This is a genomic window from Paenalcaligenes hominis (assembly GCF_041359055.1).
GTDB lineage: Bacteria > Pseudomonadota > Gammaproteobacteria > Burkholderiales > Burkholderiaceae_B > Paenalcaligenes > Paenalcaligenes hominis_A.
In genome coordinates this window covers 1-57,671 of the sequence record NZ_JBGJKZ010000004.1, presented here as the reverse complement: position 1 = coordinate 57,671, position 57,671 = coordinate 1, and the positions used below count along the sequence as shown (strand labels likewise).

At 47.4% G+C, this 57,671-nt stretch carries 53 protein-coding genes and 1 tRNA gene (1 of these 54 running past the window's edge); 40 read left to right on the top strand and 14 right to left on the bottom strand.

Annotated features, from left to right (window positions below):
- Positions 1-688: the 3' portion of an amidohydrolase family protein gene (locus tag ACBP46_RS10150; protein ID WP_371016627.1), read on the top strand. It extends 122 nt beyond the left edge of the window; 688 of the gene's 810 nt are visible here — the last part of the coding sequence; the start codon falls outside the window, past its left edge; the stop codon is at positions 686-688.
- Positions 689-709: 21 nt separating this feature from the next.
- On the top strand, positions 710-1,456 hold the full coding sequence (locus tag ACBP46_RS10145; RefSeq protein WP_371016626.1) for a GntR family transcriptional regulator: 747 nt from the start codon (positions 710-712) through the stop codon (positions 1,454-1,456).
- Positions 1,457-1,680: 224 nt separating this feature from the next.
- On the opposite strand, the gene ACBP46_RS10140 is transcribed toward ACBP46_RS10145, so the two are convergent.
- A tRNA-Met gene (locus tag ACBP46_RS10140) sits at positions 1,681-1,757 on the bottom strand.
- Between the two features lie 64 nt (positions 1,758-1,821).
- On the opposite strand from ACBP46_RS10140, the gene scpB reads away from it, so the two are divergent.
- The 8 genes from scpB (at position 1,822) to typA (ending at position 12,250) form a co-directional block, all read left to right on the top strand.
- Complete coding sequence (gene scpB / locus ACBP46_RS10135) at positions 1,822-2,433, top strand: SMC-Scp complex subunit ScpB (RefSeq protein ID WP_371016625.1); 612 nt, start codon at positions 1,822-1,824, stop codon at positions 2,431-2,433.
- A gap of 23 nt (positions 2,434-2,456) precedes the next feature.
- Positions 2,457-3,944, top strand: coding sequence for a pseudouridine synthase (locus ACBP46_RS10130; protein WP_371016624.1), 1,488 nt, complete (start codon positions 2,457-2,459; stop codon positions 3,942-3,944).
- A 273-nt stretch (positions 3,945-4,217) separates the two neighbouring features.
- Positions 4,218-4,709: a ribosome maturation factor RimP gene (gene rimP / locus ACBP46_RS10125; RefSeq protein WP_371016623.1), complete on the top strand. Its 492-nt coding sequence runs from the start codon at positions 4,218-4,220 to the stop codon at positions 4,707-4,709.
- Positions 4,706-6,184: a transcription termination factor NusA gene (nusA, locus tag ACBP46_RS10120; RefSeq protein ID WP_371016622.1), complete on the top strand. Its 1,479-nt coding sequence runs from the start codon at positions 4,706-4,708 to the stop codon at positions 6,182-6,184. Before rimP ends, nusA begins: the two co-directional genes overlap by 4 nt.
- 81 nt (positions 6,185-6,265) lie before the next feature.
- Positions 6,266-9,232, top strand: a complete 2,967-nt coding sequence (infB, locus tag ACBP46_RS10115) for a translation initiation factor IF-2 (protein ID WP_371016621.1) — start codon at positions 6,266-6,268, stop codon at positions 9,230-9,232.
- Between the two features lie 5 nt (positions 9,233-9,237).
- Positions 9,238-9,645 (top strand): 30S ribosome-binding factor RbfA, encoded by a 408-nt coding sequence (gene rbfA / locus ACBP46_RS10110; protein ID WP_371016620.1) that lies wholly within the window; start codon positions 9,238-9,240, stop codon positions 9,643-9,645.
- A 35-nt stretch (positions 9,646-9,680) separates the two neighbouring features.
- On the top strand, positions 9,681-10,433 hold the full coding sequence (gene truB / locus ACBP46_RS10105) for a tRNA pseudouridine(55) synthase TruB (RefSeq protein WP_371016619.1): 753 nt from the start codon (positions 9,681-9,683) through the stop codon (positions 10,431-10,433).
- Entirely contained in the window at positions 10,430-12,250 is a 1,821-nt protein-coding gene (gene typA / locus ACBP46_RS10100; protein WP_371016618.1) for a translational GTPase TypA, read from the top strand. The genes truB and typA overlap by 4 nt, the downstream gene beginning before the upstream one ends.
- Positions 12,251-12,328: 78 nt before the next feature.
- Here the strand turns inward: typA and ACBP46_RS10095 are convergent, their stop codons facing one another.
- The 5 genes from ACBP46_RS10095 to ACBP46_RS10075 form a co-directional block, all read right to left on the bottom strand.
- Entirely contained in the window at positions 12,329-13,099 is a 771-nt protein-coding gene (locus ACBP46_RS10095; protein WP_371016617.1) for an ABC transporter ATP-binding protein, read from the bottom strand.
- Positions 13,100-13,104: 5 nt separating this feature from the next.
- On the bottom strand, positions 13,105-13,821 hold the full coding sequence (gene hisM / locus ACBP46_RS10090) for a histidine ABC transporter permease HisM (RefSeq protein ID WP_371016616.1): 717 nt from the start codon (positions 13,819-13,821) through the stop codon (positions 13,105-13,107).
- A complete protein-coding gene (locus ACBP46_RS10085; RefSeq protein ID WP_371016615.1) occupies positions 13,818-14,507 on the bottom strand; it encodes an ABC transporter permease in 690 nt (229 codons plus the stop codon). The genes hisM and ACBP46_RS10085 overlap by 4 nt, the downstream gene beginning before the upstream one ends.
- A gap of 84 nt (positions 14,508-14,591) precedes the next feature.
- A complete protein-coding gene (locus ACBP46_RS10080) occupies positions 14,592-15,386 on the bottom strand; it encodes a lysine/arginine/ornithine ABC transporter substrate-binding protein (RefSeq protein WP_371016614.1) in 795 nt (264 codons plus the stop codon).
- Between the two features lie 2 nt (positions 15,387-15,388).
- Positions 15,389-16,090 carry a TIGR00730 family Rossman fold protein gene (locus tag ACBP46_RS10075; RefSeq protein ID WP_371016613.1) on the bottom strand — a complete coding sequence of 234 codons (702 nt, stop codon included), beginning with the start codon at positions 16,088-16,090 and terminating at the stop codon, positions 15,389-15,391.
- On the opposite strand from ACBP46_RS10075, the gene polA reads away from it, so the two are divergent.
- Both polA and ACBP46_RS10065 read left to right on the top strand, forming a co-directional pair.
- Positions 16,089-18,848, top strand: a complete 2,760-nt coding sequence (gene polA, locus ACBP46_RS10070) for a DNA polymerase I (protein WP_371016612.1) — start codon at positions 16,089-16,091, stop codon at positions 18,846-18,848. The genes ACBP46_RS10075 and polA overlap by 2 nt on opposite strands.
- 49 nt (positions 18,849-18,897) lie before the next feature.
- On the top strand, positions 18,898-20,109 hold the full coding sequence (locus tag ACBP46_RS10065) for a PQQ-dependent sugar dehydrogenase (protein ID WP_371016611.1): 1,212 nt from the start codon (positions 18,898-18,900) through the stop codon (positions 20,107-20,109).
- Between the two features lie 66 nt (positions 20,110-20,175).
- Here the strand turns inward: ACBP46_RS10065 and htpX are convergent, their stop codons facing one another.
- Positions 20,176-21,048: a protease HtpX gene (gene htpX, locus ACBP46_RS10060; RefSeq protein ID WP_371016610.1), complete on the bottom strand. Its 873-nt coding sequence runs from the start codon at positions 21,046-21,048 to the stop codon at positions 20,176-20,178.
- Between the two features lie 143 nt (positions 21,049-21,191).
- Here htpX and ACBP46_RS10055 point away from each other — a divergent pair, with 143 nt between their 5' ends.
- The 12 genes from ACBP46_RS10055 to ACBP46_RS10000 all read left to right on the top strand — a co-directional run bounded on the left by ACBP46_RS10055 (position 21,192) and on the right by ACBP46_RS10000 (position 32,070).
- Complete coding sequence (locus tag ACBP46_RS10055) at positions 21,192-22,067, top strand: DMT family transporter (RefSeq protein WP_371016609.1); 876 nt, start codon at positions 21,192-21,194, stop codon at positions 22,065-22,067.
- A gap of 14 nt (positions 22,068-22,081) precedes the next feature.
- Positions 22,082-22,930: a sulfurtransferase gene (locus tag ACBP46_RS10050; RefSeq protein ID WP_371016608.1), complete on the top strand. Its 849-nt coding sequence runs from the start codon at positions 22,082-22,084 to the stop codon at positions 22,928-22,930.
- 71 nt (positions 22,931-23,001) lie between these two features.
- Complete coding sequence (locus ACBP46_RS10045) at positions 23,002-23,250, top strand: exodeoxyribonuclease VII small subunit (RefSeq protein ID WP_371016607.1); 249 nt, start codon at positions 23,002-23,004, stop codon at positions 23,248-23,250.
- Positions 23,251-23,253: 3 nt separating this feature from the next.
- Positions 23,254-24,165: a polyprenyl synthetase family protein gene (locus tag ACBP46_RS10040; protein WP_371016606.1), complete on the top strand. Its 912-nt coding sequence runs from the start codon at positions 23,254-23,256 to the stop codon at positions 24,163-24,165.
- 96 nt (positions 24,166-24,261) lie between these two features.
- Complete coding sequence (gene dxs / locus ACBP46_RS10035; protein ID WP_371016605.1) at positions 24,262-26,136, top strand: 1-deoxy-D-xylulose-5-phosphate synthase; 1,875 nt, start codon at positions 24,262-24,264, stop codon at positions 26,134-26,136.
- 108 nt (positions 26,137-26,244) lie between these two features.
- Positions 26,245-27,057, top strand: coding sequence for a GTP cyclohydrolase FolE2 (gene folE2, locus ACBP46_RS10030; RefSeq protein WP_371016604.1), 813 nt, complete (start codon positions 26,245-26,247; stop codon positions 27,055-27,057).
- A gap of 224 nt (positions 27,058-27,281) precedes the next feature.
- The gene (gene rpsF / locus ACBP46_RS10025; RefSeq protein ID WP_371016603.1) at positions 27,282-27,701 is read left to right on the top strand and encodes a 30S ribosomal protein S6; all 420 of its coding nucleotides are present in this window, start codon (positions 27,282-27,284) and stop codon (positions 27,699-27,701) included.
- A gap of 10 nt (positions 27,702-27,711) precedes the next feature.
- On the top strand, positions 27,712-28,026 hold the full coding sequence (priB, locus tag ACBP46_RS10020; RefSeq protein WP_371016602.1) for a primosomal replication protein N: 315 nt from the start codon (positions 27,712-27,714) through the stop codon (positions 28,024-28,026).
- Positions 28,027-28,088: 62 nt separating this feature from the next.
- On the top strand, positions 28,089-28,364 hold the full coding sequence (gene rpsR, locus ACBP46_RS10015) for a 30S ribosomal protein S18 (protein WP_371016601.1): 276 nt from the start codon (positions 28,089-28,091) through the stop codon (positions 28,362-28,364).
- 14 nt (positions 28,365-28,378) lie between these two features.
- The gene (gene rplI, locus ACBP46_RS10010; RefSeq protein ID WP_371016600.1) at positions 28,379-28,834 is read left to right on the top strand and encodes a 50S ribosomal protein L9; all 456 of its coding nucleotides are present in this window, start codon (positions 28,379-28,381) and stop codon (positions 28,832-28,834) included.
- 90 nt (positions 28,835-28,924) lie between these two features.
- Complete coding sequence (locus tag ACBP46_RS10005; RefSeq protein WP_371016599.1) at positions 28,925-30,301, top strand: replicative DNA helicase; 1,377 nt, start codon at positions 28,925-28,927, stop codon at positions 30,299-30,301.
- 194 nt (positions 30,302-30,495) lie between these two features.
- Positions 30,496-32,070: a methyl-accepting chemotaxis protein gene (locus ACBP46_RS10000; protein ID WP_371016598.1), complete on the top strand. Its 1,575-nt coding sequence runs from the start codon at positions 30,496-30,498 to the stop codon at positions 32,068-32,070.
- 65 nt (positions 32,071-32,135) lie between these two features.
- Here ACBP46_RS10000 and pdxA read toward each other — a convergent pair whose 3' ends face one another.
- The 4 genes from pdxA to ACBP46_RS09980 are packed head-to-tail and all read right to left on the bottom strand — an operon-like array spanning position 32,136 to position 35,749.
- Positions 32,136-33,122, bottom strand: coding sequence for a 4-hydroxythreonine-4-phosphate dehydrogenase PdxA (gene pdxA / locus ACBP46_RS09995; protein WP_371016597.1), 987 nt, complete (start codon positions 33,120-33,122; stop codon positions 32,136-32,138).
- On the bottom strand, positions 33,122-34,786 hold the full coding sequence (locus tag ACBP46_RS09990) for a PhoH family protein (protein ID WP_371016596.1): 1,665 nt from the start codon (positions 34,784-34,786) through the stop codon (positions 33,122-33,124). The genes pdxA and ACBP46_RS09990 overlap by 1 nt, the downstream gene beginning before the upstream one ends.
- A gap of 46 nt (positions 34,787-34,832) precedes the next feature.
- Positions 34,833-35,297: a peroxiredoxin gene (locus ACBP46_RS09985; RefSeq protein WP_371016595.1), complete on the bottom strand. Its 465-nt coding sequence runs from the start codon at positions 35,295-35,297 to the stop codon at positions 34,833-34,835.
- A 17-nt stretch (positions 35,298-35,314) separates the two neighbouring features.
- The gene (locus ACBP46_RS09980; RefSeq protein ID WP_371016594.1) at positions 35,315-35,749 is read right to left on the bottom strand and encodes an Mth938-like domain-containing protein; all 435 of its coding nucleotides are present in this window, start codon (positions 35,747-35,749) and stop codon (positions 35,315-35,317) included.
- 138 nt (positions 35,750-35,887) lie between these two features.
- On the opposite strand from ACBP46_RS09980, the gene alaC reads away from it, so the two are divergent.
- The 3 genes from alaC to thrC are packed head-to-tail and all read left to right on the top strand — an operon-like array spanning position 35,888 to position 39,776.
- Complete coding sequence (gene alaC, locus ACBP46_RS09975) at positions 35,888-37,075, top strand: alanine transaminase (RefSeq protein ID WP_371016593.1); 1,188 nt, start codon at positions 35,888-35,890, stop codon at positions 37,073-37,075.
- Positions 37,072-38,373: a homoserine dehydrogenase gene (locus ACBP46_RS09970; protein WP_371016592.1), complete on the top strand. Its 1,302-nt coding sequence runs from the start codon at positions 37,072-37,074 to the stop codon at positions 38,371-38,373. The genes alaC and ACBP46_RS09970 overlap by 4 nt, the downstream gene beginning before the upstream one ends.
- Positions 38,373-39,776: a threonine synthase gene (gene thrC / locus ACBP46_RS09965; RefSeq protein ID WP_371016591.1), complete on the top strand. Its 1,404-nt coding sequence runs from the start codon at positions 38,373-38,375 to the stop codon at positions 39,774-39,776. The genes ACBP46_RS09970 and thrC overlap by 1 nt, the downstream gene beginning before the upstream one ends.
- Before the next feature lie 71 nt (positions 39,777-39,847).
- Here thrC and hpnE read toward each other — a convergent pair whose 3' ends face one another.
- The 3 genes from hpnE to hpnC are packed head-to-tail and all read right to left on the bottom strand — an operon-like array spanning position 39,848 to position 42,875.
- A complete protein-coding gene (gene hpnE, locus ACBP46_RS09960; protein WP_371016590.1) occupies positions 39,848-41,140 on the bottom strand; it encodes a hydroxysqualene dehydroxylase HpnE in 1,293 nt (430 codons plus the stop codon).
- Positions 41,131-42,006 carry a presqualene diphosphate synthase HpnD gene (gene hpnD / locus ACBP46_RS09955; RefSeq protein ID WP_371016589.1) on the bottom strand — a complete coding sequence of 292 codons (876 nt, stop codon included), beginning with the start codon at positions 42,004-42,006 and terminating at the stop codon, positions 41,131-41,133. The genes hpnE and hpnD overlap by 10 nt, the downstream gene beginning before the upstream one ends.
- Entirely contained in the window at positions 42,003-42,875 is an 873-nt protein-coding gene (gene hpnC / locus ACBP46_RS09950; protein ID WP_371016588.1) for a squalene synthase HpnC, read from the bottom strand. The genes hpnD and hpnC overlap by 4 nt, the downstream gene beginning before the upstream one ends.
- A 100-nt stretch (positions 42,876-42,975) precedes the next feature.
- Between hpnC and alr the strand changes: the two genes are divergently transcribed.
- The 13 genes from alr to ACBP46_RS09885 form a co-directional block, all read left to right on the top strand.
- Complete coding sequence (alr, locus tag ACBP46_RS09945; RefSeq protein ID WP_371016587.1) at positions 42,976-44,115, top strand: alanine racemase; 1,140 nt, start codon at positions 42,976-42,978, stop codon at positions 44,113-44,115.
- Between the two features lie 8 nt (positions 44,116-44,123).
- Positions 44,124-44,840 (top strand): SDR family oxidoreductase, encoded by a 717-nt coding sequence (locus ACBP46_RS09940; protein WP_371016586.1) that lies wholly within the window; start codon positions 44,124-44,126, stop codon positions 44,838-44,840.
- Positions 44,841-44,844: 4 nt separating this feature from the next.
- Complete coding sequence (gene radA / locus ACBP46_RS09935) at positions 44,845-46,233, top strand: DNA repair protein RadA (protein ID WP_371016585.1); 1,389 nt, start codon at positions 44,845-44,847, stop codon at positions 46,231-46,233.
- On the top strand, positions 46,233-46,934 hold the full coding sequence (locus ACBP46_RS09930; RefSeq protein WP_371016584.1) for a 3-deoxy-D-manno-octulosonic acid kinase: 702 nt from the start codon (positions 46,233-46,235) through the stop codon (positions 46,932-46,934). The genes radA and ACBP46_RS09930 overlap by 1 nt, the downstream gene beginning before the upstream one ends.
- A gap of 75 nt (positions 46,935-47,009) precedes the next feature.
- Positions 47,010-48,110: a polyamine ABC transporter substrate-binding protein gene (locus ACBP46_RS09925; RefSeq protein ID WP_371016791.1), complete on the top strand. Its 1,101-nt coding sequence runs from the start codon at positions 47,010-47,012 to the stop codon at positions 48,108-48,110.
- 33 nt (positions 48,111-48,143) lie between these two features.
- Positions 48,144-49,274, top strand: a complete 1,131-nt coding sequence (locus ACBP46_RS09920; protein ID WP_371016583.1) for an ABC transporter ATP-binding protein — start codon at positions 48,144-48,146, stop codon at positions 49,272-49,274.
- Complete coding sequence (locus ACBP46_RS09915) at positions 49,271-50,188, top strand: ABC transporter permease subunit (protein ID WP_371016582.1); 918 nt, start codon at positions 49,271-49,273, stop codon at positions 50,186-50,188. Before ACBP46_RS09920 ends, ACBP46_RS09915 begins: the two co-directional genes overlap by 4 nt.
- 5 nt (positions 50,189-50,193) lie before the next feature.
- Positions 50,194-50,988 carry an ABC transporter permease subunit gene (locus tag ACBP46_RS09910; RefSeq protein ID WP_371016581.1) on the top strand — a complete coding sequence of 265 codons (795 nt, stop codon included), beginning with the start codon at positions 50,194-50,196 and terminating at the stop codon, positions 50,986-50,988.
- 38 nt (positions 50,989-51,026) lie between these two features.
- Positions 51,027-51,374 (top strand): arsenate reductase family protein, encoded by a 348-nt coding sequence (locus ACBP46_RS09905; protein ID WP_371016580.1) that lies wholly within the window; start codon positions 51,027-51,029, stop codon positions 51,372-51,374.
- A gap of 6 nt (positions 51,375-51,380) precedes the next feature.
- Positions 51,381-52,052: a ribose-5-phosphate isomerase RpiA gene (gene rpiA / locus ACBP46_RS09900; protein WP_371016790.1), complete on the top strand. Its 672-nt coding sequence runs from the start codon at positions 51,381-51,383 to the stop codon at positions 52,050-52,052.
- Positions 52,053-52,114: 62 nt separating this feature from the next.
- A complete protein-coding gene (phoU, locus tag ACBP46_RS09895) occupies positions 52,115-52,834 on the top strand; it encodes a phosphate signaling complex protein PhoU (RefSeq protein ID WP_371016579.1) in 720 nt (239 codons plus the stop codon).
- Between the two features lie 160 nt (positions 52,835-52,994).
- The gene (locus tag ACBP46_RS09890; RefSeq protein WP_371016578.1) at positions 52,995-53,762 is read left to right on the top strand and encodes a helix-turn-helix domain-containing protein; all 768 of its coding nucleotides are present in this window, start codon (positions 52,995-52,997) and stop codon (positions 53,760-53,762) included.
- A 157-nt stretch (positions 53,763-53,919) separates the two neighbouring features.
- A partial coding sequence (locus ACBP46_RS09885) for an ESPR-type extended signal peptide-containing protein (RefSeq protein WP_371016577.1) occupies positions 53,920-57,671 on the top strand: 3,752 nt, incomplete at its 3' end.

Below are 57,671 nucleotides of genomic sequence, written 5' to 3'. Positions count from 1 at the left end.
CGGTTTTGACTATGGGGTGCTTATTCAGCCCAGCTTTCTGGGTTATGACAACAGCCAAATGCTACAGGCTATTGCGGCTTATGCGTCCAGACTCAAAGGAATCGCTGTGGTGCCCCCCGATAGTTCTTTGGCTGCTTTACAAAGTCTTAAAGCTCAAGGCATTGTAGGTGCGCGTTTAAATTTATTTGGCCAAAATGTGCCCGATTTAACCCTACCTACGTGGCAGATGTTTTTGAGTCATTTAGCCCAGCTTAACTGGCAATTAGAATTGCATTGTCCACCGGCTTATCTTAGGCAGCTAATGCCTGCCTTAGAGCATTTTGCTGGGCCTATTGTGTTGGATCATTTTGGGCGGGTGGATCCAGTCAAAGGGACAGAGGACAAGGACTATCAGTTTGTACTCAAGCACCTAGACCCCAGCCGCTATTGGGTTAAAGTTTCAGCTTATTATCGTTTAGGGCAAACTGAAGCCGCCATGCAGCAAGCCCGCCAAGCGTTTAATTTATTATTAGAGCACGGTATGGCAAAACGTTTGGTTTGGGGCAGCGATTGGCCACATACTCAGCACGAAACATTAGTCGATTACCAACAAAACTTTGATTTTTTACAAAACTTGGTTCATGATTCAGAGCTAAAACAAGCCATCCTAGGCTCTAACGCCATTCATTTATATGGTTTTGAACCCTAATATTTACTAAAGATAGTTTGCATGGCCCCTTTTTCATCTATTCCTGCCCGTGCTTTAGAGCAGCTTAAACTGCCTTTGTATGAACGCATCCGTCTAGACCTACAAAGTCGCTTAGTCGAACAAGCGTGGGATCCGGCGCAGCCCATCCCTACTGAACAAGTACTGGCACAGGAATACAATGCGTCTATAGGCACCGTACGTAAAGCCATAGAACACTTGGTTCAAGAGGGCCTGCTTTACAAAGCCCAAGGCCGCGGCACCTTTATTAAACAACCCGATTTCAAAGGCTCTTTACTGCGTTTTTTTCGTTACCGAAATCAGTTAGGGGTACAGGAAATACCTGTAGGGGTGGTTAAATCAGTCAAAAAAGTCCCTCCTGTAGCCGCTATTAATCAACAATTAAAAATTGCCAAAAACGTAGCACTTATTCAATTAAAGCGTATTCGTTTAGTCAAAGACCAAGTAGCTCTAAGCGAACAAATTTGGCTACCCGAACCCATCTTCGCGCCCTTGTTAGACTTTGCTCCCGCAGATTTTGGCAATTTGCTGTACCCCTTTTATTACCAGCACTGTGGTCAGTTTATTTTTTCAGCCAAAGAAACCCTTTCGTTTACCACCGACCATACCGACACCGAGCTAGGCACCCAGCCCAACGAGCCCTTGGTGCAAATAGAACGCGTGGCTTATAACCTAGAATCCAAGCCCGTGGAATACCGCCTTTCATATGGGCAGGCGCATAATTTTAAGTATGAAGTGCGTATTGCTTAAAAATAAGCAAGTAGCTATTGTGCGAATCGTTTGAACTCAAGGTACATGGGCCTAATACGGACGCTTTGAACTGGAAATGCGCTATAGAGGGTCCTTTAACGAAGGTATGCAGCGCTATCATGAGAATCTTATAGGCAGAGCGCAGGGGCTAAAGCCATTAAATTTTTTATAATAATTACCCAATGAAAAAGCCCCAAACAAAAATTGTTCGGGGCTTTAGAATTTGGTTGCGGGAGCCAGATTTGAACTGACGACCTTCGGGTTATGAGCCCGACGAGCTACCATGCTGCTCCATCCCGCGTCAGATTTGTTATAATAGCCTATGTAAAAATAAATAGCAAGGCGCACTGGGAAAAAATATAAAAATGAAGGAAAATGAAGTACAGCGCACATTAGAAGCGGTATTATTATGTTCAAGGCAACCGTTATCTATACAACAGTTGCGCAGAGCTTTTGAGCCTTTTGAGCTATCTGCGGATATAATAAAAGGCCATTTAGCTGAATTACAGCAAAGTTGGCAGGATCGTGGCTTAGAACTAGTCCAAGTTGCAAGCGGGTGGCGCTTTCAAAATCGCGCCGATATTCAACCTTATTTATTGCGCTTGCAGAACGAAAAACCTGCTCGATACTCCCGCGCTACACTTGAAACCCTAGCTATTATTGCTTGGCGTCAGCCCGTAACACGTGGCGACATCGAGGACATACGCGGGGTGGGGGTATCGACTCAAATTATTCGAACGTTAGAAGATCGTGGCTGGATAGAGGTGCTCGGTTATCGCGACGCACCCGGCAAGCCCGCATTGTTTGGGACCACAAAACAATTCTTAGATGATTTGTCATTACGCTCCATTCAGGACTTACCAGCTTTAGACTCGTCACAAGAGATTGATGTTATTCAAAAAGCCTTATCAGATTCGCAAACAGACCATAGTGATTATGCTCCTTCTGATTTGGGCGTTGATAGCGAAGATAAATAATATTCAAGGAGTTTTTTAGTCCAATGACTGATACCACACAGCCAGCTGCCGACGGGGCGGTGGTTGCTTCGACCTCTGCACCTAAAGGTAAAGGGCGCAAATTACGCACCCCTTTTAGGCGTCGTCGCGGTGATGCCGTACAAGAACAAAAAACACGTAAAAACACCGGCAGTACCCCTGATCAACCTCTGCTTGAGACCGATAAAGCCGCGGCCCCTGTAAATCGAAGACAGCGCGCTAATTCCAAAAAGTCACGACCAACACGACAAAAGGATGATTCAGAGTTAGGTTTGTCTTTTTTAGAAAATACGGAACATACAGCTCAACGTTTAGGGCGTTTCCTGAGTTCTGATGCGGTTAAGCCCAAGCTACACAAAGTTCTAGCAGATGCTGGTATTGGCTCACGTCGTGAAATGGAAGAGTTAATTGTTTCAGGGCGTGTTTCTGTAAATGGTGAGCCTGCTTATATTGGTCAGCGTGTAGCGACTGAAGACGTAGTGCGTGTTAACGGTCGCATCATTAAACGTCCCAATGCCGATAAGCCTCCTCGTGTTATCCTTTATCACAAGCCTGCGGGCGAGATCGTTAGCCATGACGATCCCGGCAAGCGTGAAACGGTTTTTTCACGTTTACCTAAAATTAAAGTAGGTAAATGGTTATCGGTAGGGCGTTTAGATTTAAACACCGAAGGCCTATTGATCTTTACCACTTCGGGTGACATGGCACACCGCTTTATGCACCCGCGTTTTGGTGCTGAGCGTGAGTACGCGGTCCGTGTACTTGGCGAGTTAACCCCCGAGCAAATAAGTCTACTAAAGACGGGGGTTGAGCTTGATGATGGTATGGCTCAGTTTGGCTCTATCGAATTCGTAGGCGGCGAAGGCAGCAATCGTTGGTACCGCGTTACTATTTTTGAAGGCCGCAACCGCGAAGTGCGCCGTATGTTCGAAGCCGTAGGTTTAACAGTAAGTCGCTTAATTCGCACACGCTTTGGTGAGGTGGTCTTGCCACGCAATCTGCGCCGCGGTCGTTGGGAAGAGCTTTCTCCAGAAATGGTTACAGCACTGATGGTGCGCTTAGGCTTATTGCGCACGGACGGTTCTGTAAACGAAGGGCATCAGCGTGGTGGGCGTCGCTCTCAGCAGCCCTTAACCCACGATAGCGCGATGCCGCCTGGTTTTGAGCGTCCGGAGCGTCCTACGCGCCGTATCCCCCGCCACAGCTCTGGTTTAGGGCAGCCCTTATTGGTGGGCGAGGCAGCAGGCACAGGGTTGCTTGTTAGTGGTGGTTTAGCAAATGGCCACCCCGATGCAGGCCGTTCTGGTCGTACTCAACGGGGCAGCAAGCGCTCTGCGCCAACAGGTTCAGGGCAGCGTCGTTTTGCCGAGCGCAAGGCGGGAGGGGAAACACGACGTGCTACACGCACTGGTGCAGGTCGTCGTGATGAGCGTCAGCCAGGTGCGGGTGCGCATGAGTCTAAATTAGGACGCGTAGGTCGCCGTGGGCGCTAAACCTAAATTTAACTGGCTATGCGAGTTGAGTGTTGTTTAAACACCGACTTGCTCACTGCTTAATGAGATAGCCTTATAATCTACCAAGAAAAGTTTTAATTTTCTGTTAGAATATAGGGCTTAATACGGTCTTTTTGTAAATGGGTATCTTAGGTATCATCATAAATAAAAGATCGTGCAGCTCTTTAGAGCATCGTTTAGCAATGAACTGATAGCGTATATGCGCTATACAGTAGCAGTGGGCTGGCATACAGCCCATTTTTTTTGGATTTTATGACAGATATTTTTGCACTAACTCAAGAAAGCCTGTTGGGTACCGACATAGAGCTCGTAGATGTAGAGCGTGCCCCAAAAGGCTTGTTACGGGTTGTTATTGATCATCCCGGTGGTATTACTATTGACCACTGTGAGCAGGTCTCTAAACAGCTGTCGCGCGTTTTCGAGGTAGAAAACGTTGACTATAACCGTCTCGAAGTGACATCCCCAGGAGTGGATCGTCCTCTAAAGCGTTTGGCTGATTTTGTCCGTTTTTCAGGTGCGCGTATTGAATTGCGTTTGTTTGAGCCTGTAAACAACCAAAAGGTGTTTCGCGGTTTGCTGTATGCGCCCGAGGGTCTAGAGCCTTCTCAGGCCACAGCAGATACTGAATTTGTGTTAGAGCTAGAACAGTCTTCGGGAGACGTACTCGATTTAACTTTCTGTTTTGATGATGTTGATCGAGCCAAATTGGATCCCATTCTTGATTTCAAGGGTAGAAAGCGATGAGTCGCGAAATTCTTTTGCTAGTCGATGCACTGGCGCGTGAAAAAGGCGTAGAGCCAGAAGTCGTATTTGGGGCCCTCGAAGGGGCATTGGCATCTGCCATGAAAAGACGCTTCGAAGAAGATGTGGACATTCGCGTAGACATAGACCGTAACACCGGCGAGTACGAAAGTTATCGTCGTTGGTTGGTTGTGCCAGACGAAGCCGGTCTTCAAGAGCCTGATAAACAGGAAATGTACTCAGACGCTCTCGAGTACGCACCTGAGATCGAGGTGGGTGACTATATCGAAGAGCCTCTTGAGTCGATTGAGTTTGGTCGCATTGGTGCTCAGGCCGCAAAGCAAGCCATTTTGCAGCGTATTCGTGATGCCGAGCGCGAGCAAATGTTAAACGACTTCCTTGATCGTGGTGAAACCATTGTATCGGGCACAGTAAAGCGTATTGATAAAGGCGACGCCATTATTGAAATGGGCAAGATCGAAGCCCGTTTGCCGCGTAGTGAAATGATCCCCAAGGAAAACATCCGCATGGGCGACCGAGTCCGTGCTTGGGTACAACGCGTTGATCGTGCTGCACGTGGTCAGCAGGTGTTTTTGTCACGCACCGCACCAGAGTTTATTCGCGAACTATTTGAAAACGAAGTTCCCGAAATCGAGCAAGGTCTACTAGAGATTAAAGCCGCTGCTCGTGATGCGGGTGTTCGCGCTAAAATAGCCGTAATCGCTTATGATCAACGTATTGATCCTATTGGTACATGTGTAGGTATGCGTGGTTCACGCGTTACAGCAGTACGCAACGAGCTTGGCGGCGAACAAGTAGATATTGTTTTATGGTCCGAGGACCCGGCCGAGTTCGTTATTGGTGCTCTAGCACCAGCTAACGTACAGTCCATTTTGGTCGATGAAGACAAGCACGCCATGGATGTGGTGGTCGACGAGGAAAACCTGCCCAAGGCTATTGGTTCGCGTGGTCAAAACGTGCGCTTAGCTTCAGAGCTAACCGGTTGGCAAATCAACATCATGACGCCTGAGGAAAACCAAAATCGTCAGGCCGAAGAGCGCACCGAGTTACTTAATCTTTTTATTCAGCGTTTAGATGTGGATGAATCCATAGCTGAAGTATTGGTTGACGAGGGCTTTACGGGTCTTGAGGAAGTCGCTTATGTGCCTCTTCAAGAGCTGCTTGATATCGAAGAGTTTGATGAAGAGCTCGTAGATGCCTTGCGTACCCGCGCCCGTAATGTACTGCTATCCGATGCGATTGCCAAAGAAGAATTGGTGCAATCCGTAGCGCAGTCATTACAAGAATTAGAGGGAATGACTCCTGATATTTTGGCAAGTTTGGCAGCAAAAGGGGTGCTAACCCTAGATGATCTAGCAGAGCTTGCTACGGACGAACTCGCTGAGATAGCTGGCTTAGACAGCGCAGAGGCCAGTGCCTTGATTATGCGTGCCCGAGCCCACTGGTTCGATGAGTAAGCGATTCATGCTTATACGCCGCCTCTACAGGCGGCCATTAGGGTCATATTTATTAGAATAAGTCGTTATAGAGAGAGTCGAATGCCGAGTAACACAGTTGAACAGTTCGCCAAAGAGCTAAAAACACCCGCTGAAACGTTGTTAGAGCAACTGCGTAGTGCAGGGGTTCAGGTAAAATCGGTAAACGATGTCATCACTGCAGCAGATAAGGCTAAATTGATGGAGTCGGTTCGGGGCGATAAAATTACCCTAACGCGCCGTAAAACATCTGAGATACGCCAAGCCGACGGCTCGGGGCGCTCGCGCACTATCCCTGTGGAAACACGTAAACGACGTGTTTTTGTAAAACGTGATACTACTGAGTTATTGGCAGAGGCTGAAAAAGCACAGGAGCAGGCTGTAATAGCTGCAAGCACAGCAAAAGCATCGACTCAGTCCAACGAAGAAGCGGTCAAGGCTCCTCAGCCAGCCGCTGATGTGTCGGCTCCAGTAGCCCCCAAAAAAGATGCTCCTAAAGCAGAGACTACAACTCAAGTAGCTCCAAAGGAAACCGCTCCTAAAGCGGAATCCCCAGTTATACCATCACCCGCCGCGCCTCAGGCCGAGCAGGGTGCCGCACCAACCGAGCAGTCTGTGACGCCTTCCGCTCCCGCTTCAAAGCCAGAGCCTACGCCAGAAGTAAAACAGACTCCAGTTAACAAACAGCCTGATTCTGTGGAAAAGGCTGATGAGGTAAAGCCTGCCGTGGCAGAACAGACGAAGAAACAGGATAACGTGGTCGAAGATAAAAAATCCTCCCCCAAAAAATCAAGCCCTGCGCGCAACGATCAACCTAAAGGTCGTGGTGCAGCATCTAACAAACCTCGCCCAGCAACCAAGACCGTGGCTCCGGCAGCAGATCGTCACCCGATTTCTGATGCCTCTACGGACCCAGCCGCTGAGCGTGAGCGCGAGCGTGCACGACGCGCTGCAGCGGAAGAAGCCGCAGCCATCAGTGAAATGCTAAATCGTCCACGCAAGGTTCTGCGTGCTGCTGAACCCGAAAAAGAAACTAAAAAAGCGACGAAAACAAGCAGTAAAAAAGAAAATAAGGCTTCAGAGGTTAAAAAAGTTGCTAAGCCAGCCAAGGCGGCAGATAGTGCATGGACGGATAATCGTCGTAAAACATCCAAAGCCGATGTAGCTGCTGCGGCAGCTGGAAAAGAGTCTTGGCGTGCATCTTCCCGTGGTGGTCGTCGCGGTCGTCGTGGTCGCGAAGACGAGCAGCGTCAACAGCAGCCTCAACAGCCCGAGTTCATCTCTCGTGAAATTGCGGTGCCTGAAACCATTACCGTGGCTGATCTGGCGCATAAAATGTCCATCAAGGCCACAGAGGTTATTAAACATCTGATGAAACTAGGTCAGATGGTCACAATTAACCAGGTGCTTGACCAAGAAACCGCAATGATTTTGGTCGAGGAAATGGGGCATAAAGCCGTGTTGGCTAAGCTGGACGATCCCGAGTCCTTCCTCGAGGACGTATTTATTGGTGAAGTCGAAGAAGAGGGTCGTGCTCCAGTTGTGACAGTGATGGGTCACGTTGACCATGGTAAAACCTCTTTGCTTGACCACATTCGTCGCGCCAAGATTGCGGCTGGTGAAGCCGGTGGTATTACTCAACATATCGGTGCTTACAACGTTAAAACTGGCCGTGGTACGATTACTTTCTTAGATACTCCCGGTCACGAGGCGTTTACTGCTATGCGTGCGCGCGGTACTAAGTCTACCGACGTAGTGATTTTGGTGGTGGCCTCTGATGATGGTGTGATGCCTCAAACTCGTGAAGCGATTCATCATGCACGCGCTGCTGGTGTGCCGCTTGTGGTTGCCATCACAAAAATTGACAAGCCCGAAGGAAACCCCGAGCGTGTTAAACAAGAGCTCGTAGCCGAAGAGGTGATTCCCGAGGAATACGGTGGTGATGTACCTTTTGTGCCGGTTTCAGCGCGCACAGGTGAAGGTATTGACGAGCTACTTGAAAACGTATTGCTGCAGGCAGAGATGCTAGAGCTAACTGCACCAGTTAATACACCCGCACGTGGTACGGTTATCGAGGCTCGTCTAGATCGTGGTCGCGGACCTGTAGCCACTATATTGGTTCAAAGTGGTACGTTGCATCGTGGTGATACCGTGCTTGTAGGGGCCAGTTTTGGTCGCGTTCGTGCCATGACAAACGAAACAGGGAAAAACTTAGCTGAAGCGGGCCCATCTATTCCGGTTGAAATCCAAGGTCTTACCGAGGTTCCTGCCGCTGGTGACGAACTCATTGCTATGGCTGACGAACGTAAAGCTCGCGAAATTGCATTGTTCCGTCAAGGTAAATTCCGTGATGTAAAACTAGCCCGTCAACAAGCCGCTCGTCTTGAGTCCTTGTTTGAAAATGCTGGTGAAGAAGCCAAAGTGCTGTCTCTCATCATTAAAACTGATGTCCAAGGTTCCCAAGAAGCCCTGGTCAGCTCTTTATTGAAGCTAGCTACCGACGAGGTCAAGGTTCAAGTTGTGCATGCAGCAGTGGGTGGTATCTCTGAAAGTGATGTCAACTTGGCTATTGCTTCTAATGCCGTTATTTTGGGCTTTAATGTTCGCGCCGAAGCCACTGCTCGTAAACAAGCCGAGCTCAATGGTATTGACATTCGTTACTACAACGTAATTTACGATGCGGTTGATGAGGTTAAAGCCGCTCTGTCTGGCATGTTAACTCCCGAGGAGCGCGAGGAAGTTATCGGTATGGTTGAAATCCGCGAGGTCTACCATATTTCTCGCATCGGCAAGGTGGCTGGTTGTATGGTTACCGAAGGTATGGTTAAACGTGATTCACAAGTCCGCTTGTTGCGTGACAACGTGGTCATTTGGACAGGCCATCTCGACTCCTTACGTCGCTTTAAAGACGATGTGCGTGAAGTACGTCAGGGCTTTGATTGCGGTATTACTTTACGTGGTAACAACGATCTCGAAGTGGGCGACCAGCTCGAAATCTTTGAAATTAAAGAAATTGCCCGTACTTTATAATTTTTATGGCAAGACATAAATCCAAACCAGCAAGCGGGCGTAACGTCCGCTTAGCCGACCAGATCCAAAAGGATCTGGCCGAGCTTATCCAGCGTGAAATTGATATGTCTAAAGCAGGTCTTATCACCTTAACAGGGGTAGACCTGTCGGCTGACTATGCTCACGCCAAAGTTCACTTTACCGTTTTGGGCGCAGAGCCTGAAACAGCAACAGAGATTCTTAACACCAAAGCAGGTTGGTTGCATTCACAGCTTTATAAAATGCTGCATATACACACTGTACCGACTTTGCGTTTCTTCTATGATGATCACGTAGTGCGCGGTATGGAGATGAGCAAGCTCATCGAGGAAGCAAACCGCCCATTTAACGCTGCGGATCTCAAGCCTGACGACGACCCCGACGATCGCTCCTGATCGGCTGCCGTCAATTAACTGTAGGAATTATAATCATGGCAAGCCGACGACGTGGACGCTTGTTGGACGGCGTGTTGCTGTTAGATAAGCCCGAAGGTCTATCCAGTAATCACGCTTTGCAACGCGCTCGTCGAGCAATGGACGCGCGCAAAGCCGGTCATACCGGCACTTTAGACCCGTTTGCAACAGGCTTATTGGTATGTTGTTTTGGGAAGGCTACTAAAATTTCGGGGTTGTTACTCGATGCAGATAAAGCCTACGAAGCCACCATCCAATTAGGAACTGAAACTGATTCAGGTGATCTAACTGGCACAGTGGTGGCAACGGCAGACAATTTTTCAGGTGTAACACCAGAGCAAGTGGATGCCGTTTTGCCTCAGTTTCGTGGCCCTATCCAACAAATACCACCTATGTTCTCTGCGCTGAAGCGCGATGGCAAACCGTTATACGAGTACGCTCGTCAAGGGATAGAGCTTGAGCGCCCACCACGTGATGTGGTGATTCATCAGTTAGAACTGATTTCATTTATGCCCACCGAATTACGCGTTTTTGTGCATTGCAGCAAAGGCACGTATATTCGTACATTAGCCCAAGATATTGGTCGTGCTTTAGGTTGTTATGCGCATTTAACCGCATTGCGGCGCACGCAAGTTGGGCCTTTTTCCATAGAGACTTCGATTGAACTCGAGGCCTTACAAAACCAGTCCGAGCCGGAAACTACGCTGATTGCTTTAGCCGATTTACCGGATGGATTACAGCTAGACAATCTCAAGAAGGATGCACTATGACTCGCGCCTTGCGCAATGTGGCAATTATTGCCCACGTTGACCATGGTAAAACAACCTTGGTTGACCAATTACTTAAACAATCCGGTACTTTCCGTAGTAATGAGCACGTGTCCGATCGTGTGATGGACTCGGGTGATATTGAAAAAGAACGTGGTATCACAATTTTGGCTAAAAACTGTGCGGCTGAATTTGAAGGCACGCATATCAACATTATTGACACTCCCGGTCACGCTGACTTTGGTGGTGAGGTAGAGCGCGTTCTTTCTATGGTGGATGGCGTGTTACTGTTAGTGGATGCGGTCGAAGGGCCAATGCCACAGACACGTTTTGTAACACGTAAAGCCTTAGAGTTAGGCTTAAAGCCTATTGTGGTCGTCAACAAAATCGACCGTGGTGGTGCACGTCCTGACTTTGCAGTGAATGAGACTTTTGACTTATTTGATAAGCTAGGCGCTACAGACGAGCAATTGGATTTCCCTATTATTTATGCTTCTGGTTTATCCGGATTTGCTGGGGATAATCCCGATATTCGTGAAGGCGATATGCGTCCCTTGTTCCAAGCCATTTTGGACCACGTACCTCAACGTGAAGACGATCCTGATGGCCCGTTGCAATTGCAAATCTGCTCTTTGGATTACAACTCATATGTAGGTAAGATCGGTGTAGGTCGAGTCAATCGCGGTCGTGTTCGTGCTGGTCAAGAGGTAGTAGTTAAGTTTGGCCCCGAGGGTGAGAGCATAAAAGGTCGAGTCAATCAGGTACAGACCTTTAAAGGTTTAGATCGTCAACAAGTGGCAGAAGCACAAGCAGGCGATATTGTTCTTATTAACGGTATCGAAGAAATTGGTATTGGCTGCACCTTAACAGACCCTCATCATGTTGAGGCTTTGCCTTTGTTACGTATTGATGAGCCAACCTTAACCATGAATTTTATGGTGAACTCCTCACCTCTAGCAGGTCGTGAAGGCAAGTTCGTTACAAGCCGTCAAATTCGTGATCGCTTAGATCTAGAGTTGAAGTCAAACGTAGCGTTACGTGTTAATGATACCGGCGATGACACCACCTTCGAGGTATGTGGTCGTGGCGAGTTGCACCTAACTATTCTTATTGAGAATATGCGTCGTGAAGGCTATGAGCTAGCGGTGTCACGTCCTCGAGTGTTAATTCGTGAAGAAAATGGGGTTAAGTTAGAGCCTTACGAATTATTGACGGTTGATATCGAGGATAATCATCAGGGCGGCATCATGGAAGAGTTAGGTCGTCGTCGTGGTGAGCTACTGGATATGCAGCCCGATGGCAATGGCCGTACTCGTCTTGAGTACCGTATTCCAGCGCGTGGTTTGATCGGTTTCCAAGGCGAGTTCATGACTCTGACTCGTGGTACAGGCCTGATGAGCCACATTTATGATGAATACCGTCCTTTACGTGAGGGTGCTGTGGGTGAGCGTCGTAATGGGGTGTTAATCAGTCAAGACGATGGTGAAGCCGTTGCGTATGCGTTGTGGAAACTCCAAGAACGTGGCCGTATGTTTGTAAGCCCTAATGATCCCGTTTACGAGGGGATGATTATTGGTATTCATAGCCGTGACAACGATTTGGTTGTAAACCCTATTCGTGAGAAAAAACTCACTAATGTGCGCGCTTCTGGCAAGGACGAGCACATTGATTTGGTGCCACCAATTCGTTTAACCTTAGAGTACGCGGTTGACTTTATTGATGACGATGAGTTGGTTGAGGTAACACCTAAATCGATTCGTTTACGTAAACGCTACCTTAAAGAGCACGAGCGTCGTAAGCACGCTCGCGATGATTACTAATCATTAGCGTTATGCGTAAAAAACCCCGCTTTTAAAAGCGGGGTTTTTTTATCGGTATTGCTATCAACAATAAAAAGATTATTTTAAATTACCCGATAAAAACTGCTGTAAGCGAGGGCTGGTTGGATTATCTAGCAACTCTTTAGGTGTGCCTTGTTCTTCGATCACCCCTTGGTGTAGGAAAATAAGCTCATTGCTGACATTGCGTGCAAACCCCATCTCGTGTGTAACCACCAACATGGTGCGGCCTTCTTCGGCTAACTGTTGCATGACTCGTAGTACGTCCCCGACTAATTCGGGGTCTAGCGCTGAGGTGGGTTCATCAAACAACATGACCTCGGGCTCCATAGCTAGAGCGCGAGCAATTGCTACCCGTTGTTGTTGACCGCCCGACATATGAGCGGGGTACTGCTTAAATGTAGTGGGAGCTAGGCCGACCTTATTTAAATAGTGTTCTGCGCGTTCTTGGGCTTCAGCACGACTTAGTTTAAGTACCTGAGTGGGTGCTTCCATCACATTAGCAAGCACGTTCATATGTCCCCACAGGTTAAAGTGCTGAAACACCATCGCCAAGCGGGTACGCATTTTGCGTAAGGTGTTGAGGTTGGAAATTTTGACCTGACCTTTGTGATGGATGGCTTCAACATGGTCATTATCTAGCTGCACTTTGCCTTGATCGGGTAGTTCAAGAAAGTTAATGCAGCGTAAAAAAGTGCTTTTGCCTGAACCGCTAGAGCCAATAATGGAAATCACGTCGCCAGCTGCTGCAGCTAGGGAAACACCTTTTAGCACCTGATGCGCGCCATAGCTTTTATGAATGTTTTGTACTGAGAGCTTGGGTGTAGTCATAGTGATTAGTGGGCTGTAGTGGGCTGTAACGGTGCCAGTAGGCGTTTTTCTAACAGACGGAAAATACCCACAAATAAAAAAGAAACGCTGAGATAGATCAGTGCAGCAATACCATACGAAGCAAAGGTTTCGTAGGTGGCAGAGTTCGCATCACGTGCTATTTTTAAAATGTCTGGCACTGTAGCGGTAAAGGCTAAAGAGGTGGCATGCAGCATTAAAATGATTTCATTGCTGTAGCCTGGTAAAGCGCGACGTAAGGCCGATGGCAAAATAATACGGCGATAAATAATACTTTTTTTCATGCCATAAGCCCGTGCCGCCTCGATGTCACCCGCGGGCGTTTGTCGGATGGCCCCGGCAAAAATTTCAGTTGTATAGGCAACATTGTTTAAAACTAAGGCTAAAACCATGCAGTTAAAGCCACTTTGAAAAAAAGCATTCAATGCAGGGGTTTGCTTTATGATTTCAAGGCTGTACATACCTGTATAAATAAATAGTATTTGTACATACAGCGGCGTGCCCCTAAACACATAGGTAAAAAACCAAATGGGCTTGGCGATATAAGCGCGTTTTGAATTGCGTCCTATAGCCATAAAAATAGATAATACAAAGCCAATGGCTAGGGATAGGGCTAACAGCCAAAGGGTAATAGCAAGTCCAGAGAGCTGGCCGTTATTGCTATAGAGGTAGGCTTGCCAAAATTCTTCTAAAACGGTGTTCATAGCTCAGCTCGTTTTACGCCTACAGAATAACGTTTTTCTAATAGGTACAGGACGGCATTGGATACGGTGGTTAAGGCCAAATAAATTAAAGCCGTAACACTAATGAAGAGAAAGACTTTAAAGGTTACGTTACCCGCATTTTGTGCCACTTTGACGAGGTCGTTCAGGCCAATTAAAGAAACTAAGGCAGTGGCTTTAAGTAAGACTTGCCAATTATTGCCTAGACCAGGAATTGCATGGCGCATCATTTGTGGAAACTGAATACGGCTAAAAACCTGCCAGCGTGAGAAGCCATAGGCAACAGCAGCCTCGGCTTGACCTGCAGGAATAGCCATAAAAGCGCCACGAAAAGTTTCTGTAAAATAAGCGCCATAAATAAACCCTAAGGTGAGCACGCCCGCAGAAAAAGGCTCTATGTCGATATAAGGCAAATGAAGCGCATCGGTAAATGCATTGAGATAGAGCTGCATACTAAAGAAAATAAGCAGCAATAGCACTAAATCAGGAATGCCGCGTATAAGCGTAGTGTAAAGTGCAGCCACAAACCGCGCTACTCGGTTTTTAGAGAGTTTGGCGCTGGCCGCAATTAGCCCTAATAGTACTGCCACAATCAAGGACAGGATGGCTAATTTAATGGTTTCCCAAGTGCCCGCTACTAGTTGCGGACCGTAACCCATTAATAACATGAGAGTGAAGGATAAAGACTAAATCAATCACAAAACCCGTCTTAAATGCGGGTTTTGTGGGCAAATCCGTTAATTATACGGGGCTTAATGGCCAGATGGTAGCTCAATTGTCTGAGGCTGAAAGTATTTTTCGCTAAATTGCTGGATGGTACCGTCTGCAAGCATGGCCTTGATGGCCTCGTCTACGGCAGCTTTAAGCTCTTTGTTGCCTTTGCGTAAGCCTATGGCAATGGGTTCGTTAAGAATAGGACTATTATTGATAACAGCACCGGTAAGGTGATAGTTAGCGCCTTCGGGTTTGCTGAGAAAGCCATCTACAGCATTGGGGGCCTCTTGGAATGAGGCGTCAATACGTCCTGCCGCTAAATCAGTAAATGCGTTGGTGTAGCTAGGATAAGTGATGACTTCTACGCCTTTTGGGGCCCATTCTTTGCGGGCATAGGTCTCCATGGTGGTGCCTTGTTGTACACCTACACGTAAACCTTTTAATGACTCGGCGGTAGGCTCGAGGTTTTTATCTTTAGAGGCTACGAGACGTGATGCCACAATGTATAAAGGAGTAGTGAAATCAATGACTTTACGGCGTGCATCGGTGGCTGTCATGGTTGAGTTGGCAAGATCAAACTTGCGTGCCTGAAGACCAGGGATAAGGCTGTCAAAGGACTGGTCAACCCAAACGCACTTGGCCTCTAGGCGCTTACAGATTTCATTACCAATATCGATATTAAAACCTTGAATTTCCCCATTTGGAGCAATGAACTCGAAAGGAGGGTAGCCGGCTTCAGTAGCAATGCGAATTTCTTTGAAATCAGCGGCTTGGGCAGCAGCGGATACGGTAAACAATGCAGTAAGGGCTAAACGTATTAAATTCTTTTTCATCTTTAATCCTTGTCATAAGGCATTTCTTGTGGAAGTGCCGGTGCTTCCTCGGGTTTAGAGGCAAAGCCTGAGCAGCAGCTTTGAATAATCTGCATGACTTCGTCAAGATCGTCTGTTAGGGTGATTAAGTTTACGTCATTTGGCGCGATGTACGCATGACTAATTAGTTGGTCTTTGATCCAGTCGACCAGACCGCTCCAAAAGCGAGTACCTACGAGTACAATAGGTGCAGGTGGGTTTTTGTGGGTTTGGACTAGGGTTAGGGCTTCGAACAGCTCGTCTAGGGTGCCAAAACCACCAGGTAGGGCCACATAGGCTGCGCTATGCATAAAAAAAGTAGCTTTGCGCGAATAGAAATACTCAAACTGTAAACTATGTGTTTGATATGGGTTATTCGTGGTTTCACGAGGTAGTCGAATATTCAAGCCCACACTTTTGCCACCAGCCTCGTAGGCTCCTTTGTTTGCGGCTTCCATAATACCTGGCCCACCACCAGCAATAACAGGAAAGCCTGCCTTGGCGAGCTTTTGGCCTAATTGCTCCGCCAACGCATAGTGTTGATGGTCTGTTTTAGTGCGAGCACTACCAAATACACTTACACCCCAGCCAATTTCCTGTAGAGTATCAGCAGCAGTTTGTAGCTCATTGCTGATCACAGGTATTTGTATAGCTGCCGGTAAACGAACGATTTTATTATTAGACATGAAAAAAACCTTGTTGCTAGTTGATGGATCCAGTTATTTGTATCGTGCTTATTATGCTATGTTTCGTAGTAATTTAACGAATGCACGCGGTGAACCTACTGGAGCCATGTACGGTGTCATCAATATGTTGCGTAAACTTTTACAAGATATTGATGCTGATTATATGGCTTGTGTGTTTGATGCAAAAGGGAGCACGTTCAGAGATGATCTGTTTGCGGACTACAAAGCCCAGCGTGAATCCATGCCTGAGGACCTAGCACAACAGGTCAAGCCATTGCACGAAATCATTCAGGCAATGGGTTGGCCCTTGCTTTGTGTGCCTGGGGTTGAGGCGGACGACATAATAGGCACTCTAGCACATCAAGCCACAGAGCATGGCTTACACACTATTATTTCCACGGGCGATAAAGACTTAGCACAACTGGTCAATGCGCAAGTTGAGCTGATTGACACCATGAAAGAGGAACGACTGAATGAGGCGGGTGTTGTAGAGAAATACGGAGTACGACCCGATCAAGTCATTGATTACTTAATGTTGATGGGGGACACCTCAGACAATATTCCTGGTGTACCTAAAGTAGGGCCTAAAACTGCGCAAAAATGGATTCAGCAGTATGAGACTTTAGATAATTTAATTGCACATGCGCATGAGATCAAAGGGGTTGTGGGGAATAACCTGCGCGAGTTTATTCCGCAGTTCGAATTAACACGCCAGTTAGTTACCATTCGCGTTAATTGCGATCTGCCACCTGAAGCCTGCGAAATCGATCACCTGCTACCTAAAGCACCCGATAAGGCCAAGCTAGAACATTATTACAATGAATACGGATTCAGAACTTGGTTACGTGAGCTGACAGGAAATGAAGAGCAGTTACCGCGCCAAGACCGTAGCAAATCACCCGTTTCGGATGAAAAAGCAGAGGCTCCTCAGTTAGCGGTACCTACTTTGCCTAGCATTGAGCACCCAGAGTACGAAACCGTAACTCGCCCCGAGCAATTGCAGCAATGGCTTGAGCGCATAGAAAATGCTGAGCTAGTCGCTTTGGATACTGAGACCACCTCTTTAGACCCAATGCAGGCACGCTTAGTTGGCTTATCGTTATCTGTAAAGATGGGGCAAGCTTGTTATATTCCTTTAGCGCATACAGGCATGGAGCAAAGCAAGCAGTTGGACAAAGCCGCTACCCTAGAGACGCTGCGCTCTTGGTTTGAGTCCACGCAAGCAACCAAAGTATTGCAAAATGCAAAATACGATAGCCATGTGCTGGCTAACGAGGGTATTCGGCTGCAGGGTATTGCTCATGACACGATGTTGCAAGCGTATGTGTTAGAGGCTCATCAGCGCGTGAGCATGGAAGAACTGATGCAGCGCTGGTTGGGTATTCAAGGCACCTCTTATGAAAGCATTTGCGGCAAAGGGGCAAAGCAAATTGGTTTTGCGGAGCTCGATATCCCCACGGCGGCTCATTATGCGGCTGAGGACGCTGATATGACCTTACGTTTGCATCACGTACTCTACCCTCAGATTCAAGCCCAATCAGGTCTGCTGCGTATTTACGATTTAGAAATCCAAACGTCCGCTGTGTTAATGCAAGTAGAACGAAACGGTGTGGCTATTGATAGTGCGTTGTTGCAACAGCAAAGCCAAGACTTAGGCCAGCGTTTGGTCGACTTAGAGCAACAGGCTTATGAGCTGGCTGGGCAGCCTTTTAATATGAACTCCCCTAAACAAGTGGGGGAAATCTTATTTGATAAGCTGGCTCTACCCGTCAAGCGTAAAACCGCCAGTGGTGCTCCTTCTACGAGCGAGGATGTTTTACAAGAATTAGCACTAGACTACCCGTTGCCTAAATTAATGTTGGAATACCGGGGTATTGCCAAGCTTAAATCCACCTACACCGACAAACTGCCTAAGATGGTCGATGCCACAACAGGGCGGGTGCATACGCGTTATGCGCAGGCGGCCGTAATTACAGGTCGATTGGCTTCTTCTGATCCAAATTTGCAAAATATTCCTATTCGTACACCCGAAGGGCGTCAGGTGCGTGATGCTTTTGTGTCCTCATTAGGCAAGGTGGTGTCCGCAGACTATTCGCAAATTGAATTGCGCATCATGGCTCACGTCTCAGGAGATAAAAACCTCCAGCGTGTGTTCGAGGAAGGGGGCGATGTACACCGAGCGACGGCAGCAGAAATTTTTCATATCGAACCAGCAGCCGTCAGCGCCGAGCAGCGCAATGCGGCTAAAGCCATTAACTTTGGGCTGATCTACGGTATGGGGCAATATGGTTTGGCTAAAAACTTAGGCATTAGTAATGCGGCGGCAAAGTCCTACATTGACCGGTACTTTGCACGTTATCCAGGTGTGGCTCAATACATGGAAGCCATTAAAGAGCAAGCAAAGCAGCAAGGCTATGTAGAAACCGTTTTTGGTCGTCGGTTGTATTTTCCCGATATTAACGCCAAAGGGCCTCGGGCTGCTGGCGCTCAGCGGGCTGCCATCAATGCCCCTATGCAGGGTACGGCAGCAGATTTAATTAAAATGGCTATGGTCAATGTGCAGCGTTGGCTCTCCGAGCAGAACATGCGCACCTTAATGGTAATGCAGGTGCATGATGAATTAGTCTTTGATGTGCCTGAAGACGAGGTATCCGCATTGGTTGAGGCTTTGCCTAAATTGATGTGCGACGTTGCGCAGCTAGATGTGCCATTAATAGCCGAGGTAGGGGTGGGCGCTAATTGGGGGCAAGCCCATTAAATGCCAACTCCTTGATCTAGGTGTAACTTTTACACGAGGAGACAGTGTTATGCATAAGTGGGTTTGGTTAGCCAGTGGTGTCATAGCATCATGCAGTACCGTGCTCTGGGCGCAAGACTTCAATGCACGCGCGCCGCATGGGGCCGAGCAACAGCCGGCATTTGCGCAGCAAACGCGGGCTCCTCTAATTCAAGATCAAACGCAGTTGCTAACCCAGGTGGTAGCTGAGGGCTTAGAGCACCCTTGGGGCATGACTCAATTACCCGACGGCAGATGGTTGGTAACCGAGCGCCCTGGCCGACTACGTTTAATTACAGCGTCAGGGCAAGTATCAGAGCCTATTCAGGGCTTGCCTGAGGTAGATGCTCGTGGTCAAGGTGGGTTACTTGATGTGGTGGTTAAGCCCGATTTCACAAAAACGCGGCAGCTGTGGTGGAGCTATGCCGAGCCACGTGGCTCAGGTAAAAATGCGACAGCCGTAGCCACTGGCTACTTGTCGGCAGATGAGCGTACAGTGCAAGAGGTACGTGTTATTTTCCAACAACAGCCTGCTTGGGATTCCACATTACACTTTGGCTCGCGGTTGGTGTTCGATGCACAGGGTAAATTATTTGTGACTACCGGCGAGCGCTCTGTCCGTTCTGCACGTGGGTTGGCCCAAGATCTTACTACGCATTTGGGCAAGGTATTGCATATAGACCCCCAAGGTGGTGCATCGACGAAAGCCCCTATAGCGCCGCAGGCTTTACCCGAGATCTGGTCCTATGGGCATCGCAACATTCAGGCAGCAGCCTTAGATCAAGCAGGGCAGCTTTGGACTATAGAGCATGGGCCGCGTGGTGGTGATGAGCTTAACCAACCACAGCGAGGCTTAAATTACGGCTGGCCTATTATCAGCTATGGTACTGAGTACACGGGGTTTGACGTGGGCAAAGGCTTAACAGCTCAAGAGGGAATGGAGCAGCCTGTGTATTATTGGGATCCTGTTATTGCTCCTTCAGGGATGAGCTTTTACGAGCACGATCTTTTTACGGGCTGGCGTCATAGTTTGTTAGTAGGGGCTTTAGCTGGACAGGCCTTGGTTCGGTTAACCATAGAGAACGGTCGTGTGGTTGGCGAGGCGCGCTATTTACAAGGTTGGGCGCGTATACGTGATGTGGCTGTAGCGGAAGATGGTTCGGTGATGGTGCTAACAGATGCGAAAAACGGGGCACTAGTACGCTTACGCCCCGACGATAGACAGCTTGATCAAAAACCCTAAAACGTAAATTGACCCCAAAAGGCTGGAGAAACCTCCGGCTTTTTTGGGGTCAATTTAATTAAAAAATTAGTGTTGCAGAGCGCGAATGCGATCCTCAATGGGTGGATGTGATGCAAACAAGGCACCTAAAGAGCGTCCGCCGGCAATACCTGAGGCCTCGAACGATTTGGGCAGGTCGGAGACTTCTACATTACCAAGTCGAGCTAGTGCATTAATCATTGGGCGAGGCGAGCCCATGAGCTGTGCAGCACCAGCATCGGCTCTGAACTCACGCTGTCTAGAGAACCAAGCCACAATAATTGAAGCCAAAACGCCAAAGACGATTTCACAAACAATAACCGTTACGTAGTAACCGGGGCCAATGCCATCGCGGTCATTTTTTAGTAAGACTCGGTCTACGAAGTAGCCCACTACACGTGCAAAAAATATGACGAAGGTATTGACTACGCCTTGGATCAGCGTCAGGGTGATCATGTCGCCGTTGGCTACGTGGGCGACTTCATGGCCTAAAACCGCAGCAACTTCTTCTTGGGTCATGCTTTGTAAAAGGCCGGTGGAAACAGCGACTAACGCATCGTTTTTAAAAGCACCCGTGGCAAAAGCATTGGGCTCACCTTCATAAATGGCGACCTCGGGGTGCCCAATACCTGCGTTATCGGCCAGTTGGTGCACAGTACTGACTAACCAGGCTTCTTGTTGATTGCGCGGGTTGTGTGGGTCAATGACATAAGCACCTGTACTGCGCTTGGCCATCCATTTGCTCATAAGCAAAGAAATAATGGAGCCCGTAAAACCTACAACCAAAGAAAATATCAGCAGCTGCGGCACATTGATACCAGAGCCTGCAAGAAAACGATTGGCACCTAATAGGTTAAGAATAATGCTAAGAACCAGCATTACTGCTAAGTTGGTGGCTAAAAATAAAAAAATTCGCTTCATGCGTATACATCCTATTGCTAGATGAAAGTGTCAAGCAAAAAAGTCAGAGTGTCCGACTGTTGGTTGTTAGAATGATCCAATTGTATCGTTTAAATGGACGCAGAGTATAGTAATGATTTGCGCCAGACCTAGGGTGATTTTACATGCAGTCGTTGTGGATGTTGGTGGCCTGTGCCATGTTTGCTCTGATGGGGGCTTTTGTGAAATTTGCTGCCGACTATGATGCTAACATGCCGCAAATTATACTTTTTCGCGGCTTACCATCCGTATTATTAATTTTCTTTTGGGCTCTCTACCATAAAAGGAGCTTACGCCCCCTTAGCTGGAAAGCGCATCTGTTACGAAATGGTTTTGGTGTTAGCTCAATGTGGTTGGGTTTTACCGCACTTTCTATGTTGCCTTTGTCCACAGCAATTAGCCTGAACTATACTGCTCCTCTATTTATTGGCGTGTGGATGTTGTTTTTCGGTGGTACCCAACGAGACCCTATTCGTATTCTGGCCGTACTACTTGGGTTTTTAGGGGTATTGGCCGTATTGCGTCCTAGTATTAATGCCAATGACTTGCCTTATGCCTTACTTGGATTATTAGCGGGTTCGTGTGCGGCAGTAGCCATGTTGCAAATTCGTCAATTAGGACGTTTAGGCGAGCCCGAGTGGCGCACCGTATTTGTATTTTCATGCTTTGTTTGTTTTACGGGCTTGGTGGCCTTAGGGTATTTGGGTTGGCCGCAGATTCATTGGCAAGCTTATGCCGCTTTAGCAGGGGTGGGCATTAGTGGATTATTTGGTCAGTTGGCTATGACGCGAGCGTTTGGCCTAGGTTCCACCTTGCTAACAGCTGTTTTGCAATACTCCACCATTATCTTTGCCGCGGGTTTAGGCATTGTAATTTGGTCTGATGTGCCCGATACCGTGGCGTGGGGTGGCATGCTATTAATTATTACTTCGGGGTTGATTTCTGCTTGGCGCACCTATACGGAAGATCGCATTATGCAGGGTCAAAGTCCGACTCGTTAAAACAAGGAATTACTATGTCTGAGCTACTTATTAGCGCCGTACAGTTGCAACAGTTATTGCATGAGCCCGATGTGGTTGTATTTGATGTGCGCCATGATTTAATGAATCATCGCTTAGGGCGTCAACAATACATGCAAGCCCATATTCCTGGCGCGTATTTTCTAGATAATGAGGCTGAGCTAGTAGGTGAAGCGAACGGTACCAATGGCAGACATCCATTGCCGAACCTAGATGAGTTTGCGCACTTGTTGTTGCAGTATAAGATTACCCCTCAAACGCGTATTGTTGTCTATGACGCTAGCCAAGGCCACATGGCAGCGCGTACATGGTGGATGTTGCGATGGGCCGGCTGTGAGCGGGTCATGATTTTGGATGGGGGCTGGCAGGCTTGGCTAGAGGCGGGTGGTTTGACAGACTCGCATTTGATCTTGCCAGCGGTATTAGAAAAACACCATGAAGTTAGCCCAACAACCAAACAGCCTACCGTAACGGCAGAGCAAATAATGCAACAGTTGGATCAGGCGCGCTGGACTTTAATTGATGCGCGCGCTGCGGAGCGTTACCGCGGTGAAAAAGAGCCTATTGATCCTGTTGCTGGTCATATACCGGGCGCGTTGAACAGGCCCAGTGCCATGAACCTGCAGCCTAATGGTCTTTTTAAGCCGGCTGAGCAGTTACGGGCAGAGTTTAATGAGTTGCTAGGTTCAACACCTCCTGAGTCTGTAGTTTGTTATTGCGGATCAGGTATTACGGCGTGTCATAATCTGTTTGCTATGGAGCTAGCAGGTTTGCATGGGGCTAAACTCTACCCTGGTTCCTGGAGTGAGTGGGTGGCCGACCCCCATCGACCCCGCGTGCCATGATGGTGTTTTGAGTTTGCGGTCTAATTGCGGGTAAAATAGATCGGTTATACATAAATTAACGGAATAAAAGCATGTCTGAACATGATGTAAGCGACGCGTTGCCTGATGATTTCGAGGGGGCATTGGCAGCCTTGGAGCAACTGGTCGCTCAAATGGAAAGTGGTGACTTGGCCCTAGAGCAATCTTTAGTTGCTTACGAAAAAGGGGTGCAACTTGCTCAGGTTTGCCAACAACGTTTAGATAAAGTAGAGCAGCAAGTTCAAGTGTTGCAAGGTCAATTAATGCGTCCTTTAACAGAGATTCCTACCGGTCAGGATTAACGTATGTCTCAGAAACAACAAAGTCAGCAGTGGTTAGAACAACAGTTAGAGCGAGTTGAAGCTTTTCTAGAGCAGCAGATGCCTAGCGCTACATCGGTACCTGCGACGTTGCACGAAGCCATGCGCTATGCTGTGCTGGGTGGTGGCAAGCGCGTACGCGCCGCGTTGGTGTATGCCGCTGGCGAGGCTGCTCTTCAAGGGGCTGAAATCAGCTCGGCGCAAGCCAAAGCTCTAGATCATGCTGCCGCCGCTGTCGAGTTAATTCATGCTTATTCCTTGGTGCATGACGATTTACCGTGCATGGATGATGATGAGCTTCGTCGAGGTCGCCCCACAGTGCATGTTGCCTACGACGAAGCCACGGCAATGCTAGTCGGAGATGCTCTGCAACCATTGGCTTTTGAGTTTTTGGCGGCTATGCCTATTGCGCCTGCGTTGGTAGTACAGGCTATAGCGGCGTTGGCTAAGGCGGCTGGCAGTCAAGGTATGGTGGGTGGTCAAGCTATCGATTGTGCAAGTGTAGATAAAGCTTTAAGCTTAGACGAGTTGCGTCAAATGCATCGCATGAAAACAGGCGCAATGCTCGAGGTATCGGTGCTGTTAGGTGGAATTGTAGCTGGGGCTAGCTCCTCAGCACGTCAACATCTTACGGATTATGCCCAAACGATTGGTTTGGCTTTTCAAGTGGCTGATGATGTGCTTGACGTTACAGCGGACACAGCCACTTTAGGTAAAACGGCAGGAAAAGACGCTGCCGATAACAAGCCAACTTATGTATCCATAATGGGCTTAGAGGCGTCGCAGCAGCTTTTGCTCGAGTTAAAACAACAGGCGCAAAAAGCTATCTTGCCTTTAGGGGCTGGCGCACAAAGCCTAAATGCTTTAGCTGGTTTTATTGTTGACCGAAATCACTAACTAGCTCCGCAATCGTCCCGATTAGGTCTACAATAGACCCTATTTGATTTACTTTATAGGCGCTATAGCGCCTATTTTTTGCCCAACACGACTTGTATGGCTAATGTATCTTTGCAGCATATTCAATCTCCTCAGGACCTACGCGCTCTTAAACGTGTAGACCTAGATCAGATCACTAACCAGTTGCGTGAATATATACTGCAATCGGTAGCGCGTACTGGTGGACATCTTTCTTCAAACCTAGGCACCGTCGAGCTTACGGTTGCTTTGCATTATGTGTTTAATACGCCACATGATCGTATCGTGTGGGACGTAGGGCATCAGTCCTATCCACACAAGATTTTGACAGGAAGACGTGACCAGATGGCGAGTTTACGCCAATACGGTGGGATTTCTGGTTTTCCAAAACGCTCTGAGTCAGATTATGACGATTTCGGCACAGCGCATTCGTCGACGTCTATTTCTGCCATTTTAGGTATGGCGGTCGCTTCACGTAACCAAGGCATTCCCCGTCAGCATATTGCTGTGATTGGCGATGGTGCTATGACCGCTGGGATGGCCTTTGAGGCCCTTAATAATGCTGGCGTAACGCCAGACATTAATATGTTGGTGATACTCAATGACAATGATATGTCGATTTCACCTCCAGTAGGGGCATTAAATCGTTACTTTGCACGCTTAATGTCAGGGCAGTTTTACGCGAAAGCGAAAAACGTAGGCAAAGCGGTATTACAGCATGTACCGCCTATGTTGGAACTAGCGCGTCGTTTCGAGGGGCATGCCAAAGGTGTGCTTACAGCGGCAACTTTATTCGAAGAACTAGGCTTTAATTACGTGGGTCCTATTGATGGGCATGATTTAGACTCTCTTTTACCCACGTTGGAAAATTTGCGTAATCTAGGCGGGCTGCAGTTTTTGCATGTGGTTACGCGCAAAGGACAAGGGTACAAATTAGCGGAAGCCGATCCTGTGCTTTATCACGGGCCGGGCAAATTTGATCCGGCGGTGGGTATTCAAAAGCCCGCAAAACCAGGGCCAACTACCTTTACTCAAGTGTTTGGTCAGTGGCTCTGTGATCAAGCGGCTGCCGATGAAAAACTAATCGGCATTACCCCTGCCATGCGTGAAGGTAGTGGGATGGTGCAGTTTGAGAAACAGTTCCCCAATCGGTATTTTGATGTGGGAATTGCCGAGCAGCATGCAGTTACTTTTGCTGCAGGGCTAGCCTGTGAGGGTCTGAAGCCCGTGGTCGCGATTTATTCCACGTTTTTGCAGCGTGGTTATGATCAGGTAGTGCATGATGTGGCGCTCCAAGACCTAGATGTTACCTTTGCCTTGGATCGTGCGGGCATAGTGGGGGCCGATGGGGCAACGCATGCCGGTAATTATGACATTGCATTTTTGCGCTGCTTGCCCAAAATGGTGATCAGCACACCATCAGACGAGCATGAAACACGCTTATTGCTCAATACATGTTATCAGTACGCGGGTCCAGCCTCGGTGCGTTATCCGCGTGGCGCTGGCTGTGGTGCAGAGGCAACTGACACATTGGATGTGGTGCCGGTCGGCAAGGGCGTTATACGCCGCCAAGGGCAGAAAATTGCTATCTTGGCGTTTGGTACATTGCTGCAAAATGCGTGGCAAGTTGCAGAGGCTCACGACCTAACGTTGGTCGATATGCGTTTTGTAAAACCGTTGGACGAGACCTTGTTGAGTCAACTGGGCTCTAGTCATCAGGCGTTTGTTACTCTAGAAGACGGGTGCGTTATGGGTGGGGCGGGTAGCGCCGTTCTGGAGTTTCTCAGTGCATCAGTTCAGCCTATACCGACGTTGATGTTGGGGTACCCCGATCGATTTATTGATCACGGCGATCAAAAGCAGCTGCACCAAGAAATTGGCTTAGATAGCATGGGCATACAGCAAAGTATCGAGAGCCGTTTTGCCGAGCTCTTGGCTAAAACGACTAGCTAAAGCCCACATTGAACTCAGGACATCCTAGGGTTTAAGCCTCAATCATTGAATAATAAACCTATTGATTTTTATTTATATATACACGTAATAGCGTAAACCGGAACCATTATGTCTACGATGACTACACCAGTAGAAGCCATGCCTGATGTTCAAAGCAGTGTGGATACACGCCATATTCCTATTCAAAAAGTAGGGGTGCGCGATGTGACCTATCCAATGCTAATTGATACAGGTGCAGAGGCGTTGCCTACGGTGGCCGAGTGGGAGCTAACAGTAGCTCTGCCGGCCGAGGAAAAAGGCACGCATATGTCACGTTTTTTGGCCTTGCTCGAGCAGCATCGTACCCAGCCTATGACTATGCAGGGTTTTTGTCAGATGACAGCTCAGATGCTAGAGCTGTTAAATGCAACAGAGGGCGATGTGACTGCCAGCTTTCCTTATTTTATTAACAAGGTGGCACCTGTGTCTGGGGTGGCGAGCTTGTTGGACTATCAGGTCAGCTGGGCTGCAAATGCGGTGGCAACAGTAGATAATGACGTTGATGTGCAGTTTGAGTTAACGGTATTGGTGCCCGTTACCAGTTTATGCCCATGCTCTAAAGCCATTTCAAAATACGGAGCGCACAATCAACGCTCTCATGTAACGGTATCTGTCGTGGCGCATCCAGATCAGTTAGATATTAATCAGCTGATTCAAACCATTGAAGCGCAGGCCTCATGCGAGCTGTGGGGGCTGCTAAAACGTACAGATGAAAAATACGTTACCGAACAAGCCTATGAGAATCCAAAATTTGTTGAAGATTTGGTGCGTGACGTAGCTGTGGCTATAAAGCAACTCAGTGGCGTGCAGGGTTACCGTATCGAGGCGGAAAACTTTGAGTCCATTCATAACCATTCGGCTTATGCTGTGGTTGAAGGCTAGTTCCCTCCAGCGAAACCATAGTGCATTGCTTTGGTTGGGCGGTGGTTGGGGCAATACTTTCACGGTAAATAAAGTGTGGGTTTTAAGTGCAGTGCTTGCGCTTAAAACCCATTTTGCGTTATAGTTATAGGCTTATTCTTTGCTCGAATTTTACTAATTTTGCTATTAAATGGGTGAAATCGGGCTGTCAGGCTCATTAGAGCGATATCCACAAGGAGTCATACATGCGTCACTACGAAGTGGTGTTTATTGTACACCCCGATCAAAGCGAGCAAGTGCCCGCCATGATCGAGCGCTACGAAGCCATTATTAAAAACGACGGCGGTCAAATCCATCGCCTAGAAGACTGGGGTCGTCGTCAGTTGGCTTACCCTATTCAGAAACTCGTTAAAGCGCATTACGTTTGCTTAAACATCGAAATTGGTCAGTCCACTTTAGACGAGCTAGAGCATTCTTTCCGTTACAACGACGCGATCTTACGTTATTTAATTGCTAAGACCAAAGAAGCTCCTGAAGGCGCATCAGTAATGATGAAGTCCGTCGAGCGCGAAGAAAGCCGTAAAACTGCAGCCACTGCAGACACACGCGCTGACTATGCAGCTGCCGACGAAGAAGAGGACGAGGACGAAGAGTCCGAAGACTAATTGCAGTTAGGTGAATTATTTACGTTTTCAAGGGTGGGTGGTCTCGATCAGCCCCTTACGTTATAGCCCAGCAGGGGTCGCAGTATGTGAACTCGTATTGCAGCATGACTCCACGGTAGAACAGGCATCCGTACCTCGTCAGCTTAGTTTCGAGACTGATGCGATTGCAATGGGCGATACGGCAGTGTTGGTTAGCTCCCTAGAAATAGGTCAGCTTTTAGAGATCCAAGGCTTTATTGCTCCCTTACGTAAATCATCGTCGCGTTTGATTTTGCACATTCAATCATTTCAAACCCCTAACGCGACGCCTAATGTGCTCGTATAACTAGCAAACGGTTCCACGCTGTATTGCGTATACCGTTTTACTGAATTTAAAAGAGGTTAATTATGGCTTTCGCTCGTAAAGGCAAAGAACGCCGTCGTCGTTTTGGTCAACAAAACCCCCTATTCAAACGCCGTAAGTTCTGCCGCTTCACCGTGGCCGGTGTGAAAGAAATCGACTACAAAGACTTAGACACTTTGCGTGATTTCATCCAAGAAAACGGCAAGATCATTCCTGCTCGTTTGACAGGTACCAAGGCAAACTACCAGCGCCAACTCGACACAGCTATCAAGCGTGCTCGTTTCTTGGCTTTGTTGCCTTACACTGACAACCACCAATAATCTGGGGAATAATCATGCAAGTTATTTTGCTCGAAAAGGTCGTAAACCTAGGTGATTTGGGCGATGTGGTGCGTGTACGCAATGGTTACGCACGTAACTTCCTCATCCCGCAAAAAATGGCTCGTCGCGCCACACCTGATGCTATTGCTGAGTTCGAGGCACGTCGTGCTGAACTAGAAAAAGCTCAAGCAGATCGTTTAGCTGCTGCGCAAACATTGGCTTCCAAGCTTAATGATTTACGTGTTGAAGTTACTCAAAAAGCGGGTGTTGACGGTCGTTTGTTTGGTTCCGTCACAACCATGGACGTGGCTAATGCTTTAGCTGCTTTGGGTTTCGAAGGCATTGCTAAATCACAAGTTCGTCAAGCAGATGGCGCTTACAAAGCGGTGGGTGAATACCCAGCAACCATCGTGTTGCATCCAGACGTCTCTGTAGATATTACAGTAGCTGTATTGGGTGATATCGCTTAAGACGTACAGTCTTGATGCATGGTACAGTTTGATCTGTACCAAATAAAAAGCCGGTGCAAGCCGGCTTTTTTTGTTTTATTTTGAGGGCTTATGTTAGAACAGAGTTCAACCGCAGAAGAGCATGAGCTAGGCTATTTACGCGTGCCGCCTCATTCTGTCGAGGCAGAGCAGTCCGTGTTGGGTGGTTTGTTGTTAGACAATGGGGCGTGGGATAGTATTGCCGATATTATTACAGATGATGATTTCTATCGCTTTGACCATCGTCTTATTTGGCAGCATATTACCCGCTTGATCGGTTTGGCGCGACCCGCAGACGTGGTGACAGTTTTTGAGTCCTTGGAAACAGCAGGCAAGGCCGAAGAGTCCGGGGGGTTGGCTTATTTAAATGCGCTGGCACACAATACGCCTTCAGCGGCAAATATCCGCCGTTATGCCGAAATTGTGCGCGAGCGCTCTATGTTGCGCAAGCTGGTAACTGTAGCCGATGAAATTTCTTCGGCAGCATTTGACCCTAAAGGCAAAGAAGCACGACAAATTTTGGACGATGCTGAAGCGCGTGTGTTCCAAATAGCCCAAGAGGGCGCTAAAGGCAATAAAGGTTTTCAGGATATCCAGCCGCTTTTAGCCCAAGTGGTAGAGCGTATTGACGAGCTCTATCACCGCGAAGGCGATTCAGAGATTACGGGTGTGCCCACGGGGTTTGTGGATTTAGACCGTATGACATCCGGCTTGCAGCCTGGCGATTTAATTATCGTAGCGGGGCGTCCTTCTATGGGTAAGACGTCTTTGTCGATGAACATTGGCGAGCACATTGCTATAGAACAAGGGCTGCCAGTTGCTGTGTTCTCTATGGAGATGGGGGCGGTGCAGTTAGCCATGCGTATGGTGGGTTCGGTGGGGCTGCTGGACCAACATCGCATGCGAACTGGAAAGTTAACCGATGAAGATTGGCCGCGCTTAACCCATGCGGTCAAAAAAGTGCAAGAAGCGCAAATATATATTGATGAAAGCCCTGGGCTTACGGCAATGGAGGTTCGGGCGCGGGCACGACGTTTAGCGCGTCAATGTGGGCAGCTAGGTTTAATTATTATTGATTACCTGCAATTAATGTCAGGCAGCTCGGGTTCTGAAAACCGGGCAACAGAAATTTCCGAGATCAGCCGTGCCTTAAAGGGCTTAGCGCGTGAATTAAATTGTCCGTTAATTGCGCTATCGCAGTTAAACCGTAGCCTAGAGCAACGTCCCAACAAGCGTCCAGTTATGTCTGACTTACGCGAGTCAGGGGCTATTGAACAAGATGCGGATTTGATCTTGTTTATTTATCGAGACGAGGTCTATAACCCAGACTCGCCAGATAAGGGGACGGCAGAGCTTATTATTGGTAAGCAGCGTAACGGCCCAATTGGAACGGTACGCGTTGCCTTCCAAGGCTCAAGTACGCGTTTTTTAAATTACAGTCCGGTTTAATACTAATTGAAATTGTGTTTTTACCCCTCTTTCTTTTCGTTTAGAAAGAGGGTTTTTTTTATATGATTGAAATAGGGTGTTTTTAATTGAAGAGCCTAGCGCAATGTTTCTAAATGATTGATGTTGCTTGTAAAAATTGAACCGTGAGATGCGTTAAGGTGAATGATAGTTAATAGAATATATAGGGAAATACTGTGTCTTTTTTTCAAAGGTTTAGTGTTAGAACTAAACTGATCGTCGGGTTTTTATTGATTTCAATTATTGGAGCCTTAATTGGTACGGTAGGATGGTTGTCATTAAACAACGTAAATCGTATGTCAGAGCGTATGTACAGCTACGAGACATTGGGCATACGTGATACGGCAGAAGCGCACGTGCAGCTGGTTGCTATTGGTCGAGAATTACGTAGTTTGTTTTTGGCGTCTTCTCAAAAAGACAGGCAGCAACGAGAGCAAACCATTCAGCAATTATTTCAGCAATTAGAAGGTACGCTAAAGCTAGGAGCGACGCGATTTACCAGTGCAGAAGACCTAAAAATGGTCGAGCGGTTACAAAACGAGGTGGCGGCTTATAAAGAGCGTGTGACCTACGTATTAAACCAGATCCAGGACGAACCTTTTTATCAAGAGTCAGATTTAACGACCTATATTGGTGCAGAGGTCGTCACCACAGGGGATAGGGCTGAGGAATTAATGGAGCGGTTAGTAGGGGACAAGGAATCCGCTGCTAGCACCTATAACACGGAAATTGCCTCAGTGTTTAATCGCTCTCTAGGTTGGCTAATTGGCTTCACCGCGGTAGGGGTGATTTTAGGTTTGGCTCTAGGGCTGCTCTTAGCGCGTCATCTTATGCAGCAATTAGGTGCTGAACCAGTGCGTTTACGTCAAGTAGCCAATGCGATTGCAGAGGGTGACTTAACTGATGACATGGAATCGGAGCGTATTTATCCGCAAAGCGTCATGTATAGTATTGCGCAAATGCAGACTGCGTTACGAGGTATTGTTAGTAATGTGCGTTCAAATACACAGCAAATGGCAGTGGGTCTGGATCAAATCGCTAAAGGGAATTTAGATTTATGTCAGCGTACAGACGAGCAAGCGGCAAACGTGACAGAAACGGCTTCTGCTATTAATCAAATAGCCAGTACTTTGCATTCTAATGCCGCTTCGTCTAACGAGGCAACGCAGCTCACTAGAGTGGTGCGTACCTCAGCGACCAACGGACAGGAAGCTGTTCATGCCACTATTGCCTCAATGGAGGAAATTAAGAAAGCGTCCGAGCAAATTACTAATATACTCGGTGTGATTGATGGCATTGCGTTTCAAACAAATATCTTAGCCCTTAATGCTGCGGTTGAAGCGGCCCGAGCAGGTGCAGAGGGCAGAGGTTTTGCGGTGGTAGCCAGTGAGGTGCGTACTTTGGCACAACGCAGTGCTACGGCGGCCCAAGAAATTAAAGCTCTTATCGAGCAAAGTACAGCTACGGTACAGCTGGGCTGGGAGAACGCCAGCGAGGCGGGTGCTGCCATAGAGAAAATGGTGAATCAGGTTGCACAGGTTACGACCTTAATTGATGAAATCAGTACAGCAACCTTAGAGCAAAGTATGGGGGTTGAGCAGGTCAACCAAGCTATTAATCAGTTAGATAGCGTAACCCAACACAATGCCTCTTTGGTAGAGCAGTCAACCGTAGCCACAACTAATTTAAATGATCAGGCAGAGCATCTAGTGCGGTTGGTGAGCGTGTTTCATTTAAACGCAAAGCTTTAGGCTTCATTAACTGAAGTTTAAATAAAGCACAAAAAACCCCGATGTTAACATCGGGGTTTTTTTGGTTAGGAGGGTAAAGCCGTGGTCATGGCTAAGGCCGCTTCAAAGGCGGCGAGTAAAGACCGTGGGTCGGCTATACCTTGACCCGCAATATCAAACGCGGTGCCGTGATCTACGCTGGTGCGAATAAAGGGTAAACCAATGGTGGTGTTGACGCCCTCTTCGACGCCTAGGTATTTGACAGGAATTAATCCTTGATCGTGGTATTGCGCCACTACAATGTCAAATTCTCCGCGACGAGCACGCATGAAAATGGTATCGCCGGGCCATGGCCCCGAGGCTTGGATGCCTTCGGCTTTAGCGGCAACAATGGCAGGCTCGATAATCTGCTTTTCTTCAACGCCAAAACGGCCGTTTTCCCCAGCATGCGGGTTGAGCCCGGCTACGGCAACGCGTGGCGCAGTGATGCCAGCATGTAGACAGGCTTGGTGAGCTAGACGGATGGTAGTCAGTTCGCGCTCTATGTTTAGCGTAGCGCTAACTTGAGTGATGGGGATATGAATGGTGACAAGCAAAACACGAAGCTCGGGGTTGCTAAGCATCATAGCGAAGTGTGTGGTGCCTGTTTTTTCAGCCAGAATTTCCGTATGGCCTGGCGCATCAATACCGCCCGCTTTCATGGCGTCTTTGTGCAAGGGGGCGGTGACAATAGCACGCAAATTATGCTGGCTTGCATCGTCAATGGCGTGGCAAAGGTATTCATATGCGCCGCGGCCCGCAAGCCCGCTGATTTGCCCATAGGGTAACTCCGGCAATGCTTGCCAACGGTTAATAACACCTATGCCGGTGGCAGGGCATTGTTGCGGTGAGCTAATGCTTACCATAGGTAGACTTAGCTGAAGATCTGCTGCGCAACGCTGAAGTGTTCCAATGTCGCCATACACTACCGCAGGATGGGGCAGGCCCTGATTGAATAGTTTTAAAATAATCTCTGGGCCTATGCCGGCGGCATCACCCATGGTGATGCCAATGGGGAGGTCGGCTGTTTGCATTACAGGGCCTCGTTAGCATAGTCGGCTAAACGGGAGCGTTCGCCACGGTGCAAGGTGATATGTCCGGAATGAGGCCAGCCTTTGAAGCGATCCACCACATAGGTTAAGCCCGAGCTGCCTTCGGTTAAATAAGGGGTATCAATTTGAGCAATATTACCCATACATACTATTTTTGTACCGGGGCCTGCGCGTGTCACTAGGGTTTTCATTTGTTTAGAGGTCAGGTTTTGTGCCTCATCAATAATAAGAAACTTATTTTGGAAGGTACGGCCGCGCATGAAGCTCATGGATTTAACTTTGATATGAGATCGAATAATATCCATGGTGGCATTGCGGTTGGCGTCTTGCTTTAATGCGGAAAGGCGATTGTTTCCTAGGTGCAACACCTCGAGGTTGTCCTCAAGAGCACCCATCCAAGGGGCCATTTTTTCTTCTTCGGTACCAGGTAAGAAGCCGATTTCATCACCGACGGGAACGGTAGCGCGCGTAATAATAATTTCGTTGTAAAACTGTGTTTCAAGTGTTTGAGTTAGGGCACTAGCTAGGGCTAATAACGTTTTTCCAGTGCCCGCTTGACCTAATAAAGAAACAAAATCGCAGTCTGGGTTCATGAGCAGGTTGAGAGCAAAGTTTTGCTCTTGGTTGCGTGCTGTGATACCCCAGACATTGTTTTTGTTATGGCTGTAATCGCGAATCGTAGCCAATACGGCTTTGTTGTTATGAACCTGTTTGACTTGAGCGACTAGGCCAGGGTCTTGGTTGGTGTAGACAAATTCATTCACGTACAGTTCGGAACAAAGCGAACCTTGGATTTTGTAAAACGTAATGCCGTTTTGTTGCCAGGATTCCATATTGTGTCCATGGCTTTGCCAAAAATCATCAGGTAGCTCGCGCGCCCCAGAAAATAACAAGTCTGAATCGTCAATGACATGGTCGTGACGGTAGTCTTCGGTGGGGATGCCTAGCGTGCGCGCTTTAAGGCGCATATTAATATCTTTAGATACCAACGCAATTTGCTTGTCGGGATGTTGATTTTGCAACGCATGCACCACGTGCAAAATGGCGTTGTCAGCAACCCCTTTAGGTATTTCTATTGGTAGTTTGGACTCTAGTGCTGAAATTTGGAAAAAAAGCTGTCCTCGGGCTTCGATATGACCAAGATGGTTTAATGCAATGCCTTGGTGAATATCCTGTTCGTCAACTAAAGCTTCTAGGTGGCGGCTGACTTGGCGGGCGTTGCGGGCGACTTCTGATAGGCCTTTTTTTTGATGATCGAGTTCTTCCAGAACTATCATGGGAATGAACACATCATGCTCTTCGAATTTGAATAAGCAGTTGGCGTCATGCAAAAGCACGTTAGTGTCGAGCACAAACAGTTTTTTGACTGAGGGGTTGGTTTTTTCTTTGACGGGCTTGGCTTGGTTTTTGTTTTTTTTGCTGCTGAGTCGAGGCGGAGTGGTTTTGGGTGTTGTGATGTCTACAGGTTCAGAGACTGGGGTATCTAAAGAGGCAGAAGATGGAGGAGTCGGGCTAGCTGTTACCGGTTTTGCTTTGGGCTGAGTCGGCTTCAGCACCTGTTTGGGCGGAGTCGCTTTAGGTGCATGTTTGATTTCATCTGCGCTTAAAATCTCCCCTAGCTTAGAGGGTAGCGAAGGTAATGGCATAAAGTGCTCCAGAGTTGTGCTGCCTAATAACGGCAGCACAAAGAAATTATAGGGCGCGCGCGGCCTCTAGAACCTGATCCACATGGCCAGGGACACGTAAACCGCGCCATTGTTGAACGAGCTCACCATTGGCATTGACTAAAAATGTACTACGCTCAATGCCTCGTACTTGTTTACCGTACATATTTTTCATTTTCATGACACCAAATAGTTCGCATAACGTTTCATCGGGATCGCTGATGAGAGCAAAAGGGAGCTCTTGTTTGGTGGCAAAGCGCTCGTGGGAGCTCATGGTGTCGCGAGATACACCAATAATCTTAACCCCCGCATCATTGAATTCTTGAACAGAATCTCTGAAGTTTTGCGCTTGGGTGGTGCAGCCGGGGGTATTGTCACGTGGGTAAAAGTACAACACATAGGCTTGACCAATTAATTCGGCAGAATGAATAGGGCCTTCGGTGCTCTCGGCGCTGAAAGGGGGGATGGTTTGGCCTACAGTGATGGGGGTCATAGTATTCCTTTGTGTAATTAAATAACTAAGGCAGCGACAACACGTCGGCCTTCGGACATAAGAATATTATACGTGCGAGCGGCTGCTTGGCTGTCCATGACCTCTACCCCAATGCGGGCCATTAATAAGATATGGGTCAGTTGAGGGGGTAAAAACTGTTGATGTAAGCCTGTGCCGATTAAAAGCACCTCAATTTGCTCGGGATTATGAAAGGCGGGGCCGGAATTATCTAAAAAAGCCATGGCATCGGCTTTCACAGGCTCTAATCCCGTGATCTTTTGTAGAAGCTCTGTAGTAAAATCAGATGGGCTTTGAATACCAAGATCATGAATTTGCCCTTGGGGGGTGAAATAAATTGACTGCGTATGGCGTGTTTTATTGATTTCAATATAATCATCACCATAGGCTGTTACGGTGTTAAGTGCTGGGTTAACTTCTTTTTGAATATGCACAATCCATCTCCACAAAACATACCTTGATCATAACGCAAAGCCTAGCCTTTTTAGAATGTGGATTTTCCACTTTGCCTATGTTCGATTAAACTAATTGATTCGGACTTTTTGTTCATTTTTGCACATCTAAGGAATCCCATGAGTAGCTTTCCTCGCATAGATCGTTTGCCACCCTATGTATTTAATATTACTGGCGAACTTAAAATGGCGGCGCGTCGTCGCGGCGAAGACATTATAGATATGTCGATGGGTAATCCTGATGGTGCCACTCCACAACACATTGTAGACAAATTAGTCGAGGCCTCAAGTCGTCCAGATACCCACGGGTATTCCGTATCGCGCGGTATTCCTCGTCTACGTAAAGCGATTGTTGATTGGTATGATCGTCGTTATCAGGTCAAACTCGACCCAGAAACGGAAGCGATTGTAACGATTGGCTCCAAAGAAGGTCTTGCCCATTTAATGTTGGCCACCTTAGATCGTGGAGATACTGTACTGGTACCTAACCCAAGCTATCCTATTCATATATATGGTGCGGTAATTGCCGGTGCAAATATTCGCTCGGTACCAATGATACCGGGTGTTGATTTTTTTGAAGAAATTGAACGAGCCGTTAAAGAAGCGATTCCTAAACCCAAAATGATGATTTTGGGTTTTCCTAGTAATCCAACAGCGCAATGTGTAGAGCTAGATTTTTTTGAGCGTATTGTTGCGTTGGCTCGTGAGCACAATATTTTAGTTGTGCATGACTTAGCCTATGCGGACATCACCTTCGATGGTTACGTTGCCCCTTCTATTTTACAAGTTGAAGGTGCTCGCGATGTAGCAGTCGAATTTTTTACTATGAGTAAAAGCTATAACATGGCGGGATGGCGCATCGGGTTTATGGTGGGAAATGAAGAGCTAGTGCATGCGCTGGCACGCATTAAAAGCTACCACGATTATGGTACCTTCACGCCCATTCAGGTGGCAGCCATTGCGGCACTCGAGGGCCCTCAAGACTGTGTGGCTGAAATTACCGCCAGCTATAAAAATCGCCGCGATGTATTGGCTAAAGGCCTCCAAGAAATCGGCTGGAATGTCGATATTCCCAAGGCTTCTATGTATATTTGGGCCAAAATCCCAGAGCACTACATTAAAGAGGGTTCGCTAGAGTTCTCTAAACGGTTATTGGCCGAGGCCAAAGTAGCCGTGTCGCCAGGTGTAGGCTTTGGTGAATACGGTGATGACTACGTGCGCTTTGCGCTAATTGAAAACGAGCAGCGTATCCGTCAAGCGGTACGCGGCATTAAAGATATGTTCCGAAAGGATGGGTTGCTTAAATGAAACCAATCAAGGTTGGCCTACTTGGTTTAGGCGTGGTCGGGGGCGGTACATGGAAAGTCCTCAACCAAAACGCAGACGAGATTGCTCGTCGTGCAGGTCGTCGTATTGAAGTTGCTGCGGTAGCGGTACGTGATGTAGCAAAAGCAAAAGAGCTAGTCGGAGACCACATCCACATTACCACCGATGGAATGGAGGTGGTGTTGAATCCTGACATTGATGTAGTGGTAGAGCTAGTCGGTGGTGACACCCTAGCCAAAGACTGGGTCATGAAAGCGATTGAGCAAGGTAAACATGTGGTCACGGCGAATAAAGCATTATTGGCGACGCATGGCAACGAAGTGTTTGCAGCGGCACAAAAACAAAATGTGATGGTAGCGTTCGAGGCAGCTGTGGCGGGTGGTATACCCATTATTAAAGCCATGCGCGAAGGCTTAACCGCTAATCGCATTCAGTGGGTGGCAGGCATCATTAATGGCACCACCAACTTTATCTTGTCAGAAATGCGTAGCCGTGGCTTGTCATTTGCTGACGCATTGGCCGACGCCCAGCGCTTAGGTTATGCCGAGGCAGACCCAACCTTCGATATCGAAGGGGTGGATGCGGCGCATAAGCTGAGCTTGTTGTCCTCACTTGCTTTTGGTGTGCCAGTGCAGTTTGATAAAGCGCACATTGAAGGTATTACTACGCTTGCAGCCGAAGACATTGCTCATGCCGAGCGCCTAGGCTATACGGTGAAACTACTGGGTATTACACGTGCACGTGACCAAGGCATTGAGTTGCGTGTACACCCAACGTTGGTGCCTTCAGAAAGTATGTTGGCTAATGTCCAAGGGGCCATGAATGCGGTGATGGTGCATGGTGACGCAGTAGGTTCTACTGTGTACTACGGTGCGGGCGCTGGCGAACTGCCTACTGCTTCTGCCGTGGTGGCTGATTTGGTAGATGTGGCTCGCTTAGTCGATGCGGATCATGATCATCGTGTGCCGTATTTGGCCTTCCAACAAAACGCGATGGCAGATACACCTATTATGGCTATGGACGATGTACAGTCATCGTACTATTTGCGTTTACGTGTAGATGACCGTCCTGGGGTACTGGCAGATATCGCTCGAATTTTAGCTGATACGTCTATTTCCATTGGTTCTATGTTCCAAGAGCCCGCCGTCAATGACGAGACGGATATTATCTTCTTGACGCACGAAGCTCGCGAGGGCGATATTCTGAATGCCATCTTAAAGATTCAAACCCTCGACTTCGTACGCTCCCCTGTTACACGTTTGCGTGTAGAGACTTTGTGATGAAATACATATCCACGCGTGGCGGCATGACGCCACAACCTTTTAGTGATATTTTGCTCGAAGGCTTGGCCCCAGATGGGGGCTTGGCTATTGCCGAGCACTATCCTCAAATATCGTCTCAGACATTAGAGCAATGGCGTCAGCTCTCCTATGCCGAGCTTGCTTTTGAGATTTTGTCATTGTTTATTGACGATATTCCTGCAGCAGACTTACGTGCGTTAACCCAGGCCGCGTATGACCCTAGTTTGTATGTGGGCACCGAGATGGTGCCCGTCAAGCCGCTACAGGGTGACATGGCGCTGCTAGGGCTATCTCAAGGGCCTACGCTAGCGTTCAAAGACATGGCTATGCAGTTTTTAGGGCAGGTCTTTGAGTACGTTTTAGAAAAGCGCAACGGACGTCTTAATATTTTAGGCGCAACATCAGGCGACACGGGCTCGGCGGCTGAGTATGCGTTGCGCGGTAAAAAACGCGTAAACGTTTTTATGCTGTCTCCTTATGGCCGCATGAGCGCATTTCAGCGTGCGCAAATGTACTCGCTGCAAGACGAAAACATTCACAACCTAGCGGTTAAAGGCGTATTTGACGATTGCCAAGACATCGTTAAACAGCTAGGGGGTGATCTGGCATTTAAACAGTCTATGCACTTAGGCGCAGTGAATTCCATCAATTGGGCTCGTATTGCAGCCCAAGTCGTCTATTATTTTTGGGGTTGGTTGCGTGCTACAACTGATGCTACGCAAAAGGTGTCATATACTGTGCCATCGGGGAACTTCGGCAATATTTTGGCGGGGCACATAGCCCGACAAATGGGTTTGCCTATTGCTCGTTTGGTATTAGCGACTAATGAAAACAACGTGCTGGAAGAGTTCTTCCGCACGGGTATATATAGACCTCGCTCTGCAGAAAAAACCTATGCTACCTCCAGTCCTTCCATGGATATTTCACGTGCGTCTAATTTTGAGCGCTTTGTGTTTGATCTGGTGGGGCGCGATGCGACCAAACTTAATGCATTATGGGATCAGTTAGCTCAACAAGGCTACTTCGATTTAAGTCATATGTTGCCTTTGTTTGAACAGCAATATGGTTTTGTTGCGGGTCAAAGCGCACATAGCGATAGACTCCATACCATTGCGCAAACATACCAAAGCACCGGCGTATTAATCGATCCTCATACGGCGGATGGCGTTAAGGTAGCGGCTGAATACCTTGAGGACGGTATTCCTATGTTGGTCTTGGAAACGGCATTGCCCGCTAAGTTTTCTGAAACCATAGAGCAAGCCATCGGTCAGCCTGCTCCGGTGCCCGAGCATTTAACTCACCTCAACGACTTGCCACAGCGAGTGGTAATTATGGAGGCGGATGCGGCTCAAGTTCGTGCCTATATGGAGCAGCATGCTTAGTTCGTAGTAATAGCGGCATATTAAAAACCCACACCAAATCAGTGTGGGTTTTTTTGTGCTCTAGTGGTTCGTTAAGTAAAGGCTCGAGCCGCAGCTAGACCACTTTGCACTGCCCCCTCAAGCACAGCGGGATAGGGGTTTTGCACCCAGTCACCTGCTAGCATCAGACCAGGCCATGGTGTATGAATGGTGGGACGATTCAGCTGGGGGTGAGCCACAAAGGTTGCTCGCTTTTCTGTAATCAGTTCGCTAGCCACTATGGGCGGCAAGGGAAAAACGGATTGCTGCTGAATTTGCTGCACAATAGCTGCAGTAATTGCTTCTTTGCTGTGGCCCTGTAAGCGGTTGGCATAACTAATCGTCACGGCAATTACATTGCCTAAGTCGCTGCCAGTTAGAGCAGCATGATTGAACACCCATTGTCCAGCTTCTAGCCCGTGTAAATCCTCTTCAAGCATAAGCATAGGATGTGGATTTTCCCAAGCATATTGGGGAAGCAAATACAAAGTAGCGATAGGGTTAAAGCAAAATGCCGATATGGACTCTACAAACTCGATGTATTGTTTGCCCGAATCGAGCTTTTGTAGGAGTTGATAACAAGAGGGCGAGTTTGTTGCCACAATAACGCCATCTAGGTGTTGGCCATTTATTGCATAACTGTTTGCTGTTATTTCTATGGATCTGACAATGCTGCCCGTGTGTACTTGGGCATGTTGTAGTGCGCGTTTAGCCCAAAGATTTCCCATAGCGCGCAAGGGAATCAGCATTTGGGTGGCTGCTCGGGGCCCCCCTAAACTGTCCCGCAAGACATTGGCAAAAAGTTGGGCGCACGCTTTTTCAATGGGGGTGTTGAGGGCAGCAATACAAAGGGGGTGCCAGAGTTTTTGTACAAGCACTTCAGGTTGCTGCGTTTGTTGTAAAAGCGTATTGACCGTTTGGCCTTGGGGTACACGCCAACGGTGAGTACCTAAGTAACGATATAACTTTACTAAGGCCAAGCGATCTTTAAATGCTAAACCTTTGGCCTTAAATAAAGGACCAAGCAAATGAAAAGGGGCGGGCAGTGGTGCAGTCTTAAAGCGAAAGAGTTGATCAGCGCTATAAATATCTAAATCAAAACGATAAAAATGATCATCTGGATTAAGCCCTAGCTCTTGCATGAGGGCTAGGGTTGAGGCATAAGCACCCAATAAAAGATGCTGCCCATTATCCACTACTTGACCTAGTCGTTTTGAGTCATGATTGCGCGCTCGGCCTCCGATCTCGTGAGCGGCCTCAAACACTACTGCTTCATGGCCGTCTTTGTGCAATTGCCATGCAGCTGCGGCACCTGCCCAGCCTGCGCCAATAATACCTATGCGCATTGTTTAAGACGGCGTAAAAGCGATTTGCCTCCAGTGACCCACGTTTTCCATGCTAACCAAAACTTACGGATAGGAGTTAATGAGGTGCGTTTGTCTAGGACTTCCCAACGATCTGCTGCAATTTCCTCAAGCAAGGCAAAATAAATGGCTGCCATAAGTAAACCGGGACGCTGGCTACGACGATCGGCTTCGGGAAGGGCTTCAGCGGCTTCTTTATAGAGACCATAGGCTCGTTGCGTTTGAAATTGCATTAGGGCTTCAAATCGGTCGCTATGTTGTGAGTCCAAAATCTCATTAGGGCGTACATTAAAGCGAGCTAAGTCCTCTAGAGGTAAATAAATGCGACCACGACGTGCATCGTCACCCACGTCGCGAATGATATTCGTTAATTGAAATGCTAACCCCAGTTTTGTGGCATAGTCGCTTGTGGCTTCGGTAGTTTGACCAAAGATTTTGGCGGATAAAATGCCCACTACACTGGCTACATGCCAACAATAGCGTTTTAAGTCTTCCCAGCTTTGGTAACGCACTTCATCCAAATCCATTTCCATGCCATCAATGACCGCAAGCAGCTCGGTGATTTTTAAATCGTAGACATGAATATGAGGCGCTAGTGCTTTCATCACGGGGTGAGTCGCGTCTTTGGGGTTGTGATAGAGCGCATGTACTTGGTCGCGCCACCATACTAGCTTCATACGCGCTACTGAGGACTCTAGGGTTTCATCGACCACGTCATCCACCTCGCGACAGAAAGCATATAAGGCGGTGATGGCTTTGCGACGCTCGGGAGCTAAGAATAAAAAAGCATAATAAAAGCTAGAGCCGCTTTGGGCTGCCTTGTCTTGGCAGTATTCATCAGGTGTCATCGTAGTTTATGGTTAAATTGAGTGGTCAAAAGACGTAGGCCTAAGCGCATCCAGTCTGCTTTAGCTAATTGGGGGCGATGGTTGAACACATCGTAATCAACCTCGTCCAAACGCTCAAGAATACGTAAGCCACCTAAAATAATGAGTCGTAATTCAAGACCAATTCGTCCTGGCAAGCGGGCAGCAAGTGGCATGCCACTTATTAGTAATTGTCGTGCGTGCTCGACTTGTTGTTGCATCATACGCAGCCAGTTTTTATTGTCTGTCACGGAGGTGGGTTTGTGAGCGCATCGATCCGCTATATACGTTTCGCTGAGTTCAAACTGGGTTAATGTCTCTGTAGGTATATAGACTCGATCCTTTTCCCAGTCAATGGCAATGTCTTGCCAGAAATTAGTCAGTTGTAAACCAGTACAAATCGCATCAGACATCACTAGACTATCTGAACGTTGCTCGTTATATAAATGTAAGAGAATGCGACCTACAGGGTTGGCCGAATGAGTGCAATAATAATAAAGCGCCTCGTAATCAGCATGACGTTTCACGGTTACATCCTGCTCAAATGCAGTAAGCAAGTCGCTGAATAAAGAAATGGGTAGCTGCTGTTCAACAATAACAGGAGCCAACGGAGCAAAAATAGCAAAACGCGCATCGGTAGGCTCTAGTTGGAGTTGGCCTGCGGCAATGTGTTGTAACGCTTCGCGGTAGCCTTGAAGTTGCTCTAAGCGCCAGCTAGGGCTATGGTTGCCTTCATCCGCAATATCATCAGCACTACGTGAAAACCAATAAATATGTTGAATAGGGCGACGCAGCCGTCTAGGCAATAGCCATGAGGCGACAGGGAAATTTTCATAATGATCGACTGACATAGCTGCAAGTATAAAGCACCATTGCGTAAACGGATTAATCTACGCTTAAATGAGGCATTATATAGGTAGTCTTTAGCCGTTTTTACTTTTAGGTTTTTTCATGCCCCGACCCATACGTGTTCAGGTTTCTATTCCTGCTTTGCGTCATAACTTAACACAAATCCGTACTGCACTAGCGCATCAGGTCCAGCCGTTACAGCGCGCTACGCCATCCATTTGGGCGGTGATAAAAGCCAATGCCTATGGCCATGGTATTGATCAAGCTGTACAAGGCTTTGCGGCCGCAGATGGCTTGGCTATGTTGGATATTAACGAGGTGGTGCGCTGTCGTGAGCTAGGTTGGACCAAACCGCTCATGTTGCTCGAGGGCTTTTTTTGTGCTGATGATTTGGCTAGTGTTGATAAGCACCGGATCACTACTGTTATTCATAGTTTTGAACAGCTCGAACTTTTAGAACGTCAAGCCGCACAGTTGCAGCATCCACTAGACGTAATGGTAAAGCTCAATACAGGGATGAATCGTTTGGGCTTTGCTCCCGAGCAATTCAATTCCGCTTATCAACGTTTGTTGTTTTTGCAGGAACAAGGCAGGGTTCGCCACCTAGGCAAGATGACCCATTTTGCCCGGGCCGATGATGATCCGAGCATTACCTATCAACAGTTACAATGCTTTATCCAGTATACGTCGCAGCTACCGGGGCGAATCAGTGTGTGTAACTCAGCAGGTACATTAACAGCCAGCTTGCAGCAGCATTTACCAGCCCAGTTTGAGCAATGGGTGCGTCCAGGTATTTGCTTATATGGGGCTTCGCCTTTTACTGCTGTGTCAGCGCAAAGTCTAGGTCTACTTCCTGCTCAAACCTTGCGTGCGGAAATTATTAGCGTCCGAGAGCTAGCAGCCCATCAAGGGGTAGGCTATGGGCACAGCTTTATTAGCTCGCAGCCCATGCGTCTTGGGGTTGTGGCGTGTGGTTATGCCGATGGCTATCCACGTCATGCCCCATCTGGAACGCCTGTATGGGTCCAGGGGCAGCCCACACAATTGGTTGGGCGTGTCTCTATGGATATGTTAATGGTGGACTTGACCTCAATTCCACAAGCTCGAGTGGGTTCTGAGGTAGTGTTATGGGGCCAAGATGGGCCTTCAGTGGATGAGGTGGCTTTGGCTGCTGGCACCATTGGCTATGAGTTATTATGTGCGGTTGCGCCACGCGTGCCACGTGTAGTGCTTGAAAAGTAGGAATGCAAATGAAAAATAAATGTGTATTAGTAACCGGAGCCACCAAAGGTATCGGTTGGGCCATTAGCCAACACCTAGCAGATCTAGGGGCCCATGTGGTTGGTTTAGCGCGCAATACCCAAGACATCGACTTTCCAGGGTACTTATATGCCTGTGATTTAGCTAACGCTGGTGAAAGTGAAGAGGTCTTGCGCATGCTACGTGAAAAATACCCCGTTGATGCGGTGGTGAACAACGTAGGTTCTGTGATGCCGCAGCCACTAGGCGAGGTCGATCTGAATGTGTTGTATCAGGTATTTGATTTAAATGTACGAGCAGCCGTGCAGGTGGCTCAAACATTTATTCCTTCCATGAAGGCCAGACAAGAAGGGCGCATTATTAATATTTCCAGTCGAGCGGCTCATGGGGCGTATGATCGCACCAGCTATGCGGCTGCAAAAAGTGCGTTACTTGGCTGTACTAATACCTGGGCGCTCGAACTGGCACCTTACGGAATCACTGTGAACGCGATTTCACCAGGTGCTACCGAGACCGCGCTTTTTAGACAAAACTGTCCCGAGCGCAGCGAAGACGAAATGCGTCTTTTAAAAAGTATCCCTATGGGGCGTTTTGCTCAAACCGAGGAAATTGCAGCGGCAGTGGCTTTTTTACTGAGTGATGTGGCTGGGTATATTACCGGACAAGAGCTTATTATTGATGGTGGTAGCAGCCTAACTGGGCGATAACAGCATGGCAACTCGAAAAACCAGTAAAAAAGCCAAAACGGCATATGTATGCTCCGAATGTGGTGCTGATAGCCCACGTTGGGAAGGGCGCTGTTCTCAATGTCAGCAGTGGAATACGATGCAAGAAGTCGTGGTAGAGCCTGCGGCCAGCGGCAGCGTTAGCAATCGCTATCAGTCTTTAGGCGGGGCCAGCCCAGTACAAAGCCTGGCTGATGTTCAAGCGCGCGAGCTACCCCGTCAACCAACCGGTTTGTCAGAGCTAGATCGCGCTTTAGGGGGCGGTTTGGTAGATGGCGGCGTTATCTTAATTGGGGGGGATCCAGGCGTAGGGAAATCAACCTTACTGTTGCAAGCCATGTCTGCATTAGCACAGGTGGTGCCCGTTTTATATGTGACCGGCGAGGAATCCGCTGAGCAGGTAGCTTTGCGGGCACGACGCTTAGACTTGCCTACTCAGGGCGTAGATTTACTGGCCGAGATTCAGCTAGAGCACATCACACAAACGTTGCTCGAGCGTAAGCCCAAGATCGCAGTCATTGACTCTATTCAAACGCTTTACTCGGCGCAATTAACGGCAGCCCCAGGCTCTGTATCACAGGTCCGAGAGTGCGCAGCTCAACTCACGCGCCTCGCCAAACAACATGGTATTGCTATAGTGTTAATTGGGCATGTTACTAAAGACGGGTCCTTAGCCGGGCCTCGCGTCTTAGAGCATATTGTGGATACGGTCTTGTATTTTGAGGGTGATCCTCAATCGTCGTATCGGTTGATTCGTGCCTTTAAAAACCGTTTTGGTGCTGTGAATGAGCTAGGTGTGTTTGCTATGACCGACAAAGGGCTGCGAGGGGTAACCAACCCTTCCGCTTTGTTTTTGTCCAGACATCAGCAGCAGGTGGCTGGATCGTGTGTGATGGCGACCCAAGAGGGTACACGTCCTTTGCTAGTAGAAATTCAAGCGCTGGTCGATACGGCGCATGTGCCCAATCCGCGCCGCTTATCTGTTGGCTTAGAGGGCGCGCGCTTATCCATGTTATTGGCGGTAATGAACCGTCACGCGGGTATTGTTACCTATGATCAAGACGTGTTTGTGAATGCCGTCGGGGGGGTACGTATTACCGAGCCTGCTTCCGACTTGGCTGTATTGTTGGCTATTATGTCGTCACTAAACAATAAACCTTTACCTAAAGGTTTAGTGGTGTTTGGGGAGGTAGGTTTGGCTGGGGAAATTCGTCCTGCGCCCCGAGGTCAAGAGCGTTTGCGTGAAGCGGCAAAGCTAGGGTTTTCCATCGCTCTTATACCCAAGGCTAATGCACCCAAGCAGCCTATTGAGGGCCTTGAGGTGTGGGCCGTAGAGCGTATCGAAGAAGCAGTGGATTACTTACGCTCCAAATAATGACAAAATCAATCACAACCCAAACCTTAATTACGCAGGGCATCCGTTTTAATACGGCCGTAGTGTCACAGCCATCAGCCTGCTTATTCGATCCCTGTAACCCTCATCTAAGTGCGCAGCCTGTCACACAAGGGGGGCGCAATGCGGCCTGGTTTGTGCTGGTAGAGGGAACGCCAGCCGTGCTTAGGCACTACAAGCGGGGCGGCCTTATCGCAAAAATCATCCGCTCTAGTTATTTTTGGTTGGGCACTGAACGTACACGCTCCTGGGCGGAATACGATGTTTTGTTGCATTTGTACAACGCAGGGGTGGCAGTTCCCATGCCTATTGCTGCACAGTGGAAAAAGCACTTAGGGCGCTATAAAGCCGCCATACTGGTGGCTCGTCTCCCTCGGGCTTTACCTATAGCGCATCAGCTTGAAAAAACTGCGCCAAAAAGCGTTGCCTTTGCAGTTAAACAAATGCATGATGCCGGTGTATGGCATGCGGATTTAAACGTTTTTAATATTCTTAACGATGACAACGACCGCATTCATCTGATTGATTTTGACCGGGCGCGCCGGCTTACTGTTGTGGATAGCAAACAGCGTCTAAATAACTTGTTGCGTCTACGTCGCTCCTTGATTAAAGTGCGGGGCGATACAGGGCTGCAATGGTATGAGCAGTTTTATCAGGCTTATCAACAACTCTCTGAAGCCTAGTCCTATTTTGTGCGTTTAATGAAACGCCAACTCGCCTTTTGGTTTTCCATGTTTTATTTAAAGGGGTTCACTATTATGAACTTCGGCTTAGCCAAACAAATTTTTGTGGGGGCGGCTCTTACTGCTGCTTTTTCTGCAACTCAGGCGCAGGAAAACGTTGTTAACGTTTATAACTGGGCGGAATACACAGCACCTGATACTATTTCTGGCTTTGAAAAAGCCACGGGCATCAAAGCGCGCTATGACACCTTTGATAGCAATGACACCTTGCAAGCCAAACTCTTAACGGGTAAATCGGGCTATGACGTTGTTGTGCCCTCAACGCATTACGCCGCTCGTCAAATTGAGGGTGGGCTCTTTCAAAAGCTGGATAAATCCAAAATCCCAAACTGGGAACACCTTGATCCTGACATCATGGCTATTTTGGCCGAGGTTGATCCGGGCAACGACTATCTTATCCCTTGGGGCTATGGCACCAATGGTTTAGGTTTTAACGTAACTCGCGCTAAGGAAATCTTAGGTGAGGACGTTGAGCTAGGTAATTGGGATCTTTTGTTCAAGCCTGAAAACGCAGAGAAAATGAAAGCATGTGGTATTTCCATGCTAGATGAAGCGGCTCAAGTTTTTCCTGCGGTATTGCATTACTTAGGTAAAGACCCCAACAGCTCTAACCCCGATGACTACAAAGAGGCGTTAGAGCTATTAAAAAGTATTCGTCCGTATATTCGTCAATTCAGTTCATCGGGCTATATCGATGAGCTAGCGGCTGGTGATTTATGTATGGTGTACGGTTTTTCTGGCGATGTAATGATTTCCGCTTACCGAGCCAAACAAGCCAAAAAAGACTATACGATTGACTATTACATTCCTGCCGGTGGGGCCCCCGCGTGGTTTGATACGATGGCTATCCCCAAAGGAGCTGCCCACGTCGATGCTGCACATACGTTTATTAATTACATTGAAACACCTGAAGTGCATGCGGCAATCACCAACACCATGTTCTTCCCTAATGCAAACATGTCTGCACGAGAGTTTGTTATGCCAGAGGTGGCAAATAATCCTATGATTTATCCGCCCGCAGATGTGGCGAAAACATTATATGTGATTAAACCCCAGCCGCTTGCTATTCAGCGTTTACAAACACGCATGTGGTCAGAACTCAAATCAGGTCGTTAATTCTTAGCTACTCTACGATTTAAGGGTAAGTCAATGGTTGAAAATCGTTCGGGTGCCTCCTCTTGGGCGGGGGTAGAAGATGAATTCGTTCGCGTAGAAAATGTGGTTAAGATTTTCGGGGATACGGTCGCGGTAAAATCGGTTGACCTTTCCGTGCGTCGTCATGAGTTCTTCGCGTTGTTAGGTAGTTCGGGGTCAGGTAAGTCGACGTTATTACGTATGCTGGCGGGTTTTGAGGAAGCCACATCTGGTCGAATTTACTTAGACAACGAAGACATAACAGATCTGCCTCCTTATAAACGACCCATTAATATGATGTTCCAGTCCTATGCCTTGTTTCCGCATATGACGGTAGAGGCCAATGTGGCTTTTGGTCTCAAGCAAGAAGGGGTGGCAGCGAACGAGATTCACGAGCGCGTGTTTGAAGCGCTCGACCTAGTTCAAATGGCAGGCTTTGCGCGTCGCAAGCCCAATCAGCTTTCAGGTGGACAACAGCAGCGGGTCGCTTTAGCTCGTAGTTTAGTGAAGCGTCCCAAGCTTTTGCTGCTAGACGAGCCTATGTCAGCACTAGACAAGCAAATTCGCCAAAAAACGCAAGTGGAATTAGTGAAGATTCTTGAGCAAGTCGGGGTGACATGCATTATGGTCACTCACGACCAAGAGGAAGCCATGACGATGGCGGATCGAATTGCGGTCATGACGGGCGGCCAGATTGTTCAGCTTGGTACCCCTTACGATGTGTATGCCTTCCCTAACTCCCGCTTCGTTGCCAGCTTTATCGGTTCTACTAACCTATTTACAGGTGAAATTGTAGTAGATGAGTCGGACCGAGTTGAAATTCATAGCGAAGAATTACCAGTTAATTTATTAGTAGACCACGGCGTGAGTGAACCACTTGGTATGGAGGTGCATGTGTCAATACGACCTGAAGAAATCCAGGTTAGCCGCGTGCAGCCTAGCCAAGAAAAAAACTGGGCCAGAGGAGAAGTCACACATGTGGCTTGGATGGGTAGCTATGTGCGTTATCAAATACGATTAGACAGTGGCATGCTGATGGAAGCCAATGTGCCCAGTATGATGCTAACTCAAGCTGATGCGCCCGAGGTCGAAGATGAAGTGTATGTGTCTTGGTCTGCTGACAGTGCAACGGTGCTAGCCTCATGAAAAAGTTCAAGCTAACTCATTTAAAACCATCGGGGCGCAGTCTAATTATTGCTGCCCCGTTTGCTTGGTTATTGGTGTTTTTGTTTATTCCGTTTTTACTGGTTTTTAAAATCAGTTTTGCGGATTTGCAATTTGGTGTACCACCCTATACGCCTTTAATTGATTATAGCGATGAGACCTTAAACTTGGTGATGCATCTGCGTGGCTATATTTTATTGGTTAGCGATAACTTGTATTTAGCTACGTATATCAGCTCTGTCAAAATGGCGCTCATCACAACCCTATGTTGTGTGCTCATTGGCTACCCCATGGCGTATTACATTGCTCGGTCAAACCCTGCAACACGTAACTTGCTGTTATTGGCTGTGATTTTGCCTTTTTGGACCTCGTTGTTGTTACGGGTTTATGCTTGGGTAGGTATTTTGCGTAACGATGGCATATTAAACTCTATTTTATTATGGCTGGGTGTAGTAGATGCCCCTTTAGAAATCTATCGCACAGACTTGGCTGTTTATATTGGCTTGGTTTATGCGTACTTACCTTTTTTCATCTTGCCGTTGTATGCCAGCTTGGTGAAGTTAGATACGCGTTTGCTCGAAGCCGCTTACGACTTAGGGGCCAGACCATTCACGGCATTTAGGCAAATCACCTTGCCCTTATCCATGCCTGGTGTGATATCAGGAGCTATGTTGGTTTTTATTCCAGCAGTAGGAGAGTATGTGGTACCTGAAATGCTTGGTGGTGCCAACACACTTATGATGGGGCGTGTTATGTGGAATGAGTTCTTCAATAATGCCGACTGGCCTATGGCAGCTGCGGTTACCTGCGTAATGGTGGTGCTGTTAATTGTGCCCTTGATCTTTTTCCAATACAGTCAGGTGAAGCACCTGCATGCAGATAAAAAGAAGGGGTAAAAACAATGAAAACGAATCCGTATTGGCGTGTACTTAGCCTAACGGTAGGTTTTGGTTTTCTGTACCTACCCATTGTGTTCTTGGTGGTGTTTTCTTTTAACGACTCAGCCATAATGACGTCTTGGTCGGGCTTTTCTTTGCGTTGGTATCAGTCATTGTTCAATGACCAAGCTTTGTTAAATGCGGCCAAGCTCTCTTTTTTAATTGCTGCGCTCACGGCAACGGCGGCAGTCGCATTGGGCACATGGGCAGCATACGTGTTGTCGCGTATGGGCAAGTTCAAAGGCTTTACGCTTTATGTGGGCATGTTAAGCGCACCCTTAGTCATTCCCGAGGTGGTTTTAGGCATCTCGTTATTGCTAATGTTTGTGGAAATGTCCAAGTTGTTTGGCTGGCCTGATGGCAATGGTATTTTCACTATTTGGGTGGGGCATGTGGTATTGTGCGTTGCCTATGTGGCCGTTGTTATCCAAGCTCGAATTCGCGATTTTGATAAATCGCTTGAAGAGGCCGCCTTGGACTTAGGAGCAACCCCCATCAAGGTATTTTTTAGCATTACTCTGCCGTTAATTATGCCTGCGCTGATGGCAGCCTGGTTATTAGCATTTACCTTGTCATTAGACGATGTAGTGATTGCGTCGTTTTTATCTGGGCCGGGCTATACCACTTTGCCTGTAGAAGTGTTTTCTAGGGTGCGGCTTGGGTTAAAACCAGAGATTAATGCACTAGCGACTTTGTTTATTTTTGTGATTGGTTTGTTTGTTATTTTGGCTAGCCGCTTACAAAAAAAGGACTATTAACTTTTTTATACAGCCGTGTAAAGCGGCTGTTTTTTATTATGGTTACGATTTTTGGTTTAAAAAATTGCAGTACATGTAAAAATGCTCTCAAGTGGCTGACTGAGCATCAGGTGCAGCACACGTTTATTGATTATCGAGATCACCCCATTAAGGCGGCAGACTTAAAAGCCTGGGCGCAAGAGCTCGGTGGCTGGCCCAAGCTAGTTAATCGAGCCTCGCCCACTTGGCGTAACCTGCCAGAAACAAGTAAATCTCCAGAAAGTGATGAGGATTGGCTACAATTAATTGCTGAATACCCCACTTTAGTTCGTCGCCCTGTCACAGTGGATGCGCACAGTGTCACTGTAGGCTTTAAGGCCGACGCTTACGCACAGCGTTTTGCTTAAATGATTATGTACTCTCAAGACCAGTTAAAACAACATGCCGCCACGGCAGCGGTGGACTACGTGCTGCCAACACTGACTACTGAAACAATATTAGGCATAGGAACCGGCTCTACGGTTGATATTTTTATTGATACTCTCGCTCAACACAAGCATTTATTCAAGGCGGCCGTGTCAAGCTCAGAACGCTCTACTTTACGTTTACAGCAGCACGGCATCAAGGTGCTCGACCTGAATCAAGTTTCGTCTATGGATTGGTATATTGATGGGGCCGATGAAATTAATCATCAGCTTCATATGACCAAAGGCGGTGGTGGTGCCCTAACGCGCGAGAAAATTGTGGCATCCGTAGCCAAAGGGTTCTTGTGTATTGTCGATGAAAGCAAGGTGGTGGATCAGCTAGGTGCATTTCCTTTACCCATCGAGGTGATTCCTATGGCTCGTCGTGTTGTCACCACACGTCTTGAGGCTCTTGGTGGTCGCGTTGTATGGCGCGAAGGTTTTGTTACTGATAACGGTAACAGTATTTTGGATGTGCATGGTCTGCAGATTGCCTCACCTGCACAGCTGGAGGCCCAGATTAATAATATCCCTGGCGTTGTGTGCTGTGGTTTGTTTGCTATCACTGGTGCTTCAGTTGCATTAGTGGCGGGGCAAACGGGTGTCACTACGTTGTCATAATGCCGTAGTATAGTAGTATTAGCGTCCATTTATGGTGATCTTTTGCGTTTACGTTGGTTCTTATGATTGAACATACAAATAAGCAGTTTCATACCGAGCTCGAGGCCACTCGTTCCCTCTTTTTACAAATGGGGGGTGTGGTTGAATCTATGGTTGAGCAAGCCATGGAAGCTTTATTTAGTGGAGACCTTCAACTTGTTGATCAGGTGCGAGAACGTGAAAAAGAGGTCAATAGCTTAGAGGTCGAAATTGACGAGCGTATTACTTATATTATTGCTCGCAATCAACCTACAGCTATTGATTTACGCACGTTATTATCCATTTCTAAAATGCTGACCGACCTAGAACGGTGTGGGGATGAGGCCGAGCGCATCGCAAAGATGGTACGCCGTTTGCACGAGGCAGACTCCGGTTACGAGCCTGTGGTTGAGCTACGCCACATGAGCAACTCAGTGGTTAGCATGATTAATCAGGCCCTAGATGCATTTGCTCGACAAGATATGGTCGTAGCCGCTGACGTAGTGCGTAAAGACAAAGACGTGGACAAAGAATGGAAAGGTTCATTGCGTCATGTTATTACCTATATGATCGAAGACCCCCGTACTATTTCTCGTTCTATTGACCTGATTTTTATTGCTCGTGCCCTAGAGCGCATGGGAGACCATGCAAAAAATATGGCCGAGCGAGTTATCTACATGGTGCTTGGGGATGACGTAAGACATACCGGCATGAAAAACACAGTCCGTACAGCACTAGGTAAAGATGTGAATTTTGACGAATAATCGTTAAACTTTGTAAAAAAAAGCCTGATATATTTATCAGGCTTTTTTTATTTTTTAAGAAGTGTTAACAAGTAGTTAATTAATGTGATTTTTATAATGGCTTTTGTCTTGTGCATGAGAGAATCCTTTTTTTTAGACATTATATTAAAAGAGGGAAATCATGCAGAGTCAAAAAATTGCTATCCTAAGCAAAAATGCTGTTTTGGTATCTAATTGTATGGTTTCTTTAAAAGGGATAACTTATAAGTATTTATATTTTCATGATCTAAGTGATTTAGAATTAGTTGCTTCTAAATATGATATTTCTTTATTAATAATAGATGCTTCTTCTCTGGATGACGAGTTAGCTTTTATTAAAAAAATTAATAAATTAATTATTCCCTTAGTTGAAGATGTTATAGCTATTGTAGAAAACTGCTCAGTAAATAAAAAGTTATATTTTAATATTGGCGTAAGTGCATGCATCACTGTGGCTAATGTTATATCCGAACTTGGGCTGGTGGCGATGGAGCTTATTGGTGAGCAGACTCAAATAGAGCAAGCAGTGTCGCAGATAGAGCTGCCTATAGATACATCTGGACTGCTAAATTTAAACCATAAAAATATCATTAATAAAACATTATCATTTTTACAAAAAAACTTAGCTAAAGTAAAAAGTATAGACGATTTAATTATGGCTATTAAAGAAAATGAATCGTCTATAAATTTAGCTTTTTTAGATGGTTTTGGTAAGACGTTTTCTGAGTTTATGCGCTGGTACAGAATAGAGAAATCTAAAAACATGCTTTTAAAAACAAAATACACAATAAATAAAATAGCAAAAAATGTAGGCTATTCATCTGCACCTAATTTCTCTACGGCATTTAAAGCGCAAGAAGGCTTAACTCCAAGTCAATATCGCTCAATGCACCGCTCTAAAAAAGATTGATGTAAATAGGTGACGAGTTCATCGACTAGAAAGTTAAAAAGTATCAAGAAGTCGTTTGTTTTTTTTTATATCAAACGTTTTTTGTGTTTTTGATACTTTTCTCAGTAACGTAAAGATACGCTTTTCATTAGTTTGAATTGATTATTGAGGAGCGGATGTGAATAGAACTTATCGCAGTATTTACAATGAGCGAACAGGAACTTTTGTTGCTGTCGCGGAGCACAGTAAAGCTCGTGGCAAAAAAAGCTCAAGTCAAAAGAAAATAGCTGGCGCGGCAGCATTAAGTCTTTCTCTGCTAACAAGCGGGGTCGCTTTTGCAGACATTGTGCTAAATGAGGCTGAGAATAAGATTGAGTTTACTCAAGTCGGTGGCATCATTGATTTTGGCGGCCAAGGCCAAATTCAAGGCTTAGCACAACTATCTATAAGTGGTGATTTGAACGCTAACCAAATTTTGGTAAACGCGGAAATGCCCTTAACAAGTACAAGTAAATATGTAGTAACAGGTGGGCAACTTTACCAAACGAATGAAAACGTAGCTCAGCTAGATCAAAACTTGACACAAACGAGTCAAAGCTTAGCGCAAACGGTAGATCGTCTTGCGCAAACTGACACGGATTTAAACCAGCTGGCAGATCAAGTTGACCAGCATCACTCTCAGTTATCGGATCACTCAACTCAGTTATCTGGTCATGAAACCCTATTAACTCAACAAGCCACTAATATTCAATCTATAGAAACGGCGCTGTCTGAGGCAGGTATTGATGGAGATAATCCTGGCTTAAAGTATTTCCGAGCGAATTCACAGGCTGCTGATGCCCAAGCGTTAGGAGCAGAATCTATAGCAATCGGACCGCAAGCCAAGGCAGAAGGTGGTGCAAGCGTAGCGTTAGGGGCTGAGGCAGAGGCTCAAGGGGAGGCCTCGATTGCAGTCGGAGAGGCGGCTAAAGCGCAAAGTAAGAATAGTTCAGCCTTCGGTTCAGGTGCAACCGTAGATGGGCAGTTTGCAGAAAATTCTATTGCTATAGGTCAGCAAGCTAAAGTGACTGGCAGCTCAGAGAATGCGCTAGCCATTGGTAGTGCTGCACAAGCTCAGGGCCCGGCTGCATTGGCGATAGGTCATGAGGCTAGTGCTCAAAGCAATAGTAGTCTTGCCTTGGGTACAGGGGCTACCGCATCTGCTGTTAATACGGTTGCTTTAGGTGCAGGAGCCAGCGCTGAGGCAGATGGTAACGTAGCCATAGGTTTAGCAGCTGGGAAGGGCTCTAATTTGGGTCCGATCACTCCCGGTTTAGATCGAACCAACCAAGTTATGATTGGAACGCGAGCAGGACAAAACATTGAAGGCAATCAAAACACCGCTATTGGTTTTGAGGCAGGTAATAACACCACTAGTAATTACTTTGTTGCTATTGGTAATCAAGCAGGACAGGGGCTAACAGGAAATGAAAATATTTCTATTGGTCATCAAGCTAATAAACATGCAATAGGAACCACGATTGAGCACGCAGTAAGTATTGGCTCGAAGACAGAAGCAGGAAGTTTTTCTGTGGTGTTGGGTGAGCAAGCTAAAGCGACCTCAAGCAATACGGTTGCAATTGGTCAGCAGACAAAGGTTTCAGGTGCTTATGGCGTAGCCTTAGGGGCTCAAGCCCAAGCTATTGGGGGCAGCGTTGCTTTAGGGGCGAGATCGGTGGCTACGACCTCTTCTGGACGTGGCTTTTTAACTGACTTTAATACTGGATTAAATAACATCAGTGTAGTTTCGTTGGGGCAGGCGGGACAAGAACGACGACTAACGCACGTTGCGGCAGGATCCTTAGATACAGATGGCGTCAACGTTAGCCAACTCAGAGCTGCTCAGAGTAATCTCGCCGATTTATTAGGCGATGGAATCATGGACGCAAACGGAAAAATTACTGGTTTTAAGATAGGTGATGATACGTATCAGTCAGTAGCTCAGGTAATAGGTGAGTTAAGTTCCGGGGGATTAACTCCACAGCTGCCTGCTGGTGCAGTGATGTATACCGCAGATTCGACTGCTGCCAGTTCAAAGGTAAGTTTGCAGGGTGCAGAAGGTACAGTTATTAGTAATTTGGCTATGGCTGCGAATCCTGATGATAAAGATGCAGTAAATGTGGCCTATTTAAATCAGCAGTTAAGTGAAAATCAAGTTCACTACATAAGTGTGAACTCACAGGAAGCCACCAATAGAAACAATAATGAAGCTAATGGTCTAAATTCAATAGCTATTGGGCCAGACACAGTCACCTCAAGCAATGCAGAGTCTAGCGTAGCAATAGGTCATGCAGCTTTGGCCGCTGACTTAGCAGCACAGAGCGTGGTGTTAGGAGCCTCTGTAACTGCAGATCAGCAGCGTTCTGTAGTGATTGGGGTGAATAGTCATACCTATGGAAGTAGCAATATAGCTATTGGTGATGATGCACACAGTCATGGTGCGAATTCTATTGTTATTGGACAGCAAGCAAAAGTTGACCCTAAGTTGCCTGGCGGTGATTCGGATAATGGTATTGCTTTGGGTACAAAAGCTAAAGTCTCAGCAGAGAGCGGAACAGCAATAGGACATGATGCGACGGCTTCTGCACTTCAAGCGTCTGCCTTGGGGTTTGAGGCGTATGCGAAAGGCGAACGTTCGTCTGCAATAGGTAGTCAAGCTCAGGCGAGCGGTGTAGACAGCTTTGCACAAGGTACTTTAAGTGCTGCCTCAGCTCAAAATAGTCAAGCGCAAGGGACTGAAGCTCGCGCTACGGCAACAGATGGTATTGCTATAGGTACCAATGCAGTATCAGGCATGCTTAATCCTGACCCCAGCCAGCAAATTAACAACATCAATACGATAGCTGTAGGGAAATTGGCTAATGCATCATTTAAAAATGCAATAGCCACAGGAACTCAAGCTCAAGCGACTCATGAAAATGCCATTGCCTCCGGATTTCAAGCCGAGGCGACAGCGGACAATGCCATGGCGCTAGGTGCTAACGCTAAAGCAGCTCATGAGCGTGCGGTTGCATTAGGAGATGGTGCGCAAACCAGTGCTGCCGTGAGCACAATGGGTGCAACAATTGATAAAAAAGACTATGTGTATGCAGGTCAAAAGCCTATTGCCACAGTTAGCGTGGGGTCGGCGGGTAATGAGCGAACCATTACACATGTAGCTGCTGGGCGCGTTTCTGCTACAAGCACCGATGCGATCAATGGTAGCCAGCTTTATGGCGCGCACGTCGCAATTAATGATTTAGGTGATGACCTTGATACCGCAGGTCAGAGTGTTGCAGATGCATTAGGGGGTGGCTCTAGCTACGATCCCAACACTCATAGAGTAACGGCAAATTTGAATGTACAAGGTAATACTTATACCACTGTTAATGAAGCAATTAACTATGCTGCTCAGGGCTGGTCGTTAACTGCTCAGGGGGCGGCGGGTGCAGAAGCTATTAAACCGGGTGGAACTGCTAATTTCAGTTCTGGGAAAAATATAGTTGTTGAACGCACAGGAAATACGATCACCTATAAAACAGCCGATGATGTTGAGTTTAATCAGGTGAGTGTGGACAACAGCATCACCATTGGTAACGACGTCAATAACCAAACCGTGATCAATCAGGGCAGCGTCAATACTACTAACCTAACGGTTACCGGTGAAACCCAGCTAGGCGATCACTTCAATGTGACCAACCAGGGCGATGTACATTACGACGGTCCGATTACGGCTGATACACATATTGTGAATAAAGAGTATGTGGATACGGCTGGTGATGCGTTGGTTGCTAAGGGTATGCAGTTTGTGGGTAACGATGGGCAAGTCATCCATAAAGACCTAGGCGAAACCTTGGGTATCGTGGGCGGGCTAGCTGCGGGTGCAGCGGCATCTTCTGCCAATATCACCAC

What these genes read in the sequence shown, in the direction of transcription:
- rimP (WP_371016623.1), top strand. Translation starts at nt 4,218, where the DNA reads ATGACAGATATTTTTGCACTAACTCAAGAAAGCCTGTTGGGTACCGAC.
- rplI (WP_371016600.1), top strand. Translation starts at nt 28,379, where the DNA reads ATGCAAGTTATTTTGCTCGAAAAGGTCGTAAACCTAGGTGATTTGGGC.
- htpX (WP_371016610.1), bottom strand. Translation starts at nt 21,048, where the DNA reads ATGAAGCGAATTTTTTTATTTTTAGCCACCAACTTAGCAGTAATGCTG.
- ACBP46_RS09925 (WP_371016791.1), top strand. Translation starts at nt 47,010, where the DNA reads ATGAACTTCGGCTTAGCCAAACAAATTTTTGTGGGGGCGGCTCTTACT.
- ACBP46_RS10045 (WP_371016607.1), top strand. Translation starts at nt 23,002, where the DNA reads ATGTCTGAACATGATGTAAGCGACGCGTTGCCTGATGATTTCGAGGGG.
- radA (WP_371016585.1), top strand. Translation starts at nt 44,845, where the DNA reads ATGGCAACTCGAAAAACCAGTAAAAAAGCCAAAACGGCATATGTATGC.
- ACBP46_RS09910 (WP_371016581.1), top strand. Translation starts at nt 50,194, where the DNA reads ATGAAAACGAATCCGTATTGGCGTGTACTTAGCCTAACGGTAGGTTTT.
- pdxA (WP_371016597.1), bottom strand. Translation starts at nt 33,122, where the DNA reads ATGCAAACAGCCGACCTCCCCATTGGCATCACCATGGGTGATGCCGCC.
- ACBP46_RS10075 (WP_371016613.1), bottom strand. Translation starts at nt 16,090, where the DNA reads ATGTCTAATAATAAAATCGTTCGTTTACCGGCAGCTATACAAATACCT.
- infB (WP_371016621.1), top strand. Translation starts at nt 6,266, where the DNA reads ATGCCGAGTAACACAGTTGAACAGTTCGCCAAAGAGCTAAAAACACCC.
- rbfA (WP_371016620.1), top strand. Translation starts at nt 9,238, where the DNA reads ATGGCAAGACATAAATCCAAACCAGCAAGCGGGCGTAACGTCCGCTTA.
- ACBP46_RS10085 (WP_371016615.1), bottom strand. Translation starts at nt 14,507, where the DNA reads ATGTTATTAATGGGTTACGGTCCGCAACTAGTAGCGGGCACTTGGGAA.
- rpsF (WP_371016603.1), top strand. Translation starts at nt 27,282, where the DNA reads ATGCGTCACTACGAAGTGGTGTTTATTGTACACCCCGATCAAAGCGAG.
- dxs (WP_371016605.1), top strand. Translation starts at nt 24,262, where the DNA reads ATGGCTAATGTATCTTTGCAGCATATTCAATCTCCTCAGGACCTACGC.
- rpsR (WP_371016601.1), top strand. Translation starts at nt 28,089, where the DNA reads ATGGCTTTCGCTCGTAAAGGCAAAGAACGCCGTCGTCGTTTTGGTCAA.
- ACBP46_RS09930 (WP_371016584.1), top strand. Translation starts at nt 46,233, where the DNA reads ATGACAAAATCAATCACAACCCAAACCTTAATTACGCAGGGCATCCGT.
- polA (WP_371016612.1), top strand. Translation starts at nt 16,089, where the DNA reads ATGAAAAAAACCTTGTTGCTAGTTGATGGATCCAGTTATTTGTATCGT.
- ACBP46_RS10130 (WP_371016624.1), top strand. Translation starts at nt 2,457, where the DNA reads ATGACTGATACCACACAGCCAGCTGCCGACGGGGCGGTGGTTGCTTCG.
- ACBP46_RS10050 (WP_371016608.1), top strand. Translation starts at nt 22,082, where the DNA reads ATGTCTGAGCTACTTATTAGCGCCGTACAGTTGCAACAGTTATTGCAT.
- hpnE (WP_371016590.1), bottom strand. Translation starts at nt 41,140, where the DNA reads ATGCGCATAGGTATTATTGGCGCAGGCTGGGCAGGTGCCGCAGCTGCA.
- ACBP46_RS09970 (WP_371016592.1), top strand. Translation starts at nt 37,072, where the DNA reads ATGAAACCAATCAAGGTTGGCCTACTTGGTTTAGGCGTGGTCGGGGGC.
- ACBP46_RS09920 (WP_371016583.1), top strand. Translation starts at nt 48,144, where the DNA reads ATGGTTGAAAATCGTTCGGGTGCCTCCTCTTGGGCGGGGGTAGAAGAT.
- alaC (WP_371016593.1), top strand. Translation starts at nt 35,888, where the DNA reads ATGAGTAGCTTTCCTCGCATAGATCGTTTGCCACCCTATGTATTTAAT.
- ACBP46_RS10095 (WP_371016617.1), bottom strand. Translation starts at nt 13,099, where the DNA reads ATGACTACACCCAAGCTCTCAGTACAAAACATTCATAAAAGCTATGGC.
- truB (WP_371016619.1), top strand. Translation starts at nt 9,681, where the DNA reads ATGGCAAGCCGACGACGTGGACGCTTGTTGGACGGCGTGTTGCTGTTA.
- hpnC (WP_371016588.1), bottom strand. Translation starts at nt 42,875, where the DNA reads ATGTCAGTCGATCATTATGAAAATTTCCCTGTCGCCTCATGGCTATTG.
- ACBP46_RS09905 (WP_371016580.1), top strand. Translation starts at nt 51,027, where the DNA reads ATGGTTACGATTTTTGGTTTAAAAAATTGCAGTACATGTAAAAATGCT.
- nusA (WP_371016622.1), top strand. Translation starts at nt 4,706, where the DNA reads ATGAGTCGCGAAATTCTTTTGCTAGTCGATGCACTGGCGCGTGAAAAA.
- ACBP46_RS10055 (WP_371016609.1), top strand. Translation starts at nt 21,192, where the DNA reads ATGCAGTCGTTGTGGATGTTGGTGGCCTGTGCCATGTTTGCTCTGATG.
- ACBP46_RS10065 (WP_371016611.1), top strand. Translation starts at nt 18,898, where the DNA reads ATGCATAAGTGGGTTTGGTTAGCCAGTGGTGTCATAGCATCATGCAGT.
- alr (WP_371016587.1), top strand. Translation starts at nt 42,976, where the DNA reads ATGCCCCGACCCATACGTGTTCAGGTTTCTATTCCTGCTTTGCGTCAT.
- ACBP46_RS10080 (WP_371016614.1), bottom strand. Translation starts at nt 15,386, where the DNA reads ATGAAAAAGAATTTAATACGTTTAGCCCTTACTGCATTGTTTACCGTA.
- hisM (WP_371016616.1), bottom strand. Translation starts at nt 13,821, where the DNA reads ATGAACACCGTTTTAGAAGAATTTTGGCAAGCCTACCTCTATAGCAAT.
- ACBP46_RS09890 (WP_371016578.1), top strand. Translation starts at nt 52,995, where the DNA reads ATGCAGAGTCAAAAAATTGCTATCCTAAGCAAAAATGCTGTTTTGGTA.
- thrC (WP_371016591.1), top strand. Translation starts at nt 38,373, where the DNA reads ATGAAATACATATCCACGCGTGGCGGCATGACGCCACAACCTTTTAGT.
- folE2 (WP_371016604.1), top strand. Translation starts at nt 26,245, where the DNA reads ATGTCTACGATGACTACACCAGTAGAAGCCATGCCTGATGTTCAAAGC.
- typA (WP_371016618.1), top strand. Translation starts at nt 10,430, where the DNA reads ATGACTCGCGCCTTGCGCAATGTGGCAATTATTGCCCACGTTGACCAT.
- rpiA (WP_371016790.1), top strand. Translation starts at nt 51,381, where the DNA reads ATGTACTCTCAAGACCAGTTAAAACAACATGCCGCCACGGCAGCGGTG.
- ACBP46_RS09915 (WP_371016582.1), top strand. Translation starts at nt 49,271, where the DNA reads ATGAAAAAGTTCAAGCTAACTCATTTAAAACCATCGGGGCGCAGTCTA.
- ACBP46_RS09940 (WP_371016586.1), top strand. Translation starts at nt 44,124, where the DNA reads ATGAAAAATAAATGTGTATTAGTAACCGGAGCCACCAAAGGTATCGGT.
- ACBP46_RS10040 (WP_371016606.1), top strand. Translation starts at nt 23,254, where the DNA reads ATGTCTCAGAAACAACAAAGTCAGCAGTGGTTAGAACAACAGTTAGAG.
- hpnD (WP_371016589.1), bottom strand. Translation starts at nt 42,006, where the DNA reads ATGACACCTGATGAATACTGCCAAGACAAGGCAGCCCAAAGCGGCTCT.
- ACBP46_RS09985 (WP_371016595.1), bottom strand. Translation starts at nt 35,297, where the DNA reads ATGACCCCCATCACTGTAGGCCAAACCATCCCCCCTTTCAGCGCCGAG.
- scpB (WP_371016625.1), top strand. Translation starts at nt 1,822, where the DNA reads ATGAAGGAAAATGAAGTACAGCGCACATTAGAAGCGGTATTATTATGT.
- ACBP46_RS10145 (WP_371016626.1), top strand. Translation starts at nt 710, where the DNA reads ATGGCCCCTTTTTCATCTATTCCTGCCCGTGCTTTAGAGCAGCTTAAA.
- phoU (WP_371016579.1), top strand. Translation starts at nt 52,115, where the DNA reads ATGATTGAACATACAAATAAGCAGTTTCATACCGAGCTCGAGGCCACT.
- ACBP46_RS09990 (WP_371016596.1), bottom strand. Translation starts at nt 34,786, where the DNA reads ATGCCATTACCTTCGCTACCCTCTAAGCTAGGGGAGATTTTAAGCGCA.
- ACBP46_RS10005 (WP_371016599.1), top strand. Translation starts at nt 28,925, where the DNA reads ATGTTAGAACAGAGTTCAACCGCAGAAGAGCATGAGCTAGGCTATTTA.